Annotated in this window: 31 protein-coding genes; 15 read left to right on the plus strand and 16 right to left on the minus strand. The window is 73.6% G+C overall.

Features of this window, described 5'->3' with window-relative positions; translation table 11 throughout:
- Nucleotides 1-407 precede the first annotated feature (407 nt).
- Nucleotides 408-2,741, minus strand: coding sequence for a beta-L-arabinofuranosidase domain-containing protein (locus tag ACWDN5_RS22460; protein WP_449677652.1), 2,334 nt, complete (start codon nucleotides 2,739-2,741; stop codon nucleotides 408-410).
- A gap of 266 nt (nucleotides 2,742-3,007) precedes the next feature.
- On the opposite strand from ACWDN5_RS22460, the gene ACWDN5_RS22465 reads away from it, so the two are divergent.
- Both ACWDN5_RS22465 and ACWDN5_RS22470 read left to right on the plus strand, forming a co-directional pair.
- Nucleotides 3,008-4,360 carry an RICIN domain-containing protein gene (locus tag ACWDN5_RS22465; protein WP_449677653.1) on the plus strand — a complete coding sequence of 451 codons (1,353 nt, stop codon included), beginning with the start codon at nucleotides 3,008-3,010 and terminating at the stop codon, nucleotides 4,358-4,360.
- Between the two features lie 11 nt (nucleotides 4,361-4,371).
- Nucleotides 4,372-7,218, plus strand: a complete 2,847-nt coding sequence (locus ACWDN5_RS22470) for a glycosyl hydrolase family 95 catalytic domain-containing protein (protein ID WP_449677654.1) — start codon at nucleotides 4,372-4,374, stop codon at nucleotides 7,216-7,218.
- Here ACWDN5_RS22470 and ACWDN5_RS22475 read toward each other — a convergent pair.
- From ACWDN5_RS22475 to ACWDN5_RS22485, 3 genes are read right to left on the minus strand one after another with little or no spacing between them, the layout of a single operon-like run.
- Nucleotides 7,213-7,794, minus strand: a complete 582-nt coding sequence (locus ACWDN5_RS22475; protein ID WP_310969804.1) for a TetR/AcrR family transcriptional regulator — start codon at nucleotides 7,792-7,794, stop codon at nucleotides 7,213-7,215. The two genes, ACWDN5_RS22470 and ACWDN5_RS22475, sit on opposite strands and share 6 nt — an antisense overlap.
- Nucleotides 7,791-8,528: an alpha/beta hydrolase gene (locus tag ACWDN5_RS22480; RefSeq protein WP_449677655.1), complete on the minus strand. Its 738-nt coding sequence runs from the start codon at nucleotides 8,526-8,528 to the stop codon at nucleotides 7,791-7,793. The genes ACWDN5_RS22475 and ACWDN5_RS22480 overlap by 4 nt, the downstream gene beginning before the upstream one ends.
- 58 nt (nucleotides 8,529-8,586) lie before the next feature.
- Nucleotides 8,587-9,153 carry a TetR/AcrR family transcriptional regulator gene (locus ACWDN5_RS22485; RefSeq protein WP_449677674.1) on the minus strand — a complete coding sequence of 189 codons (567 nt, stop codon included), beginning with the start codon at nucleotides 9,151-9,153 and terminating at the stop codon, nucleotides 8,587-8,589.
- Between the two features lie 78 nt (nucleotides 9,154-9,231).
- Between ACWDN5_RS22485 and ACWDN5_RS22490 the strand changes: the two genes are divergently transcribed.
- Entirely contained in the window at nucleotides 9,232-10,185 is a 954-nt protein-coding gene (locus ACWDN5_RS22490) for a zinc-binding dehydrogenase (protein ID WP_449677656.1), read from the plus strand.
- Between the two features lie 2 nt (nucleotides 10,186-10,187).
- Here ACWDN5_RS22490 and ACWDN5_RS22495 read toward each other — a convergent pair whose 3' ends face one another.
- From ACWDN5_RS22495 to ACWDN5_RS22520, 6 genes are read right to left on the minus strand one after another with little or no spacing between them, the layout of a single operon-like run.
- The gene (locus ACWDN5_RS22495; RefSeq protein WP_449677657.1) at nucleotides 10,188-11,363 is read right to left on the minus strand and encodes an acyl-CoA dehydrogenase family protein; all 1,176 of its coding nucleotides are present in this window, start codon (nucleotides 11,361-11,363) and stop codon (nucleotides 10,188-10,190) included.
- A complete protein-coding gene (gene sfnG / locus ACWDN5_RS22500) occupies nucleotides 11,360-12,490 on the minus strand; it encodes a dimethylsulfone monooxygenase SfnG (RefSeq protein WP_449677658.1) in 1,131 nt (376 codons plus the stop codon). The genes ACWDN5_RS22495 and sfnG overlap by 4 nt, the downstream gene beginning before the upstream one ends.
- 21 nt (nucleotides 12,491-12,511) lie before the next feature.
- A complete protein-coding gene (locus ACWDN5_RS22505) occupies nucleotides 12,512-14,083 on the minus strand; it encodes a dipeptide ABC transporter ATP-binding protein (RefSeq protein WP_449677659.1) in 1,572 nt (523 codons plus the stop codon).
- Nucleotides 14,080-14,901, minus strand: coding sequence for an ABC transporter permease (locus tag ACWDN5_RS22510; RefSeq protein ID WP_449677660.1), 822 nt, complete (start codon nucleotides 14,899-14,901; stop codon nucleotides 14,080-14,082). The genes ACWDN5_RS22505 and ACWDN5_RS22510 overlap by 4 nt, the downstream gene beginning before the upstream one ends.
- Nucleotides 14,894-15,847, minus strand: a complete 954-nt coding sequence (locus tag ACWDN5_RS22515; RefSeq protein WP_449677675.1) for an ABC transporter permease — start codon at nucleotides 15,845-15,847, stop codon at nucleotides 14,894-14,896. The genes ACWDN5_RS22510 and ACWDN5_RS22515 overlap by 8 nt, the downstream gene beginning before the upstream one ends.
- Nucleotides 15,844-17,454 carry an ABC transporter substrate-binding protein gene (locus tag ACWDN5_RS22520; RefSeq protein WP_449677661.1) on the minus strand — a complete coding sequence of 537 codons (1,611 nt, stop codon included), beginning with the start codon at nucleotides 17,452-17,454 and terminating at the stop codon, nucleotides 15,844-15,846. The genes ACWDN5_RS22515 and ACWDN5_RS22520 overlap by 4 nt, the downstream gene beginning before the upstream one ends.
- Before the next feature lie 198 nt (nucleotides 17,455-17,652).
- On the opposite strand from ACWDN5_RS22520, the gene ACWDN5_RS22525 reads away from it, so the two are divergent.
- From ACWDN5_RS22525 to ACWDN5_RS22535, 3 genes are all read left to right on the plus strand, one after another.
- Nucleotides 17,653-18,627, plus strand: a complete 975-nt coding sequence (locus tag ACWDN5_RS22525) for an LLM class flavin-dependent oxidoreductase (protein ID WP_449677662.1) — start codon at nucleotides 17,653-17,655, stop codon at nucleotides 18,625-18,627.
- On the plus strand, nucleotides 18,624-19,895 hold the full coding sequence (locus tag ACWDN5_RS22530; RefSeq protein ID WP_449677663.1) for an LLM class flavin-dependent oxidoreductase: 1,272 nt from the start codon (nucleotides 18,624-18,626) through the stop codon (nucleotides 19,893-19,895). The genes ACWDN5_RS22525 and ACWDN5_RS22530 overlap by 4 nt, the downstream gene beginning before the upstream one ends.
- A 191-nt stretch (nucleotides 19,896-20,086) precedes the next feature.
- Nucleotides 20,087-20,575: a beta-class carbonic anhydrase gene (locus ACWDN5_RS22535; protein WP_310969794.1), complete on the plus strand. Its 489-nt coding sequence runs from the start codon at nucleotides 20,087-20,089 to the stop codon at nucleotides 20,573-20,575.
- On the opposite strand, the gene ACWDN5_RS22540 is transcribed toward ACWDN5_RS22535, so the two are convergent.
- The 3 genes from ACWDN5_RS22540 to ACWDN5_RS22550 are packed head-to-tail and all read right to left on the minus strand — an operon-like array spanning nucleotide 20,568 to nucleotide 25,238.
- Entirely contained in the window at nucleotides 20,568-21,494 is a 927-nt protein-coding gene (locus ACWDN5_RS22540; RefSeq protein ID WP_449677664.1) for a TIGR03564 family F420-dependent LLM class oxidoreductase, read from the minus strand. The genes ACWDN5_RS22535 and ACWDN5_RS22540 overlap by 8 nt on opposite strands.
- A 41-nt stretch (nucleotides 21,495-21,535) precedes the next feature.
- Entirely contained in the window at nucleotides 21,536-23,992 is a 2,457-nt protein-coding gene (locus ACWDN5_RS22545) for a BTAD domain-containing putative transcriptional regulator (RefSeq protein ID WP_449677665.1), read from the minus strand.
- Between the two features lie 16 nt (nucleotides 23,993-24,008).
- Nucleotides 24,009-25,238, minus strand: a complete 1,230-nt coding sequence (locus ACWDN5_RS22550; protein WP_449677666.1) for a pyridoxal-dependent decarboxylase, exosortase A system-associated — start codon at nucleotides 25,236-25,238, stop codon at nucleotides 24,009-24,011.
- A 485-nt stretch (nucleotides 25,239-25,723) separates the two neighbouring features.
- Here ACWDN5_RS22550 and ACWDN5_RS22555 point away from each other — a divergent pair, with 485 nt between their 5' ends.
- The 9 genes from ACWDN5_RS22555 to ACWDN5_RS22595 all read left to right on the plus strand — a co-directional run bounded on the left by ACWDN5_RS22555 (nucleotide 25,724) and on the right by ACWDN5_RS22595 (nucleotide 52,179).
- Nucleotides 25,724-33,589: a type I polyketide synthase gene (locus tag ACWDN5_RS22555; RefSeq protein ID WP_449677667.1), complete on the plus strand. Its 7,866-nt coding sequence runs from the start codon at nucleotides 25,724-25,726 to the stop codon at nucleotides 33,587-33,589.
- Nucleotides 33,590-33,617: 28 nt separating this feature from the next.
- Nucleotides 33,618-37,949 carry a type I polyketide synthase gene (locus tag ACWDN5_RS22560; RefSeq protein WP_449677668.1) on the plus strand — a complete coding sequence of 1,444 codons (4,332 nt, stop codon included), beginning with the start codon at nucleotides 33,618-33,620 and terminating at the stop codon, nucleotides 37,947-37,949.
- Nucleotides 37,950-37,957: 8 nt separating this feature from the next.
- On the plus strand, nucleotides 37,958-46,843 hold the full coding sequence (locus tag ACWDN5_RS22565; RefSeq protein ID WP_449677669.1) for an SDR family NAD(P)-dependent oxidoreductase: 8,886 nt from the start codon (nucleotides 37,958-37,960) through the stop codon (nucleotides 46,841-46,843).
- 34 nt (nucleotides 46,844-46,877) lie between these two features.
- Nucleotides 46,878-47,720, plus strand: a complete 843-nt coding sequence (locus tag ACWDN5_RS22570; protein WP_191316321.1) for a 3-hydroxyacyl-CoA dehydrogenase family protein — start codon at nucleotides 46,878-46,880, stop codon at nucleotides 47,718-47,720.
- A 29-nt stretch (nucleotides 47,721-47,749) separates the two neighbouring features.
- Complete coding sequence (locus ACWDN5_RS22575; protein ID WP_003066161.1) at nucleotides 47,750-48,001, plus strand: acyl carrier protein; 252 nt, start codon at nucleotides 47,750-47,752, stop codon at nucleotides 47,999-48,001.
- Nucleotides 48,002-48,004: 3 nt separating this feature from the next.
- Nucleotides 48,005-49,144, plus strand: coding sequence for an acyl-CoA dehydrogenase family protein (locus ACWDN5_RS22580; RefSeq protein WP_310969786.1), 1,140 nt, complete (start codon nucleotides 48,005-48,007; stop codon nucleotides 49,142-49,144).
- On the plus strand, nucleotides 49,141-50,205 hold the full coding sequence (locus ACWDN5_RS22585) for an HAD-IIIC family phosphatase (RefSeq protein WP_310969785.1): 1,065 nt from the start codon (nucleotides 49,141-49,143) through the stop codon (nucleotides 50,203-50,205). The genes ACWDN5_RS22580 and ACWDN5_RS22585 overlap by 4 nt, the downstream gene beginning before the upstream one ends.
- Nucleotides 50,202-50,948 carry a thioesterase II family protein gene (locus tag ACWDN5_RS22590; RefSeq protein WP_449677670.1) on the plus strand — a complete coding sequence of 249 codons (747 nt, stop codon included), beginning with the start codon at nucleotides 50,202-50,204 and terminating at the stop codon, nucleotides 50,946-50,948. The genes ACWDN5_RS22585 and ACWDN5_RS22590 overlap by 4 nt, the downstream gene beginning before the upstream one ends.
- A gap of 148 nt (nucleotides 50,949-51,096) precedes the next feature.
- On the plus strand, nucleotides 51,097-52,179 hold the full coding sequence (locus tag ACWDN5_RS22595) for a hypothetical protein (protein WP_449677671.1): 1,083 nt from the start codon (nucleotides 51,097-51,099) through the stop codon (nucleotides 52,177-52,179).
- Nucleotides 52,180-52,193: 14 nt separating this feature from the next.
- Here the strand turns inward: ACWDN5_RS22595 and ACWDN5_RS22600 are convergent, their stop codons facing one another.
- From ACWDN5_RS22600 to ACWDN5_RS22610, 3 genes are read right to left on the minus strand one after another with little or no spacing between them, the layout of a single operon-like run.
- On the minus strand, nucleotides 52,194-55,190 hold the full coding sequence (locus tag ACWDN5_RS22600; protein WP_449677672.1) for a beta-ketoacyl synthase N-terminal-like domain-containing protein: 2,997 nt from the start codon (nucleotides 55,188-55,190) through the stop codon (nucleotides 52,194-52,196).
- A gap of 18 nt (nucleotides 55,191-55,208) precedes the next feature.
- Nucleotides 55,209-55,970 (minus strand): ABC transporter permease, encoded by a 762-nt coding sequence (locus ACWDN5_RS22605; protein ID WP_449677673.1) that lies wholly within the window; start codon nucleotides 55,968-55,970, stop codon nucleotides 55,209-55,211.
- Entirely contained in the window at nucleotides 55,954-56,793 is an 840-nt protein-coding gene (locus ACWDN5_RS22610; RefSeq protein ID WP_086848261.1) for an ABC transporter ATP-binding protein, read from the minus strand. The genes ACWDN5_RS22605 and ACWDN5_RS22610 overlap by 17 nt, the downstream gene beginning before the upstream one ends.
- Between the last annotated feature and the right edge of the window lie 228 nt (nucleotides 56,794-57,021).

Here is a 57,021-nt window from a genome sequence, read left to right on the forward strand (position 1 = left end):
ACCGGGTCAAGGCACGCTTTCCCGCCTTGACGCGGTGCCGCCGGCCGTAGTCACAATCGGGCATCGGGGTTGGCGGAAAACCAAGAGCCGCGGCTCACCGCCCCGCAACCGCCAGCCGCACCACCGCAACGCCGCCCACGGCGCAGCCCGCCCAGCACAGCGCGGCCCAGCGCGGCCCGGCCCGGCCCGGCAAGCTCGACACGGCCCAGCACGGCGCTGCTCGGCGCGGCTCGGCGCGGCTCGGCGCGGCTCGGCGCGGCACGGCGCGGCACGGCCCGGCGCCGCCCGGCATGGCACGGCGCCGCGCGGCGCGGCGCGGCAACGCACCGAAAGTCGGCACCACCGCGCCGCACCGTCGCACCACCCCGCCAAACCGGAGCAGCCCGCCAACCCCAACCCACCTCGCCTCAGCCGTTGCGCACAATCCGCCACCGATTGGCCGCCGCGCCATTGTCCGGCCCCTGAACCGCATAAGCCCCAGCCGCAGACGACCCGTTCTCGATACTCAACAACTTCCCGCTGTTGACGTTCCGGATCTTGGACGTCCCGTCCCCCTGGTCAACCAGAGTCCACCGATGATCCGCAGTCCCGTTGTCCGACCACTGGAGAACCCGCGCACCGTCGGCCGTGGACATGTCCAGCACCCCCAGCACCTTCCCGCTGTTGGCATTCCGGAACCGGACCGCGCTCCCGTCGGTGATCATCTCCCAGTTGTGATCAGCCGTACCGCTGTCCGACCACTGCAGAGCCCGCCCACCATCGGCGGTCGACATGTTCTCGACCCCGAGCACCAGCCCGCTGCCCACGTTGACCAACCGGTAGGTCACCACACCGGCCCCACCGGTGTTCCAGTACACCGTGTAGCTGAACCCCTGCGCATCATAAAAAGGCACCAAATTGACCGAAGCGCCGTTGGCCGTGGCACTGAAGTTCAACGCACTGCTGCTGGTCCGGGTGATCGAACCGACATTGAGCGACGGCAGCGTGCTTCCACCGTAATTGCCCGCCAGAACCACCGGACCATAGGTCACCGCGGCGACGTTCGCGTTGTCGTTGGCCGCCTTCAAAGCGACCTTCATCGGCAGCCGCACCGTGACCGTGTCTCCGGAAGCCCACGACCGCGACAGGGTCGCATAACTGCCCGGCGTGGCCGTCACGTTCTGCGCGACCCCGTTGACACTGATCGTCGCCCCGCTCGTCCACGACGGGATGCGGATCCGCATCGCCCAGGTCCCGCCCACACTCCCCGTCACCGTCAACGTGGACGTGTCACTGACCGGGAACGACGTCGTCTGGGTGACCATGATCCCCCGCTGGGACCACGTGAGCACCGACGGCAGGAACTGGTTCACGATCAACGTCGTGTCGCTGTAGAAGTAGATCGAATCGGCCAGCTTCGTCTGGGTCTCCAGACCGCTCCCCTGGCAGCACCAGAACGAGTTGTAGTCGGTGCTCCACGTGCCGCCGCCCCAGGCCGGGCCGAGACCTCGGCGGCCGCCCGGGTTGAGGGAGCTGAAATACGTTATGTGGCCGTGGCTGTCGGCCGGGTTCTGCTGGCCGATCATCTGGTTGAGCAGGGCCCGCTCGTAGTAGTCGGCCAGGTCGGCGCGGTCCGGGTACAGCGCCATCAGCTCGCGGGTCAGCTTGAGCATGTTGTAGGTGTTGCAGCTCTCGCACGTGTCCTGGTTGAGGTAGCCGGCGATGGCGTTGGGCGCGCGGAAGTGCTCGGCCTGGCTGTTGCCGCCGATGGCGTACGTGTGCGCACCGACCGTGATGTTCCACGCGTTCGTGGCGATGTCGCGGTAGCGGGTGGTGCCCGTCGCCTTGTACTCGCGGGCCGCGCCGATCCACTTGGGGATCTGGGTGTTGGCGTGCAGCCCGTTGAGCTGATCCCGCCCGGCGGCCAGGGGGTCGAACACGGCGGCGTGGTCGAACCGCTTGGCCGCGGTCAGCCACCGCGAGTCCCCGGTGAACTGGTACAGGTCGGTGAGCACCGCGTTCATCCCGCCGAATTCGGTGTTCAGCACCGACTGCATCTGAGACGCGCTGAGCCGGGCGGTCCGCCGGTCGACCCAGCCGGCCAGGTTCAGCAGCACGTCACGGGCCTGGGTGCTGTCGGCGTACCGCCAGACGTCGAGCAAGCCGGCCATGGTCTTGTGGATGCAGTAGTAAGGCACGTTGCCGTTCGTCAGCTTGCCGGCTTCGAGATTGTCGAAATCGGCCTCCGGGAAGCCGGACAGGTACCCCGCGGCGAATCCGGCGGCGGCGTTGTTCGCCTGACACTTGGCGAGCTCGGCCACCATGGTCGTCGCCTTGTCGCGGCACGTCGTGTCGCCGGCGACGGCCCACAGCTGGGCCCACGCGGTCAGGAAGTGCCCCTGGACGTGGCTGCGGAACGGGAAGTTGGGCGCGTCCCAGCCGCCGTTGGTGGCCGCGCCGCCGGTGGAGAGCCGGTGGTTGGCGCGGAAGTTGTACAGCAGCCGGTTGACGTCGACGAACCGCAGGTAGTTCTGCGTCCGGTTCTGGTTGTCCAGCCAGCGGCTCGCGGTCAGCCGCACCTGGCCGAGGTCGAACGGGAACGCGGACACCCCGGCGTCGGGGCGGACCGGGCCGACGGCCGCGGCGGTGGCGGTGGCGGCCGAAGCGGCGGGCGCCCAGCCGACGGCGGACCCGGCCGCGGAGGCGATGGCGGTGGCGCCGGCGGCTTGCAGCAGGCGCCGGCGGCTGAAGGAGGAGGTCACCGGGTGCTCCGTTCGTCGTTGAGCGGACAAAAGGTGGGCGCGGAGCATGTTAGCGCTAACAAAGCCACTTGTCACCACCCTCGCGCAATCCGGCCCGGTGGACGTATTCCGTTCCGCGGCCGGAAATTTCACCGCTCCATTTCCGGAACCGGATCCGGAACTGAAACTTTCATTTCCGGCTGGACGCTCATTCGAAATCCGTGCTACAACCGGGACACCCTTGAGCAGACGCCTCGAGGATTTCCCCGTCGGCCGAAGGGTTTCGCATGCCCACGCTCCGATCGTCGTTCCGGATCTTCGCGACCGCCGCGCTGCTCGTCTTGGCCGTCTGCGGCGCTCCCCCGGGTGCCGCCGCGGCGCCCCTGGCGGCGACGCCGAGTGCCGGCTGCGGCAAGAGCCCGACGCTCACGAGCGGCAAACGCACGATCCAGAGCAACGGCAAGAGCCGCAGCTTCATCCTGAAGATCCCCGACACCTACGACAACACCGCCCCGCACCGGCTGGCGTTCGGCTTCCACTGGCTGGGCGGCACCGCCGAGCAGGTCTCCGGCGGCGGCAGCGACGGCTACGCGTGGGCCTACTACGGCATGCAGTCGCAGTCGGGGAACTCCACGATCTTCGTGGCGCCGCAAGGCCTCAACAACGGCTGGGGCAATTCCGGCGGCGAGGACGTGACCTTCACCGACGACATGGTCCGCCTGATCGAGAACGACCTCTGCGTCGACACGACGCAGCTGTTCTCCGTGGGCTTCAGCTACGGCGGCGCGATGAGCTACGCCCTCGCCTGCGCCCGGGCGAACGTCTTCCGCGCGGTCGTGGCGATCGCCGCCCCCGGCGCGATCAGCGGGTGCAGCGGCGGCACCCAGCCCATCGCCTACATGGGCATCCACGGCGTCTCGGACAACATCGGCGCCGGCCGCGGGCTGCGGGACACCTTCGTCCGCAACAACGGCTGCACCCCGCAGAACGCCCCCGAACCCGCCGCGGGCAGCAAGACGCACTACCTGACCACCTACTCGGGCTGCCGGACCGGCTACCCGGTGGTCTGGGCCCCGTTCGACGGCGGCCACCAGCAGGGTCCGGTGGACGGCTGCACCGGCTGCGAGAGCGGCGCGCGGAGCTGGACGAAGACCGAGATCTGGAAGTTCTTCAGCCAGTTCGGCGGCAGCGACCCGAACCCGCCGACCTCGCCGGTGCAGGTCGGCGTGAACTACTCCCTGGTCGCCGCGCACAGCGGCAAGTCGGCGGACATCAGCGGCGCGTCCACCGCGGCGGGCGCCGCGCTGATCCAGTGGTCCTCGCACACCGCGGCCAACCAGCAGTTCGACTTCCTCGCCTCGGCCGACGGCTACTACCGCGTCCGCGCCCGGCACAGCGGACTCGTCCTCCAGGTCGCGGGCACGGCCTCCGGCGCGGACATCACCCAGCAACCCGACACCGACGCGACGACCCAGCAGTGGAAGGTCACCGACCAGGGCGGCGGCGCGATCAGCCTGGTCAACCGGGCCAGCGGCCTCGCGATGGACGTCTGGGGCGCCTCGACCGCCGACGGCGCGCGCATCTCGCAGTACGCCGTCTCCGGGAACGCCAACCAGCGGTTCCAGCTCCAGCGCTCCTGAGGAGGACGACGATGCCCGACCTGACCCGACGGCAGGCCATCCGGCTCGGCGCCGCACTGGTCCCCCTCGTGTGGACGGCGACCGCCCGGCCCGGCTCGGCCGCACCGGCCGACGTCCGGGCGGTGAACGACCTCGCCCTGTGGTACGACAAGCCGGCCGGCACCGAGTGGCTGCGTGCGTTGCCGATCGGCAACGGCAGGCTGGGCGCCATGGTGTTCGGCAACACCGACACCGAACGCCTGCAGCTCAACGAGGACACGATCTGGGCGGGCGGCCCCCACGACTACAGCAACACCCAGGGCGCGGGGGCCCTCGCCCAGATCCGGCAGCTGGTGTTCGCGAACCAGTGGACGCAGGCGCAGTCGCTGATCGACCAGAAGATGCTGGGCACCCCGGCCGCGCAGCAGCCGTACCAGCCGGCCGGGACGCTCAGCCTCGCGCTCCCCGGCGGCAGCGCATCTTCGTACCAGCGGTGGCTCGACCTGACCACCGCCACGACGGTCGTCACCTACGTCGTGAACAACGTGCGCTACCGGCGCGAAGTGTTCGCCAGCGCGGTGGACCAGGTCATCGTCCTGCGGTTGACGGCGGAGACACCCGGCTCGATCTCGTTCTCCGCCTCGTTCGGCACCCCGCAGCGGGCGTCGGCGTCCAGCCCGAACGGGACGACGATCGCCCTCGACGGCGTTTCCGGCGACAGCCGGGGCATCGCCGGCTCGGTCCGGTTCCTCGCCCTCGCCGCCGCCACCGCCGAGGGCGGGAGCACCAGCAGTTCCGGCGGCACGCTGCGGGTGTCCGGGGCCAACGCCGTGACGCTGCTGATCTCGATCGGCACCAGCTACGTCGACTACCGCACGGTGAACGGGGACTACCAGGGCAGCGCGCGGTCGAGGCTGGCCGCCGCGCAGACGCTTTCCTACGACACCCTGCGCAGCCGGCACGTCGCGGACTACCAGAAGCTGTTCAACCGCACGACGCTCGACCTGGGCCGGACCTCGGCCGCCGACCAGCCGACCGACGTCCGGATCGCGCAGCACAACAGCGTCAGCGACCCGCAGTTCGCCGCCTTGCTCTTCCAGTTCGGGCGCTACCTGCTGATCTCCTCGTCGCGGCCGGGCACCCAGCCGGCCAACCTGCAGGGCATCTGGAACGACAGCCTCAACCCGTCGTGGGAATCGAAGTACACGCTCAACGCCAACCTGCCGATGAACTACTGGCCGGCCGACGTCACCAACCTCCCCGAGTGCTACGAACCGGTGTTCGCCATGATCGCCGACCTCGCGGTCACCGGCGCCCGCACCGCGCAGGTCGAGTACGGCGCCCGCGGCTGGGTCACCCACCACAACACCGACGGGTGGCGCGGATCCTCCATTGTGGACTTCGCGCAGGCCGGCATGTGGCAGACCGGCGGCGCCTGGCTCGCCACCATGATCTGGGACCACTACCGGTTCACCGGCGACGTCGCCTTCCTGCGCGCCCGCTACCCGCTGCTGAAGGGCGCCGCCCAGTTCTTCCTCGACAGCCTGGTGACCGAACCCTCGCTGGGCTACCTGGTCACCAACCCGGCGAACTCCCCCGAGCTCAACCACCACGCGAACGCGTCCGTGTGCGCGGGACCGACGATGGACATGCAGATCCTGCGCGACCTGTTCGACGGCTGCGCGGGCGCGTGCCAGGTGCTCGGCGTGGACGCCGCGTTCGCCGACCAGGTCAAGGCGGCACGGCAGAAGCTGGCGCCGATGAAGGTCGGCTCGCGCGGCAACATCCAGGAGTGGCTCTACGACTGGGTGGAGACCGAACAGACCCACCGGCACATCTCGCACCTCTACGGCCTCTACCCGAGCAACCAGATCACCAAGCGCGGCACGCCGTCGCTGTTCACCGCCGCCCGCAGGACACTCCAGCTGCGCGGGGACGACGGCACCGGGTGGTCACTGGCGTGGAAGATCAACTACTGGGCGCGCATGGAAGAGGGCGCCAAGGCGCACGACCTGCTCCGGCTGCTCGTGCGGACGGACCGGCTGGCGCCCAACATGTTCGACCTGCACCCGCCGTTCCAGATCGACGGCAACTTCGGTGCGACCTCCGGCATCGCCGAACTGCTGCTGCACAGCCACAACGGCGAGTTGCACCTGCTGCCCGCGCTGCCACCCGCCTGGCCGGCCGGCAGCGTCACGGGCCTGCGCGGCCGCGGCGGCTACACGGTCGGCGCGACCTGGAGCGGGGGCGCCGCGACGCAGCTGACCATCACGCCCGACCGCGACGGCGACGTCAACGTCCGCAGCCGGCTGTTCACCACGACCTACGAGGTGCTCGACACCACCGCCGGCGCCAAGGTCCAGCCGACGACCGTCGAGTCCGATCTGGTCCGGTTCCCCGGTCAGGCCGGGCACACCTACCAGGTCACTTCCCTCGGCGGGCCGCCGCCGGTGGTCGAACCCGGGGTCAACTACCGGCTCGTCGCCCAGCACAGCGGCAAGTCGGCCGACATCAGCGGCGGCTCGACGGCGGCCGGCGCGGCGCTGATCCAGTGGCAGGCCACCAGCGGGCTGAACCAGCAGTTCGACTTCCTCGCCTCCGACGGCGGCTACCACCGCATCCGGTCTCGCAACAGCGGCCTGGTCCTGCAGGTCGCGAGTTCGGCCTCCGGCGCGGACATCACCCAGCAGCCCGACAGCGGCGCGACGACGCAGCAGTGGCGGGTGACCGATCAGGGCGGCGGGGTGGTGAGCCTGGTCAACCGGGCCAGCGGTCTCGCCATGGACGTCTGGGGCGCTTCGACCGCCGACGGGGCCCGGATCTCCCAGTACGCGGCCGGCGGCGGCGCCAACCAGCGGTTCCTGCTCCAGCGCCTATGACCGGCGCAGGCCGTTGACCAGGAGGTTCACCAGATGCCGCGCGTCGTAGTGTGCCGCGGACCCCGCGCCGGCGCAGAGGCTGCCGACGCCGCGCATCAGCTCGTAGGCGTCCTGGCCGGGGACGATCTCGCCGGCCTCCGCGGCCGCCTCGAGCAACTGCGTGCACACCGGACCGAGGCGTTCGAGGAAGTAGGCGTGCAGCGGGTCGTAGCAGGCTTCGTCGGACTGCAGCACCGACGCCAGGCCCTGTTTGGTGATGACGAAGTCGACGAACCGGTCGATCCACTCGACCAGGGCCCGGTGCGGCCCGAGGTCGCCGGCGAGCAGCGCGGGACCGGCCTCGGCCAGGGCTTCGACCTGCCGCCGGTACACCGCGAGGATCAGGTCGGCCCGGGTCGGGTAGTGGCGGTAGATGGTGGCCGTGCCCACCCCGGCCCGGGCGGCGATCTCCCGGATCGGCGCTTCGACGCCGGAGGTCACGAACACCGCGGCGGCGGCTTCGAGGACGTTCCCGGCGTTGCGCCGCGCGTCGGCGCGCCGCGGCGGTTTCCCTGCCGCCGTCCGGGCATCGCTCACGAGCGCATGCTACCGGCCCCCACCGGCTCGCCGACGTCGAGCAGCAGCCCGGCCAGCTCGGCCGGCGCGGTGATCATGCAGTCGTGCCCGTCGGCCAGCTCGCGCACGTCCGCGGGCTCGCCGTTCGGCTGCACGGCGGGCACCGGGCGCCGGTCGAACCCCGCCGGCTTGACCGTGCAGTGGATGTGCGTGCGCGGGATCGCCGCCGCGGCCGGGTTGTCCAGCTCGACCGGTTCTTCGAGGCACCGGAGCGGCTGGTCGGACAGCATGGTCCGCAGCCAGGCGACGTCCCCGGGATCGGTCACCCCGAACAGGCCGAAGGGCGCGGGCAGCTCGGGCAGCGGCGGGACCCGCCAGCCGGTGCCGAGCATGCTCCGGGTGACCGGCATGACGTCGAGCCCGTTCTCGCCGTGGACGGGCACCATCGCGTCGAGGTACACCAGCCGCGCGATCCGCTCCGGCACCTCGTTGGCCACCGCGGAGATCACCAGGCCGGCGTAGCTGTGCCCGACCAGGACGACGTCGTGCAGGTCCGCTTCGACCAGCAGCCGCACGACGTCGGCGGCGTGCGTGCGCAGCCCGACGTCCGGGGCCAGCAGGTGCCGCGTTTCGCCGTAGCCGGTGAGCGTCGGGGTGAACACCGGCCGCCCGCTCGCCGCCAGCCGCGGTACGACCCGCGCCCAGCACTGGCCGGTGTGCCAGGCGCCGTGGACCAGCACGTACGTGATCGCCATGTGACTCGACTCCTCAAGTGGGACAGTGTCCCGGTTATCATACGGGACAGTGTCCCACTTAGTCGCGGCGGGCTCGCAGCCCGTTGCTCGCGATCGTGGTGTACCGCCGGACGGCCGCGGCCCGGTTCGCCGGCGTCGACGCCTGGATCCCGCCGGCCGCCATCAGGAGGATCACGACGTCGTCCAGGGTCGTTTCGGGGCGCAGCTCGCCCGCCTCCTTGGCCCGGCGCACCAGCTCGGCGAGCGATTTCAGGGCCCGTTCGCGGTCGGCGGTGAAGTCGAGCGCGCCGGGGTAGGCCGACACCAGCGCCGCGGTGGTGGCCCGGTCGCGGGCGTACAGCTGGCCCAGGCGCTCGATCACGGTGCGCAGGCCACGCCAGGGATCCGCGTCGGCGAGACCGTCCTCGACGACGGCGTAGCAGGCACGCATCCGCTCCGCGAACGCCTCGGCGAACAGCTGCTCCTTGGTCGGGAAGTGGCGGTAGAGCGTCGCCGGGCCGACCCCGGCGTGGCGGGCGATCTCCCGCATCGGGGCCGCGAGCCCCTCGGCGGCGAAGACGGCCCGGGCGGCTTCGAGGAGGCGCTCGCGGTTGTCGCGGGCGTCCGAACGCCGGATCCGAGGCAACTGGCCGGTCACCGTCTCACTTTAGCCCAACCGGACGGGTGCGTCCGTTACCGTCGCGGCCGCCTCAACCTCAAGGAGATGACAGTGAAAGCAGTTGCGGTGCAGAGTTTCGGCGAGCCCGGCGGGCTGGCCGTCGTGGACCTCCCCGACCCGCGGCCGGCCGCCGGCGAGGTGGTGATCACCACCGAGGCGATCGGGGTCGGCGGGGTCGACGTGCTGATCCGCCGGGGTGCGCTCGCCGCGTTCGGCTTCGAACCCGGTCACGTCCTGGGCGGCGAGGTCGCCGGCGTGGTGACCGCACTCGGCGCGGACGTCGACGAGTCGTGGGCCGGCGCGCGGGTCTGGGCCCCCACCGACGGGGGCGGCGGGTACGTCGAGCAGGCGGTGGTCCCCGCCGCGACGCTGGTGCGGCTGCCGCCGGGTGTGTCGCCGGTCGACGCGGTGACCGTCGCGGGCTCCGGCGTGGTCGCCCAGTTCGGCCTCCGGCACGCCCGCTTCGCCGACGGCGAGTCGGTGCTGGTCCGCGGCGCGGCGGGCGGGATCGGCGTGCTGGCGGTCCAGCTCGCGGCCCGCACCGGCACGGTCGCGGTCACGACGTCGTCGGCCGAACGCGGCGCCCGCCTGCGCGCACTGGGCGCCACCGAGGTGCTCGACCGCACCGGCGAGGGCGCGACCGGCTTCGACGTCGTCCTCGACATCGTCGCCGGGGACGAACTGCCGTCGTTCTTCGCCAAGATGAACCCGAACGGCCGGCTGGTGGCGGTGGGCGCGATCGCGGGGCCACCACCGGCCCGGCTCGCCGCGGAAATGTTCACCGCGTTCCGGAAGTCGCTGACGTTCGGCGTCTTCAGCGCCGACTCGGTGTCCACAGAGGACCGTCGGGCGGTGGCCGCCGGGCTGCTGGCCGCCGTGGGCCGCGGCGAGGTGGACTCCGTTGTCCACGACGTGCTGCCGCTGGCGCACGCCGCCCTCGCCCACCAAGCCCTCGACGCCGGCACGGTGTTCGGCCGGATCGCGCTCGTCCCCGGGTGATCTCAGGTGTACCAGGTCGGCGTCGGGTACTCGCCCAGCAAGGCGTACTCGCCCACCTCACGCCTCTTGTACGGCAGCGGGTCGTGCAGCGAATGCGTCCGCAGGTTGCGCCAGAACCGGTCCAGGCCGTACTTCGACGCGCTCGCGCGGGCGCCGGTCAGTTCGAAGATCTTCGTGCCGATCTCCAGGCCGGTGTCCACCGTGCGCTGTTTCGCCGCCGCGATGAGCACCGCCACCTCGCCGCGGGCTTCCGGCGTCAGCTCTTCGCGCGGCGCGTGCAGCACGCGGGAGATCTCGGTACCCGCCTTGTCCACCAAGGCCTCCGCCGCCCACAGCTTCGCCTGCAGGTCGCCGTAGCCGTCGAGGATGTACCACTCCTCCGAGGCCGCCTGCTTGTCGTCGCCGCCGTAGGGCCACGCACGGGTGTGGTCGCGCGTGTAGGCGAGCGCCGTCTCCAGCGCGCCCTCGGCGATGCCGAGGTAGAAGTTGGTGAAGACCAGCTGGATCGCCGGGACGTTCAGCGTGTTGTAGACCAGCGGCTGGAACTTGCGGTCGACGTACCCCGCCGCCGACTCCCACGGCACCCGGACGCCGGAGATCGTCACGCTGCCGGATTCGGTCAGCCGCTGGCCGATGTTGTCCCAGTCGTCGTGGAAGGTGATGCCTTCCTGCTGCGACGGGACGATCGCGAAGATGTGGTCCTCGGTCCCGGCCAGGACGCCTTCGAGCACGGTCAGGTCCGAGACCTTGCTCCCGGTCGAGAACGACTTGTGCCCGTCGTAGACGAGCTCGGCGCCGTCCTCGGTGATCGTCAGGTCGGAGTCGCGCGGGTTGACCGCGCCGCCGAAGAACAGGTTCTCCTTCGTGTACAGCTCTTCGACCGCGGCCACCTGGGCGTCCGTGGCCACCAGGCGCGCCGCCCACGCCCACAGGTAGTGGTAGCCCAGCAGCTGCCCGATCGAGCCGTCGGCCTTGGCGATCTCGCGGATCACCCGGTACGCGGTTTCCCAGGTCTGCCCGCCACCGCCATGCTCGGCCGGGCCGAGCAGGGTGACCAGGCCGGTGTCCTTGAGCAGCTGGACTTCCTGGTACGGGGTCTCGCCCCGGCGGTCGCGCTCGACGGCGTCGACGGCGAGTTTGGCGGCGACCTCGCGGGCGCGTTCGATCCAGTCGGTCATGCTCGGCTCCCCACGGGTTCGGGCGTTGCGGCGCTGTGGTCGAGGTCCTTCTCGAGTTCGCGGATGATCGGCAGCACGTGCTTGCCGAAGTACTCGACCTCCTCCTGGAAGTGCAGGAACCCGAGCAGCAGCAGGCTCGCGCCGCGGCGCTTGTACTCGACGGCGCGCTCGGCGATCTGTTCCGGGGTGCCGATGAGCCGGGTGCGGAAGCCGTCGTTGTACTGGACGAGATCGGCGAACTCCGAGTCGGCCCACATGCCCTTCTTGTCCGCCGTGGCGTGGCCGGCCTGCTTCACCGCCGAGCGGAAGCCCTCCACCGCCTGCACATTGGCCTTCGCGACGATTTCGCGCAGCACGTCCCGCGCTTCGGCTTCGGTCTCGCGGGCGATCACGAACCCGTTCAACCCGAAGCGAACGGCGTGGTCGTTTTCGGCGGCGTACCCGCGGACCTCGGTCACCTGCTCGCTGAAGCCGTCGTAATCCTTGCCGTTGCTGAAGTACCAGTCCGAAACGCGGCCGGCGAGCTTGCGGGCGGCCGTGGAGTTGCCGCCCTGGAAGATTTCCGGGTGCGGGCGCCCCTCCGCGGCCAGGGGTTTGGGCTTGATGTCGAAATCGTGGATCCGGTAGAAGTCGCCGGAGAATTCGGCGTGGTCGTCGGTCCACAATTCCTTGAGCACCCGGATGAACTCTTCGGACCGGCGGTAGCGCTCGTCGTGCTCCAGCCAGGGTTCGCCGAGCCCGGTGAACTCGTCCTTGAACCAGCCGCTGACGACGTTCACCGCGGCCCGGCCGCCGGACAGGACGTCCGCGCTGGCGAGGAACTTCGCGAGCACGCCGGGCTGCCACAGTCCGGGGTGGACGGCCGCAATCACCTTCAGCCGCTGCGTCGCCAGCAGCAGCGCAAGGCTGAACCCGGTCGATTCGTGCTGGTAGGCGGCGCCGTAGCTGGCGGTGTAGCGCACCTGCGTGAGCGCGTATTCGAAGCCGTTGTTCTCGGCGATGACCGCAAGATCCCGGTTGTATTCGTACCCCCAATCGGTGCGCTGCTCGATGTCGCTGGTGACGAGCCCGCCGCTGACGTTCGGTACCCAATAGGCGAATTTCAAGGGTTCGTGAAGCTGGGTCATGGTCGGAGAATGGGGCATCGGTCAGCTCTCGGCAAAAGCATCCACGTGCTGGGAAGCCACGCGGCGGCCGGGGATCGCGGCCAGGAGTTCCTTCGTGTACTCCGCCTGCGGGTCCTCCAGCACCCGCGCCGCCGGGCCCAGCTCGACCAGCTCGCCCGCCCGCATCACGCCCACCTGATCCGCCAGCTGCCGGACCACGGCCAAGTCGTGCGAAATGAACAAGTACGACAATCCCAGCGAGGACTGCAGGTCCGCCAGCAGCGCCAGGATCTGCGCCTGCACCGAGACGTCCAGCGCCGACACCGGTTCGTCGCACACCACCAGGTCCGGGCGCAGCGCCAGCGCCCGGGCGATCGCCACCCGCTGGCGCTGGCCGCCCGACAGTTCGGCCGGCTTCCGGTGCGCCACCGACGCCGGCAACGCGACCTGGTCGAGCAGCGCCGGGACCCCGGTGCGCGGCAGCTTGAACGCCCGCAGCGGCTCCGCCACGACGTCCTCGATCGAAAACTTCGGGTTCAGCGACGCGTACGGGTTCTGGTACACGATCTGCATCCGCCGCCGCAGCCGGCGCAGTTCCTCACCACCGAGCGCGGTGATGTCCTGGCCGTCGAACGACACCGAGCCGGACGTCGGGGCCTCCAGCCGCAGCAGGAGCCGGGCCGTCGTCGACTTGCCCGAGCCGGATTCGCCCACCAGGGCCAGGGTCTGCCCGCGCGGGATGTCGAACGAAACGCCGTCCACCGCCCGGATCCCGCCCTCGAACGTCTTCGCGAGGTCCCGCACCGAAACCAGCGGTGGCGTGGGCGGCGCGGCGGGCCGCACCGCGCTCGACATGCTCGGCGCCGCCGCGATCAGCTGCCGCGTGTAGGGATGCGTCGGCGCGCTGACGACCGACGAACCCTCCTCGACGACCGAACCCCGGGACAGCACCACGATCCGCGACGCGCGGTCGGCCGCGACGCCGAGGTCGTGCGTGATCAGCAGGATCGCCGTGCCCGATTCCCGGGCCAGGGACGTCAGGTGGTCGAGGATCCGGCGCTGGACCGTGACGTCGAGTGCCGACGTCGGCTCGTCCGCGATGATCAGCTTCGGCTGCCCGGCCAGCGCCGCCGCGATCAGCACGCGCTGCCGCAGCCCGCCCGACAGCTGGTGCGGGTACTGCCGTGCCCGCACCGCCGGGTCCGGGACGCCCGCGCGTTCCAGCAAGGAGATCGCCTCCCGGGAGGCGGTGCGCCGGTCCGCGAGGCCGTGGATCTTCAGCACCTCCGCGACCTGGTCGCCGATCCGGTGCACCGGGTTCAGCGACACCGCCGGGTCCTGCGGTACCAGTGCGATCTCGCGGCCGCGCACCGAGCGCCACTGCCGGGACGACAGCGCAAGCAGGTCCCGCCCGGCGAAGGTGATCGAGCCGCCGTCGACGCGGCCGCCGCGTGGGAGCAGGCCGATCACCGCGTGCGCGGTCGTCGACTTGCCGGAGCCCGATTCGCCGACGACGGCGACCACTTCGCCCTCGCCGACGTCGAACCCGACGTCCCGCACGGCCGGGACGCCCCGGTACGACACGGCCAGGTCCGAGAGGCGCAGCAGGGTCATCGGTCTCCTCCGTCCAGCGCCCGCGACAGCCGGTTGGCGGCGAGGACCACCGCCGCGACCGTCAGTCCCGGGAACGTCGTCATCCACCAGGCCGTGGCCAGGAAACTGCGCCCGCCCGCGACGAGCGCACCCCACTCCGGGGTGGGCGGGGTCGCGCCGAAGCCGAGGAAGCTCAGCGCGGACACCTCGAGCACGGCCGTGCCGAGGGTGAGCGTCGCCAGCGCGAGCACCGGGCCCGCCGCGTTGGGCAGGACGTGCCGGAGCAGCACCCCCGACCACCGCACCCCGGCGGCACGGGCGGCTTCGACGAACACTCCGGTGCGCACGCGCAGCACCTCCGCACGCATGACCCGCGCGAAGGACGCGAGGTTCGCGATGCCGACGGCGATCGCCACGTTGGTCGTTCCGAAGCCCAGCGCGGTGACCAGGGCCAGCGACAGCAGGATCGGCGGGATGGCGAGGAAGACGTCGACGATCCGCATGATCACGGTATCCGCCCAGCCGCCCCGGAACCCGGCGAGCAGGCCGAGCGCCGAGCCGGCCACCAGCGCCACGAGCACCGCGATCGCGGTGGCCCGCAGCGAGAGCGACGCGCCGTGGACCACCCGCGCGTAGACGTCCCGGCCGGTCTCGTCGGTGCCGAACAGGTGCCGCACCGACGGCCCGTGCAGCCGCTCGGCCGGGACGCCGGTGATCGGGTCGTACCCGGTCAGCAGCGCCGGCGCGAAGGCCGCCAGCAGCACGAACGCCAGCACGGCGATCGCGAGCACGAGACCCGGGCGGCGCACCACCCGGGCCGGGGCGGCGAGATCAACCACGAGCCACCTCCGGCGTCCGCGCGATGCGCGGGTCGAGCAGCGGGTACAGCAGGTCGACGACCAGGTTGAGGACCACGAACACCAGTGCCGCCAGGACGATCACCGCCTGCACCACCGGGACGTCCTGCGCGGTGACGGCCGCCGCGGTGATCCGGCCGACGCCGTCGCGGGAGAACACCGTCTCGGTGATCACCGAGCCCGCGACGAGGTTGCCCGCCACCACCCCGGCGACGGTCAGCGCGGGCACCGCGGCGTTGCGCAGCAGGTGTCCGAAGTGGACGCGCCAGCGGCTCGCGCCCTTGGCCGCCGCGATCTCCGCGTACGGCTGCTGCTGTTGTGTGGCCAGGCTCTTCGCCAGCACCTGCCCGATGATCGCGCCGGTCGGCAGGGCCAGCGTGAGCGCGGGCAGGATCAGCGCGGCGAAGCCCTGCGTGCCCAGCGCCGGCAGCAGGCGCAGCCGGAAGGAGAAGAACTGGATCAGCAGCAGCCCGACCCAGAACGGCGGCAGCGAGATCGCCAGCGACGGCAGGGACAGCAGCGCCTGCCGCAGCCAGCGGAACTGCGTGAACGTGCCGAGGAACGCCGAGCCGCCCCCGAACAGCACCGCGAAGACCAGCGCGAGGCCGGTCACGGCGAGCGTCGGCGGCAGCGCCGTGACGACCATGTGCGTCGCGTCGTCGCCGGTGGCGATGCTGCGGCCGAAGTCGCCATGCAGCGCCGACACCAGGCGTTTCAGGTACTGCACCGGCAACGGCGAGTCGAGGCCGTACTCCGCGCGGGCGGCGGCGAGCTGCTCGGGCGTCGCCGACGAGCCCGCCTCACCACTGGCGAGCTTCGCCGAGACGGCGTCACCCGGCAGCAGGTAGAGGATCAGGAACGACAGCGTGAACGCCGCCCACAGCACGAACACCGCCTGCCCGACGCGGCGCAGGAGATAGCGCCTCACGACAGCCACGCGTCGAACAGCTGCAGCCGTGACGACGCCTCGAAGTCGACGGCGTGCGCCTTCGAGCTCAGCGCGACGACCTGGGTCAGCTCGAACACCGGGACGGCGTAGGCGTGCTCGACGATGAGCTTCTGCGCCTCGTCGGCCGAGGGCTTGCGCTTGGCGACGTCCACAGTGGACGACTGGGCGTCCAGAGCGACGTCCAAGGGATTGCCCGGGGCGAGCTTGCTGCGGTTGCCGGCCTTGGTGGAGAACTGGCCGCGCAGGATGTCCGGGTCGGCGCGGGTCACGTTGTACCAGAGGAAGTCGTAGTTCCCGGACAGCTGGATCTGCGTGGTCTCGGCCGTGGTGTGCTGCTCGATCCGCAGGTCGAAGCCGATCTTGCGGAGCTGCTGCTGGATCAGCTCCAGCACGCTGCGGTTCTGGTTGAACACCGGGGAGAACACGACCGCCGCGCTCAGCTTCTGCCCGTTCTTGACGCGGATCCCGTCGGGGCCGGGCACCCAGCCGTCGCCGTCCAGCAGCGCGGCCGCACCCCTCTGGTCGTACGCGAGCTGCCGGGAGAGGTCGCTGACCAGCGGCGTCGCCGACCCGAGGATGCTCGTGGCGGCCTTGTAGCTGGGCGTCAGCACGGTGTTCACGACCTCGGTGCGATCGACGCCCTTGAGCACGGCCTGGCGCACCTTCTCGTCGGTGAGCACACCGCGGGTGGTGTTGGCGTGCAGGTTGAACACGACGCCGGGGTTGGGCCGGATGTTCTCGGTGAAGCCGTTGCCGGTGAACTGCGGCTCGTCGACCGGCTGGATGTCGGTGGCCGCGTCGAGCTGGCCGGAGGCGAGGCTGCCGGTGCGGACGCCGGGTTCGGGCACGATCTTGTAGTCGATCTTGTCCAGGTAGGCCTCGCCCTGGTGCTTGAACAGCGACGAGCCCCAGGTGTAGCCCTTGCGCTTGGCCAGCACGATCTCCTGGTTCTGCTTCAGGCTCTCGAACACGAACGGCCCGGAGCCGATCAGGCCGGCGCCCTGGCAGCGCTGCTCCGGCGTCTTGCGGTACGCCGCCGGCGCGAGGACGCCGAGCGAAACCGTCGAGCTGGCCTGCAGGAACTGCGCGCTGGGCGCGGAGAACTCGAGGCGGACGGTCCGCGGGTCGACGACCGCCGCCGTCTTGTAGGCGGCGAGGTAGCCGTAGCCGAGCTGGGCCTTCGTGGCGAGGGCCTTGATGCCGTCGAAGCTGGCCTTCACCGCGGCCGCGTCGACCGGGCTGCCGTCGGAGAAGGTCGCGCCGGGGCGCAGGTGGAAGGTGAACGCCGTCGAATCGGCGTTGACGTCCCACTTTTCGGCCAGCCACGGCTTGATCTCGCCGGTCTTCGGGTCCTGGTCGGTCAGCGAGTCGACCAGCTGGCGGGCGACGTTGATCGACGCGTTCGTGGCGGTCTGCTGCGGGTCGATGCAGTCGGGCGCGGACGAGATGCCGAGCCGCAGGACGCCGCCGGGTTTCGGCGGGCCCGCGTCGGCCGCGGGTTCGCCGCCCGCCGCGGAGCAGGCGGTCAGCAGCACGGGCAGGGCGAGCAGGGCCGCGGCGTAGCGGGCACGGGAGAAGGGGGACACCGGACGGCCTCCAGCGGGGAGCGGTTGCGGCTTTCGGAACGCGACGCTAGCCATGCGCCGAACCCCGTCCCACTGTGCGAACCGGCGTCCCAGTCCCTGGCACCGCGGCGGGACACCCTTGACACACAACGTTTTTGTGCTGTGTCCACATCCTGAACTCGCGTGCGCCGCCACGGTGGCACGGGATAGCTGTGGAACATGACTTCTCGCAGCCTGCACGTCGCCGTGGAGCTGGACGGCGAGCCGGCCCCCGGCGCTCTGGCGGGCACCGTCACGGCCGCCGAGCGGGCCGGGTTCACCTTCGCCACGTTCGACGACTCGCCGCTCGGCGGCCCGCGGCTCGACGCCACCACCCGCGCGGCGTACGTCGCCACGCTGACCGACCGGCTCGGGCTGGCGCCGGCCGTGAACGTCACCACGGCCGAGCCGTTCCACCTGGCCGCGCAGCTCGCCAGTCTGGACCACGCTTCGCACGGGCGCGCCGCCTGGGTGGTCGGCGCCGACGGCTCGGCCGAGGCACTGGCGACCGTCGGCAGCTCCCGGCTGGACCCCGACGCGCTGCACCACGAAGTCGCCGAGGTCGTCGAAGTCGTGCGCCGGCTGTGGGATTCCTGGGACGACGACGCCGTGCTCAAGGACGTCGCCACCGGACGCTACCTCGACCCGGACAAGGTCCACCACGTCGACTTCACGGGGACGCGGTTCTCGGTCAAAGGCCCCCTGATCACCCCGCGGCCCCCGCAAGGGCGGCCGCCGGTGCTCGCGTCCGACGCGCTGGTCGAGGCCGCCCGCCCGGACGTCGTGCTGGTGGGCGGCGCCGGTCTCGACGACGTCCGCAACCGCGCCCGGCGCGCCCGCGAGACCGGGGCACCGCTGGTATTCGCCGAGGTGGACGTGGTCCTCGACGGCTCGGCCGGGCGACGGCCGCGGCAGGACCGGCTGCGCTACACCGGATCCGCGCCCGGCCTCACCGAGCTGCTGGGCTGGCTGGCGACCAGCGTCGACGGCGTCCGGCTGCACGCGGGCGTCCCGGCCGCCCTGCCGGTGCTGGCCGGCAAGGTCCTGCCGGCGTTGCGCAGCGAAGGCCTGCTCGTCCCGCCGGAGCCGGGCGCCACCCTGCGGGAGTCGCTCGGGCTCGCCCGCCCGGTGAGCCTGTTCGGGGGTGTGGCATGAGCGCGCGGCTGCACCTGGGCGTGTTCTACACCGGTGTCGGCCCGCAGTTCCTCTGGGACGACCCGTCGAACGCCGACCACACCGCGATCGAGACGTACGTGTCGGTGGCGCGGACGCTCGAACGCGGGCTGTTCGATGCGTTCTTCCTCGGCGAAGGCCTGCGGGTGCGGGAGAACCGCGGCCGCGTCCACGCCCTCGACGTCGCCGGCCGCCCGGACGCGATCACGCAGCTGAGCGCGCTGGCCGCCGCGACCACCCGGATCGGACTGGTCGCCACCCAGAACACCACCTACAACTTCCCGGCCGACCTCGCCCGCCGGCTGTCCTCTTTGGACTACCTGTCCGGTGGCCGGGCGGGCTGGAACATCGTCACCACCGACAACGCCTGGACGGGCGCCAACTTCCGCCGCGGCGGCTGGCTGGCCCACGAACGCCGTTACGAACGGGCTTCGCAGTTCGTCGAAGCCGCGCTGGCGCTCTGGGCCGGCACCGGGCGGGTGGACCGGCACACCGATCTGGTGAACCTGCGGGCGGCCCCGACCGTGCCGCCGAGCCCGCAGGGCCGTCCGGTGCTGTTCCAGGCCGGCGACTCCCCCGGCGGCCGTGAGCTGGCGGCGAAGTACGCGGACGTCGTCTTCTCGGCCAACACCGCCTACGACAAAGCGGTCGCCTACGCCACGGACCTGCGCGAGCGGCTGGCCCGTCACGGCCGGCCGGCGGACGCCGTCCGCATCCTGCCCGGCGCAACGGTGGTCCTCGGCGACACGCCGGCCGACGCGGCCGAGCGCGCGGAGGACGTCCGGCGGCGCCAGATCACCCCGCAGCGGGCGCTGGCGTTCCTCGAGCAGTACTGGGGCCGGGATCTGTCGGCGTACGACCCGCACGGCCCGTTGCCGGACCTCGAGCCGGTCGAAGGCGAACTGGACCCGTCCCGCGGGACGATCTCGATCGCCGACCGCACCGGCAAGCGCGAGCGGATCCAGCGGTGGCGGGAGCTGGCGGAGGCGAAGAACCTGTCGATCCACCAGCTGGTCCTCGAAGTCCAGCCGCGCCAGCACGGCTTCGTGGGCACGCCGGGCCAGGTCGCCGACGAGTGGGCCAGGTACGTCCGCACACGCGCGGTGGACGGGTTCAACATCAGCCCCCACCTGGTCCCGGCGGCTCTCGACGACATCGTCGACCGGCTGGTCCCGGAGTTGCAGGACCGCGGCGTCTACCGGACGTCGTACGAAGGCACGACGCTGCGGGAGCACCTGGAGCTGCCGTAGGGCGTGTCCGGCGAGGCCGGGCGCCGGTCAGGTCCGTTTGCGGCTCGCGATCTCGTCGGCGAGCTGGTCTGCCCTGGGGCGAGCCGGTCGGACACGCCATCGCCGCGTCCAGGTCGTGGGCACGCTTGCGCCGGCACCGCGGGGCGAGTCCACTGCGAAGGCAGCCCGTTCGCCCTTCGGAAGGACCTGGCATGTCCGTCACCGACGAACTCCTGGCCAACAACGCCGCCTACGCCGCCCGGTTTTCCGGGCCGCTGCCGCTGCCGCCCGCCAAGCACGTCGCCGTGCTCGCCTGCATGGATGCGCGCCTCAACGTCTACGGTGTCCTCGGTCTCGAGGAGGGCGAGGCCCACGTCATCCGCAACGCCGGCGGTGTGGTCACCGAGGACGAGATCCGGTCCCTCGCCATCAGCCAGCGGCTGCTGGGCACCGAGGAGATCATCCTCATCCACCACACCGACTGCGGCATGCTCACCTTCACCGACGACGGCTTCAAGAAGTCCATCGAGGACGAAGTCGGGATCAAGCCGCCCTGGGCCGCCGAAGCCTTCACCGACCTCGACGACGACGTCCGCCAGTCGATCGCGCGGATCCGGAACAGCCCGTTCATCCCGAAGAAGGACTCGATCCGCGGCTTCGTCTTCGACGTCGCGACGGGCAAGCTGAACGAAGTCAGCTGAGCGATCCGGCGAGCTGCCAGGTGCGCAGCCGTTCGCGGGCGGACCGCATCCCGGACTGGATCAGGACGACCTCGGTCGCCCCGGCGTCGAAGTAGCGGCGCAGGCCCGCCTCGACCGTGCGCTCGTCGCCGATCAGGGCGAGGTCGGCCGCGTGGGTGGCGCCCTCGGCGTCGAGGATGCGGCGGTAGGAGGGGATGTCGCCGTAGTAGCCGAGGTGGACGGCGGCGATCTGCCGGACCGTCTCGGCGTCGTCGGTCACCACCGCCGGGACGGCGGCGATCACCCGGGGTTCGGGCCGGCCGGCGTCGGCGGCGGCCTTGGTGAGCGCGGGCACCACGTGCTCGGCGAGCGCGCGCGGGCCGGCCAGGAACGGGAGGGTGCCGTCGGCGAGTTCGCCGGCCACGCGCAGCGCCTGCCGTCCCATCGCGGCGACGGCGATCGGGACGCCGCCACCCCCGGGCACGGCGGTGGGCAGCGGCGGGCAGGCGGTGAAGGTCTCGCCGTCGAAGAGCGGGCGGCGGCCGTCGAAGATGTCGCGCAGGACGGTGAGCGATTCGCGCAGCGACGTGATGGGCGGCGGGTATTCGAAGCCGAAGGCGGGCTCCAGCAGGCTTTGCACGCCGAGGCCGAGCCCGAGGGTGAACCGGCCCCCGGCCGCGGCTTGCGCGGTCTGCGCCTGGGCGGCGAGGTGGAGCGGGTGCCGCGGGTAGAGCGGGACGACGGCGGTCCCGACGGCGATGCCGGGCACCTCGCGTCCGGCGAGGGCGGCGAGGGTGAGGGCATCGTGGTCGAACAGCTGCGAGAACCAGACCGACCGCAGGCCGGCCCCGGCGGCCTCGCGGGTCTGGGCGAGCAGGGTTTCGACGCTGTTGGCGGCCCCGGACAGGTCGCCGGCGGGCAGGGCGGCACCGATGGTCATGACGTTCCTTTCGGGGACAGGCTGGGGAGGGGCAGAGCGGCTCAGGCTTCTTCGGGGTACTCCGACTCCCGCCGCCACGAGATCGGCCGCGGGCGGGGCAACCGGCGGTGTCCCGCACGGCCCGCCGACCTGGGTGCGCCGTCCCCCTGCGCCCGGTCCGCCGCCAGCTCGAACTGGTTGCGCCCCAACGCGATCCGCGGCGACGCCGTCCGATTGCCCACCCCCGGCTCGCCCGAGGGCAAGCCCGGCACCACGGGCGCGGCCACCACCGCCGAGCGGGCGCGGTCGACCCCCGCCAGGACCTCGCGGACCAGGTCGTCCCAGCTCACGCCCCCGGCCTCGTCGCCGGCGGTGAGCGCCCGGGTGATCCGGCCCGCGGCGTCGGCGAACCGGCTTTCGCGGACCGCCAGCTCCCCGAGGGACCGCTCGAGCGCCGCCTCGGCGTGCCGGTCGCCTGAACGGACCGCCGCGCGCACCGCCGTCTCGCCGCTCTCGCGCCAGTCCGCGTACCGGCCCCGCGCGCCCGCCAGCTCGGCCACCGCCAGCGCCAGTTCCGCGCAGTACCCCGGCTCCTCCACCTCGGCCGCTTGGCGCACCGCGGCCAGCAGGCCCGCGGACTCGCGCTCGTACCACGTGCCCGGGTCGCCGAGGTCGGCCACCACCGGCGTCCGCGGGGCCTTCCCCGCCTCGACGCCCCGGACTTCGTCGGTCAGCGCCAGCCAGGCGCCGAACAATCGCCGGGACACCACCTGAAGTGGTTGAGCGGCAAGGAGTTCCAGCGCCAGCAGGCGGGTCAGCGACGGTAGCCGGTACCGAGCACCGGCGACGTCGACCAGCCGCGCGTCCACCAGCGACTCCAGCATGTCGGCCGCTTCGGCCGGGCCCACGTCCGCCAGCGCGGAAGCCGCCCACCCCGCCCAGCTCCCCGCGGGCAGCAGAGCCAGCCGCGCGAACAGGTCCCGGGCCGGGCCGGGCAACTCCTCCAGGCCACGCCCGACGGCCGCCCGGACACCCGCGCCGAGGCGGCCGAGCCGGTCGCCCTCGGCCCGCAGCCGGGCCACCGCCTGGGCGAGGGTCCGCCCCGGCCGGGCCGCGACGTGCGTGGCCGCCGCCGTCACCGCCAGCGGCAGGCCGCCGCACAGCTCGACCAGCTCCACCGCGTCCGACAACTCCGCCGTCACCCGGTCTTCGCCGACCAGGGCCGAGAGCAGCTCGACCCCTTCCGCGCCGTCCAGGACGTCGAGCTCGGCCACCGTCACGCCGGGCAGCGACGGGACGCGGGCGGTGGTCGTGACGAGCAGCCGGCAGCCCCGGGCGTCGGCGACGAACGGCGTGACGCGCGCCAGGCCGGCGGCGTCCTCCAGGACGGTCAGCACCCGGCGTCCGGCGAGCACGCTGCGGTACAGCGCGGCGCGGCCGTCCAGCTCCTCGGGGATCTCCGCCGCGGGCACGCCGAGTGCGTGCAGGAACCGGGCCAGCACCTCGCCGGCGTCCTCCTCGGCAAGGCGCGCGTAGAGCACCCCGTCGGGGAAGGCCGGTGCGGCGCGGTGCGCGGCTTCGGCCGCCACGGCGGACTTGCCCGATCCGCCGCGTCCGGTGAGGACGGTGACCACCGCGGCGCCCGGTCCGTCGTCGGTCAGGCCGCGCCGCAGCCCGGCCAGCAGCCGCTCGTGCCCGGTGAAGTACGGCAGGCGCGCGGGCAGCATCCGCGGGACCGCACGGCCGCTCGCGGGTGCCTCGCTCGACCCCGCGAGGATGTCCTGGTGCAGCTCGCGCAGCGCGGCGCCGGGCTCCAGGCCCAGTTCGTCGACGAAGCGGCGGCGCACGGCCCGGTAGGCGGCGAGCGCCTCGACCCGGCGGCCGCACCGGTGCAGCGCGGTCATCAGCTGCAGCACGAACCGCTCGCGCAGCGGGTATTCCTCGGTCAGCACCGAGATCTCGCCGACGACCTCGCGGTGCAGGCCCAGCTCGAGCTCGGCGTCGAGGCAGTCCTCGAGCACCTCCACCCGCCGCTCGGCGATGCGGACCTGGTGGGCGCGCACGACCCCGCTGTCGATCCCGGTGAGCGGTTCCCCGCGCCACAGCGCCAGCGCGTCGCGGAACGCCGCGCGCGCCTCCTCCGGCCGCCGGGCGGCCCGCCCGCGCGCCACCAGCGTCTCGAACTCGTGCAGGTCCAGTTCCCCGGGGGCGAGGTCGAGGCAGTAGCCGCTGCCGCGCGCGGAGATCCGCTCGCCCAGCCCCGCCTTCGCCAGCGCCCGCCGCAGGGCCGACACACAGGTCTGGACCTGCGCCCGGGCCGTCGCGGGCGGCGCGGCGCCCCACAGCGCGTCGAGCAACACCTCCAGCGGTACCACGCGGTTGCCGTTGAGCAGCAGCAGCGCGAGCACCACCTGCTGGCGGCGGGCGGTCACGACGACCGGCTCGTGGCCGCGGACCTGCAGGAGGCCGAGGACGCGGAAGCTGGTCACGGGCACGGACTGGAGCGCGGTGGTCTGCACGGTGTTCCCTCCGGGATCAGACGAGGACTTCGGGCGGCGCCGGGTGCCCGAGGAAGGCGGTGGGGCTGGCGGTCAGGCCGTAGGCGCCGGCCTGGAAGATCGCGATCAGGTCGCCGATCGCCGCACCGGGCAGGGAAACCTTGTCGCCGAGGAGGTCGAGCGGGGTGCACAGGCAGCCGACCACCGTCACCGTCTCTTCGGGACCGCCGGGTGCGGACGCCAGGGCCAGGGGGTAGTTGCGGCGGATGGCCTGGCCGAAGTTGCCGGACGCGGCCAGCTGGTGGTGCAGGCCGCCGTCGACGACGAGGAACGTCGTGCCGCGCGAGACCTTCCGGTCGACCACGCGGGTGAGGTACACCCCGGCCTCGCCGACGAGGTAGCGGCCGAGCTCGATCACCACGCGCGCGTCCGGCAGCGCGGGCCGCAGCGAGACGTCCAGCAGCTTCGCCAGGTTCTCGCCGACCTCGTCGAGGTCCAGCGCCGTGTCGCGGGCGGTGTAGGGGATGCCGAAGCCGCCACCCAGGTTCACCGACCGCACCGGGCCGGGCGCCGCCTCGGCGAGCTGCAGCACCAGGTCGACCGTCGCACGCTGGGCCTCGCACAGGCTTTCCGCGCGCAGGTTCTGAGAGCCGGCGAAGACGTGGAAGCCCTGGAAGTCCAGGCCCGCGGCGCCGACTTCGGCCAGCACGGCGGGGACGCGCTCGGCGTCGATGCCGAACTGCTGCGGGCCACCGCCCAGGCGCATACCGGACCCGCGGACGGCGAAGTCCGGGTTCACCCGCAGCGCCACGCGCGGGGTGAGGCCGAGGCGGTCGCCGGCTTCCCGCACGCGGGCCAGCTCGGTGGTGGACTCGAGCTCGACGGTGACCCCGGCGGCGACCGCGCGGGCCAGCTCGGCCGCGGTCTTGCCCGGCCCGGCGAAGCTGATCCGCTCCGGCGGGACGGTCGTGTCGAGGGCCTGCCGCAGTTCACCGGCGGAGGCGACGTCGAGGCCGTCGACGAGGCCGCTGAGGTGGTGCAGCAGCGCGGGCATCGGGTTGGCCTTGACCGCGTAACTGAGTTCGACGTCGCCGGGCAGCGCGGCCCGCACCCGCTCGACGCGGGTGGTGACGAGCGAGCGGTCGTAGGCGAAGAAGGGGGTGGTGCCGACCCGCGCCGCGAGCCGGTCCACGGGCACGCCGCCCACGGTGAGCACACCGCCGGCGCGGCCGAACGGGGCCGCCGCGGCTTCCGTCGTGTTCGCCATCGCTTTCCTTTTCTTCGAGCACGGGTAAATAGCAACCGGAAAAGGCACCGCCGTCGGTCACGGGCGGCACTGCGAACACTGAAGCAACTACCCACCCACCCGGACATGGGTAGTCCTCACCCAGATTCGGCACCCGGGTGGGGACCCGGGCACCCAGGTGTACCTGCTGTGTCCACCCGGTCACTCCGGGGACACCATCCACACCGGACCGGACAGACATTTCCGCAGGTCAGAGCGATTGACCACACCGTTCGGCGCAGTCACCCACCCGCACTGCTCCAGCCGGGTGGCCCGCTCCGGTGGCAACTTCCTGCCGTCGCCTGCCTGCCACCGCGGGCTCCGGGAACGCCCCTTGACGAACGGGGTGCGCAGCCCGCACGATCGGAATCCACCAGCACCGCCGGGGAATTCCCGGGAACCGGTGCAATTCGGACAGCACCACGCATTCCCCGATTTCCGGTATCCCTTCCGACGATGGGTGAACTATGTCTTCCCTGCCTGCTCCCGGTGAGCCGATCGCGGTGGTCGGCATGGCCTGCCGGCTGCCCGGCGCCCCGTCCCCGGCGTGGCTGCGCCGGCTGCTGGCCGAGGGCCGCGAGGCCGTCGGCGCGGTGCCGCCGGGCCGGTGGACCGACGGCGACGACTCGGGACGCGGCGGCTTCGTGTCCGATGTGGACGGTTTCGACGCACCCTTCTTCGGGGTCTCCCCGCGCGAGGCCGTGGCGATGGACCCGCAGCAGCGGCTGGTGCTGGAGCTGGCGTGGGAAGCCTGTGAGGACGCCCGGATCGCGCCCGGCACGCTGCGCGGCAGCGGCACCGCCGTCGTCGTCGGCGCGATCAACGGCGACTACGCGCTGCTGCACGACCGCCTCGGCGCCGGGCCGCACACCCTGACCGGAACCCACCGCAGTCTCATCGCGAACCGCGTCTCCTACGTGCTCGGGCTGCGCGGCCCGAGCCTGACCGTCGACTCGGGCCAGTCGTCGTCGCTGGTGGCGGTGCACCTGGCGGCCGAGCAGCTGCGCCGCGGCAGCGCGGCCGTCGCGCTCGCCGGCGGGGTGAACCTCAACCTGCTGAAAGCGGGCACCGAAGTCGTGGACCGCTTCGGGGCGCTGTCCCCGCAGGGCCGGTGCCACACCTTCGACAGCCGCGCCGACGGGTACGTCCGCGGCGAGGGCGGCGGCCTGGTCGTCCTGAAGCCGCTGAGCGTCGCGCTCGCCGACGGCGACCGCGTCCACGCGGTCCTGCTGGGCGGCGCCGTGAACAACGACGGCGGCGGCGACGGCCTCACCGTGCCGCGGGCCGAGGCGCAGACCGAGGTGATCCGGCTGGCCTGCGCCGACGCCGGCGTCGCCCCGGCCGACGTCCAGTACGTCGAGCTGCACGGCACCGGCACGCCGGTCGGCGACCCGATCGAGGCCGAAGCCCTCGGGGCCGCGTTCGCCGGGGACCGCCCGGAGCCCCTGCAGGTCGGCTCGGTCAAGACCGTCGTCGGCCACCTCGAAGGCGCCGCGGGCATCGCCGGGCTGCTGAAAGTGCTGGTGTGCCTGTCCGAACGCCGCCTGAGCCCGAGCCTGAACTTCGCCACGCCGAACCCGGCCATCCCGTTCGGGACGCTGAACCTCGAGGTGGTGACCGAGGACCGGGACTGGCCGCGGCCGCAGGACCGGCTCGTCGCCGGGGTCAGCTCGTTCGGCGTCGGCGGCACCAACTGCCACCTCGTCCTGGCCGAGGCGCCGGCGGTTCCCCAGCCCGAGGACGTCGCCGCCGACGACGTCCCGCTGGTGCTGTCGGCCCGGTCGGCCGCCGCCCTGCCCGCCCAGGCCCGCGCGCTCGCCGGCCACCTCGCCGACCGCCCCGGGCTCGCGCACGGCGACGTCGCCCGGTCACTGCTGCGCACCCGGGACCTCTTCGAGCACCGCGCGGTCGTGTTCGACGACCTCGCGTCGCTGGCCGCCGGTACGCCGTCGGAGAACGTCGTGACCGGGCGGACCGTCGACGGCGCCGACGTCCTCGTGTTCCCGGGGCAGGGTTCGCAGTGGCCAGAGATGGCCGGTGCGCTGCTGCGCGACTCCCCTGTGTTCGCCCACCGGCTGGCGGAGTGCTCGGCCGCGCTGGCGCCCTTCCTCGGCTACGAACTCCTCGACGACCTGCGCGCCGGCACCGCCGACCTCGACCGCGTCGACGTCGTCCAGCCCGCCCTCTGGGCCGTGATGGTGTCACTGGCGGAGGTCTGGCGCGCCGCGGGACTCACGCCGTCGATCGTCGTCGGGCACTCCCAAGGCGAGATCGCCGCGGCCACCGCGATCGGCGCGCTGTCGCTGGCCGACGGCGCCCGCGTGGTGGCCTTGCGCAGCCGGGTGATCGCCGGGATGCCGCGCGGCGGCGGGATGATGTCGGCCGGCGCGCCCGAAGACGTCGTCCGGCCACTGCTGCCCGCCGGCGTGTCGGTGGCCGCGGTGAACGGCACCCGGTCGGTGGTCCTGTCCGGACCGGCCGACGCGCTGGCGGCGTTGCACACCACCCTCACCGAGGACGGGTACCGCGCGAAGATCCTGCCGGTCGACTACGCGTCGCACTCGGCGGCCGTGGACCCGCTGCGGGACGAGATCCTGTGGCTCCTGGCCCCGGTGCGCCCGGTGTCCACTTCGGTCACTTTCGTTTCGGCCCTCACCGGCGAACCGTTCGACACCGCCGGGCTCGACGCCGGGTACTGGTTCGAAAGCCTCCGGCGTCCGGTCCGGTTCGCCGCGGCGACCGCCGGAGCGCTGGCCGCCGGGGGCGGGCGGTTCGTCGAGTGCAGCCCGCACCCGGTGCTGCTGGGCAGCATCGAGGAGACCGCCGAAGCGAACGACCGCACGGTGGCCGTCGCCGGGACGCTGCGACGGGACGACGGTGGCGGCGAACGCCTGCGGCGCAGCCTCGCCGAGGCGTTCGTGGCCGGAGCCGGGGTGCGGTGGGAGGTGCCGGGCACGCGCCTGGTGGACCTGCCGACCTATGCGTTCCAGCGGACCCGGTACTGGCTCGGCGAAGAGGTGGCCGCCGCGCCGGTCGCCGTCGATCCCACGCGGGTGGCGGACCTGGTCCTCGCCACGGCCGCGGCCGTCCTGGGCCACGCCGACGCCGACGGCATCGACCCCGCGAGCACGTTCAAGGACCTCGGCTTCGACTCGGTGAGCGTGGTGGAACTGCGCACCCGGCTGCAGGCCGCCACCGGGCTCAAGCTGCCGACGACGTTGCTGTTCGACTTCCCGACGCCTGCTCACCTCATCACGCACCTGCGGGCCCGGCCGGCCGCCGATACTGTGGAAGTCGTTGCACCGCAACAGGATGACCCGATCGCGATCGTCGCCATGGGCTGCCGCTTCCCCGGCGGCATCACCTCGCCGGCCGAGCTGTGGGACCTGGTCGCCGCGGGCGGCGAGGCCGTCACCGAACTGCCCGCGAACCGCGGCTGGGACCTCGACACGCTCCTCGGCGACACCGGCCCCGGCTCGTGCGCCACCCGGTTCGGCGGGTTCCTCCACGACGCCGACCGGTTCGACCCGGCGTTCTTCGGCCTGAGCCCCCGCGAAGCCCTGGCCATGGACCCGCAGCAGCGCGTCCTGCTGGAGATCAGCCACGAGGCGATCGAGCGCGCCGGGCTCGAGCCGGAGTCCCTGTCCGGGACCGACACCGGGGTCTTCGTCGGCGCGATGGCCATGGACTACGGCCCGCGGCTGCACGAGCCGACCGGGCTCGTCGACGGCCACCGCCTGACCGGCACCTCCCCGAGCGTCGCGTCCGGCCGGATCGCCTACACCTACGGCCTGCGCGGGCCGGCGCTCACCGTCGACACGGCGTGCTCGTCGTCGCTGGTCGCGATCCAGCTGGCCGCCGACGCCCTGCACCGCGGCGACTGCTCGCTCGCCCTCGCCGGCGGGGTCACGGTGATGGCCGCCCCCGGCAACCTCGTGGACTTCACCCGCCAGAACGGCCTTTCCGCCGACGGCCGCGCGAAGGCGTTCTCCGCCGACGCCGACGGCACGGCGTTCGCCGAAGGCGCAGGGATGCTGGTGCTGGAGCGGCTGTCCGACGCCCGCCGCCACGGCCACCCGGTGCTGGCTCTGCTGCGCGGCGGCGCGACCGGCTCCGACGGGGCCAGCAACGGCCTCACCGCGCCCAACGGCCAGGCCCAGCAACAGGTCATCCGCCGTGCGCTGCACGCCTCCGGATTGTCCACGAAGGACGTGGACGTGGTCGAGGCGCACGGCACCGGGACGGCCCTGGGCGACCCGATCGAGGCGCACGCCCTGCTGGCCACCTACGGGCAGGACCGCGAAACGCCGCTGTGGCTCGGGTCGCTGAAGTCGAACATCGGCCACACCCAGGCCGCGGCCGGGGTGGCCGGGGTGATCAAGATGGTCGAAGCCCTGCGGCACGAGACGATCCCACGCACCCTGCACGCCGAGGTGCCGAGCCCGCACGTGGACTGGGCGAGCGGCCGGGTCGAGGTGCTGTCGGCGGCCCGGGCGTGGCCCGAGCACGGCCGCCCGCGGCGGGCCGCGGTGTCGAGCTTCGGGATCAGCGGCACCAACGCGCACGTCGTGCTGGAATCGGTGCCCGCCGAAGAGTCCGCGCCGGCGCCCGCCGGGCCGCTCGTCTGGTCCCTGCACGCCCACACCGGCACCGCCCTGCGCGCCCACGCCGCCCGGCTGCGGACCTACGCCGGAACCGCGGCCGACGAGGACCTCACCGCCACTGCCGCGGTCCTCGCCCGCCGGCGTCCCGGCTCCTGCCGCGCGGTCGTCGTCGCCGGGGACCGGGCCGAACTCGTCGCCGCCCTCGGTGCCCTGGCCGAAGGTGCCCCGCACCCCGCGCTCGTCACCGGCACCGCGGCCGGCGACGTCCAGCCGGTGTTCGTCTTCCCCGGCCAGGGCGCCCAATGGCCCGGCATGGCCGCCGAACTGCTCGCCGCCGACCCGGACTTCGCCCGGCTGCTCACCGACGCCGCCGAGGCCCTGTGCCCGCACACCGGCTGGTCCGTGCTCGACGTGCTCACCGGCGCCGACGGCGCGCCGGACCTGGAGGGGACCGAGGTCGTGCAGCCGGTGCTGTTCGCCGTCATGGTCGCCCTCGCCGGACTGTGGCAGGCCGCCGGGGTCGCTCCGGCCGCGGTGGTCGGCCACTCCCAAGGCGAGCTGGCCGCGGCCGTCGTCGCCGGAGCCCTGCCGCTGGCCGACGCCGCCCGGATCATCGCCGTCCGGAGCCGGCTCCTCACCGCCGAACTCGACGGCACCGGCGGCATCCTCGCCGTCGGCCTGCCCGTGGCGCAGGTGCGGGAACGGCTGGAGCCGTGGGCCGGGCGGCTGTGGCCGGCCGTCGACAACGGCCCGGCCGGCACCGTCGTCGGCGGCGAGCTGGCCGCGATCGAGGAGTTCGCCGCCGCCTGCGCCGACGTCCAGATCCGGCGCACGCCGGTGGCGTACGCGGCGCACACCCCGCACGTCGAGGCCGTCCGCGACGCCCTGATCGCCGAAATCGGCGCGCTGGCGCCGGCCGACACCGCGACCACGATCTGCTCCTCCTGCACCGGCGGCTTCCTGCCGGGCTCGGAACTCACCCCGGGCTACTGGTACCGCAACCTGGCCGAGCCGGTGCGGTTCGACGCGGCCGTCCGCGCCTTCGCCGGCTACCGGCGGCCGCTGTTCGTCGAGGTCAGCCCGCACCCCATCCTCGCCGGGGCGGTGCAGGAGATCCTGAGCGACGCCGGCATCGACGGCACCGCCGTCGGCACCCTGCGCCGCGGGGAAGGCGGGCGCCGCCGGTTCCTGCTCGCCCTCGCCGCGGCGCACGTCCGGGGCGCGGCCGTGGACTGGCCGCGGCTGCTCGGCCCGGTCACCCGCCACCCGGACGTCCCGACCTCGGCGTTCGACCGGCAGCGCTACTGGCTCACCGGCCACTCCGGCGGCCTGCTCGGCGCCCCCACCCCGGTAGCCGACGGTGACGGTTCCGTGGCCACCGGACGGCTTTCGCTGACCTCGCTGCCGTGGCTGGCCGGGCACGCCGTCCGCGGCACGGTCCTGTTCCCCGGCACCGGGTTCGCCGAACTGGCCCTGGAAGCGGCGGACGGCGGGAGCGTCGAGGACCTGACGCTCGAAGCGCCGCTGGTGCTGCCCGCCTCCGGCGCGGTCGAGGTCCAGGTCGGCCTCGGCCGCGCGGACGACCACGGCCGGCGGCCGCTGACCGTCCACACGCGACTCGGCGACGGACCGTGGACCCGGCACGCGACGGGCAGGGTGAGCCCGGAGCAGGCACCCGGCACTCCGCTGCCGGTCTGGCCGCCCGTCGGAGCGGTGCCGGTCGACCTCGACGGCGCCTACGCGCGGCTGGCCGAACGCGGCTACGAGTACGGGCCGGCGTTCCAGGGCCTCACCGCGCTGTGGCGCGACGGCGACGACCGGTACGTCGAGGTGGAACTGCCCGCCGAAGGCGAGTTCACCGCCCACCCCGCGGTGCTCGACGCGGTGCTGCACGCCCTGGTCCTCGACGGCACCGAGCTGCTGCTCCCGTTCTCCTTCGGCGGCCTGCGGGTCACCTCGCCCCTGCCGGGTGCGGTGCGGGCCCGGCTGTCCGGTTCGGCCGCCACCGGCGTCGAAATCGCCCTCTACGACACCGCCGGCACCCCGCTCGGCGGCGTCGAGTCGCTGCTGCTGCGGCCTGCCGCCGAGACGAAGGCGGCCGCGGAGCTCTACCGCGTGGAATGGACGCCCGCCCCGGTGGGCGACGGCACCGACCGGGAGTGGACCGTGATCGGCACGGAGCTGCCGGAGGTCGTCCCGCCGGTCGTGCTCACCACCGCACACGAACTGCCCGCCGTGCTGGACCTCGTGCAGCGCTGGCTGCTCGACGAGCGCTGCGACGGCGCGAAACTGGTGTTCCTGCAGGACCCGGGCTCGCCCGACGGCGCGCCGGTGTGGGGGCTGGTGCGTTCGGCGATCGCCGAACACCCCGGCCGCTTCGCCCTCGCCGGTGCCCGCCCCGGCGCCCCGCTGGCCGCGGCGCTCGACGCCGACGAGCCGCAGTTCGCCGTGCGCGACGGCGCGGTCCTCGTGCCTCGCCTGGCGCGGCACCCGGCCGAGCCGTCCACTGTGGACTTCTGCGGTGGCACGGTCCTGGTGACCGGCGGCACGGGCGGGCTCGGTGCCCTGGTCGCCGAGCGGCTGGTGACCACGCACGGCGTCCGGGACCTGCTGCTGGTCTCTCGCCGCGGCGGCGACGTCCCGGCGCGGCTGGCCGGGCTGGACGCCCGCGTCCGGGTGGTGGCCGCCGACGTCGCCGACCGGGCCGCTCTGTCCACGCTCCTGGCCGGCGAGACGCTCACCGGGGTGGTGCACGCGGCCGGCGTCCTCGACGACTCGACCGTCACCGGGCTCACGCGAGCGCACCTGGACACCGTCCTGCGGCCCAAGCGCGACGCCGCCTGGCTGCTGCACGAGCTCACCGAAGACCAGCCGCTCGCCGCGTTCGTGCTGTTCTCCTCGGTCGCCGGGGTGCTCGGCAACCGCGGGCAGGCGAACTACGCCGCCGCGAACGCCTCGCTCGACGCGCTGGCGGAGTACCGGGCGGCGCGCGGGCTGCCGGGCGTGTCGATCGCGTGGGGCCTGTGGGACACGGCGACCGGCATGACCGCCGCGATGACCTCGACGGACCGCTCGCGCCTGACCGGCGTCCGGCCGATCACCGAGGCGCAGGGGCTCGCCGCCTTCGACGCCGCACTCGGGCTGTCGGGCACGGTCGTGGCGTCCGCTTGGGACACCGCGGCGCTGCGGGCGGCCGACGAGGTTCCCGCCGTCCTGCGGAGTCTCGTGCCGGTGCGCCGCGCGGTCGCGGCCGCTCCGGTGGCGGCCGGACTGGCCGGGCAGCTCGCCGGGCTGGACCGCGAAACCGCGGCCGCGACGGTGACCGGCTTCGTCCGCACGGAGGTCGCCACGGCGCTCGGGCACCGCTCGCCGGCGTCGGTCGAGGCGGCGAAGCCGTTCAGCGAACTGGGGATCGACTCGCTGACGTCGGTGGAGCTGCGCAACCGCATCGGCGCCGGGACCGGGCTGCGGCTGCCCGCGTCGCTGCTGTTCAACCACCCGACCGTCGAGCTGCTGGCCGCGCACCTGCTCGGTGAGCTGCTCCCGCCCCCGCCGGACCCCGCGCAGCGGCTGCGCGAGGCCCTCGGCGAAGTCCTGCCGGGTGCGGACGCCGAGGAGCGCGTCCGGCTGGCGGAGGTGCTGCGGGCGGCCCTGGCCGAACTCGGCTGCGAGCCCGCGCTCGACCTCGCCACGGACGACGAGCTCTTCGCCTTCATCGACAAGCGCTGACCTTTTGCGAACGGATAGGGGTTCGGTTATGACCGGCGAAGACAAGCTTCGCGACTACCTGAAGCGGGCGACGGTCGAGCTCGCGGGCGCGCGCCGCCGGCTGGCCGAGTACGAGGCCCGCGAGAGCGAGCCCATCGCCGTGATCGGCATGTCCTGCCGGTTCCCCGGCGCTCCCGACGTCGACTCGTACTGGAAGCTGCTGCGCGAAGGCCGGGCCGCCGAAGTCGGCGACGTCCCGGACGGCCGGTTCGACCACGTGCCCGGCGTCCGGCGCCGCGGCGCCTTCCTGTCCGAAGTGGACGGCTGGGACGCCGGGTTCTTCGGCTACGCCCCGCAGGAAGCGCTGCGGATGGACCCCCAGCAGCGGCTGCTGATGGAGCTGGCGTGGGAGGCGATGGACGACGCGGGCACCCCGGCGCCGCGGTTGCGGGGCAGCCGCACCGGCGTGTTGCTCGGGTTTTCCGACGCGTTCCAGTACGGCCAGGTCGAGGCGGAGCGCGAAGGCACGGGCGTGTACGCCGACCCGTACATGGGCCAGGGCAGCCTGGCCAGCGTCGTCGCCGGGCGGCTGGCGTACCACTTCGACCTGCGCGGGCCGGCGTTCTCGCTGGACACGGCGTGCTCGTCGACGCTGGTGGCGGTGCACCTCGCGGCCCGCGCGCTGCGGGCGGGCGAGTGCGATTACGCCCTGGCCGGCGGCGGATTCCTGGCGCTGCACCCGTTCCTGTACGTCTACAGCAGCCGCAACGCGCTGCTGTCGCCGACCGACCGCTGCCACACGTTCGACACGAGCGCGGACGGCTACATGATGGGCGAGGGCGGCGGCATGGTGGTGCTGGCCCGCCTGTCGGACGCGCTGCGCGACGGCCACCGCATCCGCGCGGTGATCCGCGGGTCGGCGGTGAACCAGGACGGCCGCAGCAACGGCCTGACCGCCCCCAACCGCGGTGCCCAGGTCGACGTGATCCGCCGGGCCCTGTCCGACGCCGCGGCCGAGCCGGGGGACGTCGACTTCCTGGAGGCACACGGCTCGGGCACGCCGCTGGGCGACGAGATCGAGCTGGGTGCGCTCGGCGACGTGTTCGGCGGGCGGCCGGCCGACCGCCCGCTCACGGTCGGGGCGGTGAAGACCAACATCGGCCACACCCACACCGCGGCGGGCATCGCGGGGCTGATCAAGACGGTGCTGGTGCTGGAAAACGGTGAGGTGCCGCCGAACCTGCACATGGACGACCCGGCCGAGCAGGTGCTGGCTAACTCGGCGGTGACGCCGTCCACGGGGCTGGTACCGCTGCCGGACCGCGGCCGCCCGGCGGTGGCGGGGGTGAGTTCGTTCGGCTGGTCGGGCACGAACGCCCACCTGGTCCTGGAGGCCGCGCCGGCCACGGACCGGGCCGCGGTCGAGGAGGTTGCCGAGCTGCTCCCGGTTTCGGCCGCCTCGGCCGCCGCGCTGAGCGCGCAGCTCACGCGGCTCGGCGGGAGCACGGGTGTGTCCCTGGCCGACCTTGCGCACACCCTGCGCGAAGGCCGGGCCCACCTCGACCACCGGCGGGCCGTCGTGGCCACCAGCCTCGGCGACGCCGTCCGGCAGCTCACCGCCGCCGCCCAGGCCCCCGGCGTCCACCGCAAGCCCGGCGCCCCGAAGATCGCCTTCCTCCTCCCCGGCGTCGGGGACCAGTACCGCGGCCTGGCCACCCAGCTCCACCGGGACGAGCCCGTCTTCGCCGCCGCCGTCGACGCGTGCTGCGCCATCGCCGCCGACCGGTGCGGGGTCGACCTGAAGGGCGCCTTCTTCGCCGAACCGCGCGCCGTCGAGACGTCGTTCTTCGGCGCCGGCCAGGGCGATGACCTCCTCGACCGCGCCGAGGTCGCGCACCCGCTCCTCTTCACCGTCGAGTACGCGCTCGCCCAGCTGCTCGCCGATCGCGGTGTCCGGCCGGACCTGCTCGTCGGTTACAGCCTCGGCGAGTACGTCGCCGCCTGTCTCGCCGGGGTCTTCACCCTCGCCGACGCCCTGCACGTCGTCACCGGGCGGGCGCGGCTGATCGGGCGCGCTCCGGCCGGGCGGATGCTCGCCGTGGCCGCTTCGGCGAGTCAGATCGCCGACGCGCTCTCCCCCATGCGGGTCGACGTCGCCGCGTTGAACGGCCCGCAGATGACCGTCCTCAGTGGATCGCCCGAAGACGTCGAAGCCGCTGCCGCGCACCTGAAAGCCGCCGGGCTCGCCGCCCGCACGCTGCGCTCGGCCCACCCGTTCCACTCCAGCCTGCTGGAGCCCGCCCGCGACGAGCTCGCCGAACTGGTCGCGTCCGTGCCCCGGCAGGCTCCGCGGATCCCGATCGTCTCGAACGCGACCGGCACCGTCCTCACCGACGCCGAAGCCGTCGACCCGCGGTACTGGGCCGGTCACCTCTGCCGCCCGGTGCGGTTCGCCGACGGCGTCCGGCACTGTGCCGGGCAGGACGTCGACGCCTACGTCGAGCTCGGCCCGGGCCAGACGCTCGGCGGCCTGGTCCGCCAGAACCAGACCGGCGCCGCCCGCCCCGCCGTGCTCGGCACCCTGCCCGCGCCCTGGCCCGTCGAGGACCGCCCCGCCGAAGGCATCGCGCTGCTGGAGACGCTCGCCCGGCTGTGGGAGCTCGGCGTCGGCATCACGACCCGGCACCACGGCGGCCGTACCGTCAGCCTGCCCGGCTATCCCTTCCAGCGCACGAAGTTCTGGCCCCAGGCGACCCGCACCCAAGCCGGACCCGCCTCCGAAGCCGGCCGGCTCTACACCCCGGTGTGGCGTCTCGACCCCACCCGTCCCACGGTCACGCCGCAGGGCTCGCTGATCACCACGAACCGCGCACTCGCCACGCTGGCCGCGGAAGCGGGGATGACCGTCGGCACCGACCCGCAAGCACTCCCCCAGCCCCTGCACGTCGTCCACGACGGCGGGTTCGACGACCTCCTCCGGACCGTCCAGGCCCTCGACGGCCACGACGTCCGGCTGCTCACCGTCACCACCGGCGCGGCCGAGATCACCGGCGGCGACCTGACCGGCCCGGACGCCGCCGCGGTGCACGGGCTCGGCCGTGGCGTCCGGGCCGAGTACCCGGGCCTGCGGTGGCGCGGGGTCGATGTCGAACCCGGCACCCCGGCCGAGTGCCTCCTCGACGAGCTGGCCCGCCCCTGGACCGACGATGCCGCCGGGGAACCGGTGCTCGCCGGCTGGCGGGGCGGCCGCCGCCGTCTGCAGGAGTACACCGAGATCACGCTCGGCGACGGCACGCCGGACTGGGGCGGCACGCACGTGGTCACCGGCGGCACCCGCGGGCTCGGCATGATCGTGGCGAAGCACCTCGTCGGCCACGGCGCCCGCCGGCTCGCCCTGATCAGCCGCACCGGCGACGCCGACGCCGCCGACCTCGCGGCGCTGGAGCCCGCCGAGGTGCTGGTGCTCAAGGCCGACACCGGCGTCCCGGAACAGCTGGCCGAAGCCCTGGTGGAGGCCAAGCTGCGGTTCGGCGAGCTCGACTCGATCGTGCACGCCGCCGGCCTGCCGGGCGGCGGGCTCACGCAGCGCCGCACCGCCGAGGACCTGCACCGCACGCTCGCCCCGAAGGTCCACGCGGTCCGCCCGCTCCTGGCCGCCCGGCCCCGGCGCCTGGTCCTGTTCTCCTCGATCGTCACGGTCGTCGGCGGGATCGGCGAAGCCGACTACTGCGCGGCCAACAGCGTCCTCGACGCCCACGGCGCCGCACTGTCCACTGAGGACACCCAGGTGGTGACCGTCGCCTGGGGGCACTGGCAGCACGACTCCTGGGCCGACGAGGCCACCGGGGAAGCCCGCCTCGCCTACCGCCGCCGCTACGGCTTCAGCGCCGAAGCCGGCTGCGCGGTGCTCGACCAGCTCGCCGGCCACGGTTTCCGCGGCACGGTCGTCGCGCTGCGCCAGGACCTGCCGTCGGCTCGCCGCGAGCTGGCCGAGCTCAACGACCTCGGCGGGCTCCTGGACGCCGCGCCGACGCCGAAAACACGCTATCCGCGGCCACCGCTGCGGACCGAGTACGCCGCCCCGCGCGGCGAGCTCGAGACCGACATCGCCGGCGTCTGGGGCGAGTTCCTGGGCATCGACGCGGTGGGCGTGCACGACCCGTTCTTCGACCTCGGCGGCAACTCACTGGTCGGCATGGCCATGGTGGCGGCGCTGGAGAAGCGCCTCGGCTTGCCGATCGCCCCCGCCGTCCTCTTCGGCCACCCCACCGTGGCCGCGTTCGCCGCCGCACTGACCGACACCGACTCGCCCGCCCCGCGGGCGGCGACCACCGGATCCGCGCGGGGCCGGCGCCGCCGCCTGGCCGGCACCCGGAAATGAGGGACACCGTGACCGACACCAGCATCTCGCCCGCGGACATCGCCGTCGTCGGCATGGCCGGCCGCTTCCCGGGCGCCGACGACGTCGGCGCGCTCTGGGAGACCATCCGCGCCGGCCGCTCCGGCATCACCCGCTTCACCGACGAAGAGCTCCTGGCCGCGGGCGTCCCCGCCGACCGGCTCGGCGACCCGGCCTACGTCAAGGCGGGCGCGGTCGTGCGCGGGGTCGAGGACTTCGACGCGGGCTTCTTCGGGATCAACCCGAAGGAAGCCCAGATCCTCGACCCGCAGCACCGGCTCTTCCTGGAGCACAGCCAGCACGCCCTGGAGGACGCGGCCTGCGACCCGGCGCGCTTCGACGGCGCGATCGGCGTGTTCGCCGGCTGCGCGTGGAGCACCTACCTGACCCACAACCTCACCCCGGCGAACGCGGCCGGCGAGATGGGCGAGATCGCCATCGCCCTCGGCAACGACAAGGACACGCTGGCCACCCGGGTTTCGCACACGCTCGGCCTGTCGGGACCCGCGTTCAGCATCCAGAGCGCCTGCTCGACGTCGCTGGTCGCGGTGTGCGTCGCGGCGAGCAGCCTGGCGAACTTCGAATGCGACGTCGCCCTCGCGGGCGGCGTGTCGATCGGGGTGCCGCACCGCGTCGGCTACCTCTACCAGCAGGGCGGCATCGCACCGCCGGACGGCGAGTGCCGCGCGTTCGACGCCGCGGGCCTGGGCGCCCCGCTCGGCGGCGGCGTCGGCGTGGTCGCGCTGCGCCGTCTCGAGGACGCGCTCGCCGACGGCGACCGGGTGTACGCGGTGCTGCGCGGCTGGGCGGTCAACAACGACGCCGGCCGCAAGGTCGGCTTCACCGCCCCCGGTGTCGAAGGCCAGGCCACGGTGATCGCCGAGGCGCTGGCCGCGGCCGGGCTGGAGCCGTCCGACATCGGGTACGTCGAGGCCCACGGGACCGGCACCGCCCTGGGGGACGCGGCCGAGATCGCCGCGCTGCAGCAGGTCTTCGCGGGCCAGTCGCTGCGGATCGGCTCGGTGAAGACGAACGTCGGGCACCTCGACCGCGCCGCCGGCGTGACCAACCTGATCAAGGCGGCCCTGTCCCTGCACCACGAGGAGATCCCGCCGACGCGCAACCTCGGCACGCCGAACCCGCAGCTCACCGCGGGTGACGCCGAGCTGACCGTGGTCACCGGGCGCACGCCGTGGCCGCGCACGGACACCCCGCGCCGGGCCGGCGTCAGCGCGTTCGGCATCGGCGGCACGAACGCCCACGTCGTGCTGGAGGAAGCGCCGCTGCCTGCTCCGACCACGGCGACCGGCCCGGAGCTGCTCGTGTGGTCGGCCCGCTCGGCCGCCGCCGCGGACGCGGCCACCGCCAACCTCGCCGCCCACCTGGCGACGTCCGGCGACGCGCTCGCCGACGTCGCCCACACCCTCCAAAGTGGACGCACGACGTTCGGGCACCGGCGGATGCTGGTGGCCGGTTCGCCGTCCGAAGCGGCGCAGGCGCTCCGCGAAGGAGCCGTGTCGGCCTCGAGCGACGCCGGGACCGGCCGCCGCGTCGGGTTCCTCATCGCGGGCACCGGCGAGCAGTACCCGGGCCTGGCCGCGGAGCTGTACGCGACGGCGCCGGTGTTCCGGGCCGAGCTGGACCGCTGCCGCGCGCTGCTGGATTCGCCCGTGCTGGACGAGATGCTCGGCTCACGCGAAGGCTCCGGCGGGCTGGCCGCGTTGCTCGGCCGCACCGAGGGCGGGTCGCGGGCGGGCGACCGCACGGAGGTGTTGCACCCGGCGCTGTTCGCCGTCGAGTACGCGCTGGCGCAGCTGGTGCGCTCGTGGGGCGTCTCACCGAGCGTCCTGGTCGGGTACAGCCTCGGGGAGTACGTGGCCGCGAGCCTGGCGGGGGTGCTCTCGCTGGAGGACGCCCTCGCGCTGGTGGCGCACCGCGCGCAGCTGATCGCCGCGCTGCCCGGCGGGGCGATGGCCGCCGTGCCGCTGCCGGCCGACGACGTGCGGGCCCGGATCGCCGGCCTGGACCTCGACATCGCGGCGGTGAACGGGCCGCAGCTGACCGTCGTGTCCGGGACGTCCGAGGCCATCGCCGCCTTGCGGGAGTCGCTGGGTGAGGTGCCGTGCCGGCCCCTGGCCACCACGCACGCCTTCCACTCCCGGCAGCTCGCCTCGTTGCGCGACGAGCTGACCGCGTGGGTCGCGGCCCACGTGACGCTGTCCGCGCCCACGATCCCGTACATCTCCAACGTGACCGGCGAGCTGGTCACCGAGGCACCCGAACCGGGGTACTGGGCCGAGCACATGTGCGCGCCGGTCCGGTTCGACGACGCACTGGCGACGCTGCTGGCCGACGAGGACACGGTGCTCCTGGAGCTCGGCCCGGGCCGCTCGCTGGGCGCGATGGTGCGCGGGCACCGGGCGTGCGACCCGTCGCGCTGGGCGTCGGTGATCCCGACGCTGCCGGGCGCGGACGACCCGGCGTCGGCTTCGGTCGCGCTGGCCGAAGCGGCCGGCCGGCTGTGGCTGGCCGGGGTGGACCTCGACTGGACGGGTGTCCGCGGCGGCCGCGAGGCCCGGCGGGTCGGGTTGCCGGGGTACCCGTTCCAGCGGTCGCGGTACTGGATCGACGCGCCGGGGACGGTCACGCCCACGGTGCCGCAGCTCACCGCGGAGCCGGACGAGCACGTGCAGCTGCTGACGCCGTCGTGGCGGCCGCAGCCCGCCGCCGACGCCGGGACCACCGGCCGGGTGGCGATCCGGCCGGACACCGGCGGGGTGGCCGCGGCGCTGAGCGCGCTGCTCGGGACCGTCGTCGAGCCCGCCGAGGCGGACACGATCGTCGACCTGTCGGTGCTGGACCTCGACGACGACGTGGCCGCGGTGCACGCGGTGTCCCGCACCCTCGCGGCGGCGGCGGGTGACGGGTCACGCGCGGTCCGGGTCCTCGTCGCCACCCGCGCGGGCCAGGCGACGGGATCCGGCCGGGTGCGGCCCGCCCAGGCGGCCGTGGCCGTCCTCCCGGTCGTCGCCAACCAGGAACACCTCAACCTCGACGCCGGGACCGTCGACCTCGACGCGGCCCACACCGCCGCCGAAGCCGCCGCCGTGCTCGCCGCCGAACTGCGGGCGCCCGGCGCACCCCTGGTCGCCTACCGGGGCGACCAGCGGCTCGTTCCCGGCTACCGGCCCGCCGAACCCGCCGCGGCACCCGCCGTCCGGGACGGCGGCAGCTACCTCATCACCGGCGGCCTCGGCGGGGTCGGGCTCACCGTCGCCGAGCACCTCGCCACCCGTGGCGCGCGCCGGCTGGTCCTCGCCAGCCGCAGCGGGGGTACCGACGCCGCGGTGGCCCGGCTGCGGGCCCTCGGTGCCGAGGTGCACACCCCTCGCGTGGACGTCAGCGACCCGGCCGCGCTCACGGCTCTGCTCACCGAGAAGTTCGACGGCATCGTCCACGCCGCCGCGGACTCCGATCCCGCCGGGTTCCGTCCTCTGTCCGAACTGGACGAACCGGTGATCGCCCGGCACTTCGCCGCCAAGGTCGGCGGGGCCCGGGTGCTCGCCGCGGCCCTCGACGCGCTGCCGGAGGCAGACCGTCCCGAGTGGACACTCCTCTTCTCCTCCACCTCGGCCCTGCTCGGCGGGGTCACCTTCGGCAGCTACGCCGCCGCCAACGCCGCGCTCCTCGCCGAGGCCCACGGCCGGCCCGGCTGGGTCGCCGCCGCCTGGGACACCTGGCCCGGCACCCTGGAACGGCTCGACGCCCGGCTCGGCGCGTCCATGGCCAAGCACGCCATGACCCGCGCCCAGGCGCTGACCGCGTTCGACCGGCTCACCGCGCACGCCGGGCCGGCCGTGATCGTCGCCGCCGGCGGGCTCGACGAGCGGCTCCCCGGCGCGGTGAAGCCGGCCCGGGCCACCACCGCCGACCGGTTCCCGCGGCCCGACCTGCCCCAGCCCTACACCCCGCCGATGACCGCCACCGAACGCGGGCTCGCCGAAGTCTGGTCGGCCGTGCTGGGCGTCGAGCCGGTCGGCACCCGGGACAACTTCTTCGACCTCAACGGCAACTCCCTGCTCGCCCTGCAGATGCTCGCCCTGGTCAAGGACCGCTTCGGCGTCGCCATCCCCACCGTCACGCTCTTCGAACTGCCCACCGTCCAGGCCCTCGCCGCCACCCTCGACGACCAGGCACCGGCACCGGTCACCGCCTCGCCGGTCCGGGAGGCCGATCCCGACGACGACGAGCTCGACCGGCACATCGCCATCGTCGGCATGGCCGGCCGGTTCCCCGGCGCGGGCACGATCGACGAGTTCTGGCGCAACCTCTGCGACGGCGTCGAGTCGATCACCTTCTTCACCCCCGACGAGCTCATCGCCGCCGGGGTCGACCCGGCGCAGGTCCGCGACCCGGCCTACGTGCCGGCGCGGCCGGTGCTCGACGACGTCACCGGGTTCGACGCCGCCTTCTTCGGCCTCAGCCCGCGCATGGCCGCCCTCACCGACCCCCAGCAGCGCCTCTTCCTCGAGGTCTGCTGGGAAGCCCTGGAGGGGGCCGGGTACGCGCGGCCCGGCGAACGCGGCCGGGTCGGCGTCTTCGGCGGCTGCAACCTCTCGACGTACCTGCTCGGCATCGCCGGCCAGTTCACCTCCGACGCCGACGCCAGCATCTACGAGCTGGTGATGGGCAACGACAAGGACGCGCTCACCACCACCGTGTCCTACCTGTTCGACCTGCGCGGCCCGAGCATGGCGGTCCAGACGTTCTGCTCGACGTCGCTGGTCGCGGTGCACACCGCGATGCGCAGCCTGCGGGCCGGCGACTGCGAGATGGCCCTCGCGGGCGGCGTCTCGGTCCGCGTGCCGGACCGGATCGGGCACCTGCACTCCCCCGGCGGCCAGGAGTCGCCGGACGGGCACGTCCGCACCTTCGACGCCCAGGCGCACGGGAGCATGTTCGGCGACGGCGCCACCGTCGTCGTCCTCAAGAAGCTCGGCGCGGCCCTGCGCGACGGCGACCACATCTGGTCGGTGATCCGCGGCTCGGCGATGAACAACGACGGCGCCCTCAAGGTCGGCTACACCGCTCCCAGCGTGAGCGGGCAGTCGCGGGTGATCGCCGACGCCATGGCCGACGCACGGGTCGCCGCCGAGGACGTCGGGTACGTCGAGGCGCACGGGACCGCGACCGAGCTGGGCGACCCGATCGAGGTCGCCGCGCTGACCCGGGCGTTCGGGGACACCGCCGAGAAGCAGTACTGCGCCCTCGGCTCGGTGAAGCCGAACGTCGGGCACCTCGACCGCGCCGCGGGCACGGCCGGGCTGATCAAGGCGTCGCTGGTCGTCCGCGAGGGCCTGATCCCGCCGACGCTGCACTACACCGCGCCGAACCCGGAGATCGACTTCGCGCACAGCCCGTTCCGGGTGGCGGCCGAGCTCGCGCCGTGGAACACCGGCGGCGGCCGTCCCCGGATCGCCGGGCTCAACTCGCTGGGCATGGGAGGCACCAACGTGCACGTCGTCGTCGAACAGCCGCCCGACCGGCCCGCACTCCCGCCGGGTGACCCGGACACCGAGCGCCGCTACCAGGTGCTGCCGGTCTCGGCCCGCACCGCCGACGCGGCCGACACGGCGGCCCGCCGGCTCGGCGAGCACCTCGCCGGCACGCCGGACGCGCGGCTCGCCGACGTGGCCTTCACGCTCCAGGAGGGCCGCAAGACGTTCGAGCACCGGCGGGCCGCGGTCGCGTCCGATGTGGACAGTGCGGTCACCGCGCTGGGCACGCCCGCGACCCGCGTCGAGCCGGTCCAGGACCGGCCGGTGGCGTTCCTCTTCGCCGGCGTCGGCGAGCAGTACCCCGGCCTGGTGGGCGAGCTGTACCGCCGCGAGCCGGTGTTCCGCGCCCACCTCGACGAGTGCCTGACCCACCTCGACGCCGACGGCGACCTCGTCACCGGCACCCGCGGCGGCGGCCCGAGCCTGGCCGCGCTGCTGGGCCGCACCGGCGACGAAGACCCCCGCGCCGCCCGGCTGCAGCGGACCGAACTCGCGCAGCCGCTGCTGTTCGCTGTGGACTACGCCCTGGCCCGGACGCTGGTGGACTGGGGACTGAAGCCGTCCGCGATGCTCGGCTACAGCCTCGGCGAGTACGTCGCCGCCTGCCTGGCCGGGGTGCTGTCCCTGCCGGACGCCCTGGCACTGGTCGCCAAGCGCGCGGAGCTCATCGCCACCCTGCCCGGCGGGGCGATGGCGGCCGTGCCGCTGTCGCTCACCGAGCTCGAGACGCGGTTCGACCTGACGAGCCTCGACATCGCCGCGGTGAACGGCCCGGAGCTGGTCGTGGTGGCGGGGGAGACCACGGCGGTCGAGCGGCTCGCGCAGGACCTGCGGGCCGCGGACGTCCCGTGCCGGCCGCTGCGCACCAGCCACGCGTTCCACTCGCGGATGCTGACGCCGGCCGCGGCCGAGCTGACCGCGTGGATCGCCGGGAACGTCACGCTCAACGCGCCCGAGCTGCCCTACCTGTCCAACGTCACCGGGGAGCGCGCCACCGCCGAGCTGGTCACCGACCCCGGGTACTGGGCGCGGCACATGTGCGAGACCGTGCGGTTCGCCGACGCGGCCACCGAGCTGCTGGCCGACGAGCACGTGGCCGTCGTCGAGATCGGCCCCGGGCCGTCCCTCGGTGCCCTGCTGCGCGGACTCAGCCCGGCGACGCGCTGGCCGCTGATCACCGCCACGCTGCCCGCCGCGGACGACCCGCGCCCGGCCGACGAGGTGCTCACCGACGGCCTGGCCCGGCTCTGGCTGCTCGGCGCGAACCTCGACTGGTCGGCCTACCACGGCCGGGGCACGGCGACGCCCGTCTACCGCGGCACCGCCCCCGGCCGCGTGCCGCTGCCGACCTACCCCTTCCAGCGCCAGCGCTACTGGATCGAGGCGAAGCCGGCCACCGGGACGGCCCGGGTCGAGACGCCCGCGGAGGGCCCCCTGGAGGAGTTCGACCGGATCCCGCTGCTGCCGGAGGAGCAGTGGATCAACCTGCCCACCTGGCGCCAGACCTCGGCCGCGCCCGTCGCGCCGCAGCCCGCGTCCTGGCTGGTGTTCGCCCGTCCCGGCCTCGCCGAGGACGTCCTCGACGGGATCCGCCGCACCGGCGACCCGGTGACCGTGGTCCGGCCGGGCGCGGGGTACCGGCCGGGCCCGGACGCCACCGTCCGCCCCGGCGACGTCGACGACCTGCTGAGCCTGCTGCGCGACCTCAAGCGCGGCGGCACCTGCCTGGACCGGGTCGTCCACCTGTGGAACCTCGACGACGACTCCCTGCTGCTCGGCCTGCACACCCTCGTGGCGCTGGCCCGCGCGGCCGGCGAGCTGGGCCTCGGCGGCTGGACCCTGGACCTGGCCGCCACCGGCACCCAGCGCGTCCTGCACAACGGCGAGCTCCGCCCCGACGCGGCCACGCTCACCGGGCCGAACCTGGTGATCCCGATGGAGTACCCGGGTGTGCAGACGCGGCTGATCGACGTCGACGCGGCCGCCGGTGCCGCCGCCGTGGTCGCCGAGCTGCACCGCCCGGCGCCGGGCCGCACGGTCGCGCTGCGCGGCTCGCGGCGCTGGCTGCCCGGCTACGAGGTCCTGGCGCCGCAGCCGATCGAGCAGGCGGCGGACGTCCTGCGCGAGCACGGCGTCTACCTGATCACCGGCGGCCTCGGCGGGATCGGGCTGGCCATGGCCGAGCGGCTGGCCCGCGACAGCCACGCCAAACTCGTCCTGTTCGGCCGCCGCGGCCTGCCGCCGCGCGAACGCTGGGCCGGGATCGCCGACGGCACCGACGAAATGCCCGGCACGATCCGCGACCGCGTCGACCGCGTCCGCGAAATCGAGGCGCTCGGCGGTGAAGTGGTGGTCGTCGAAGGCGACGTCGCCGAAGAGACCGACGTCCGGCGCGCGGTCGCCGTGGCCATCGAGCGGTTCGGGGCGCTGCACGGCATCCTGCACACCGCGGGCGTGCCCGGCACCGGTCTGATGCAGTTCAAGCAGCCGGGTGACGCCGACCAGGTCCTCGCCCCGAAGCTGCCCGGCTCCCGGGCCCTCAGCGCGGCCACCGACGGCCTGGACCTCGACTTCGTCGCGCTGTTCTCCTCCATCACCTCGGTCACCGGCGGTGGCCCCGGCCAGGTCGACTACTGCGCCGGCAACGCCTGGCTCGACGCCTACGCCGCCTCGCACGGCGGCCGCACGGTGTCGATCTCGTGGGGCGAGTGGACCTGGAACGCCTGGGACGAAGGGCTTTCCGGGTACGAGGAGGACATCCAGACCTACTTCCGCGAGCACCGCGCCAAGTTCGGCATCGACTTCGAACAGGGCTGGCGCACGCTGCTGCGGGCACTGGCCTCGGGCGAACCGCACGTCGTCGTGTCCACCCAGGACCTCGACGCGGTGACCGCCGTGGCGGCGCGGTTCAGCGTCGACGCCGTCACCTCGGCCGCCCACGGCGGCTCGACGGCCGACCGCCACCCGCGGCCGGAGCTCGTCACGCCGTTCCAGGAGCCCGAGGGCGACGCCGAGCGCGCAGTGGCCGAGGCGTGGTGCGAGGCACTGCGCCTGGACCGGGTCGGCGCGGCCGACAACTTCTTCGAGCTCGGCGGCACGTCCCTGCTCGGCATCTCGCTGCTGGCGGGGCTGCGCACCGCCTTCCCGGACGCGGAACTGCCGCCGCACATCATCCACGAGGCCCCTACCGTCGCCGCGCTCGCGAAGATCGCCGCCGGCGGCCCGGAGACCCCCGAACCCGCACCCGACACCCAGGCGCAGGGACAGCTGCGCCGCTCCGGCATCAAAGCCGCGGCCGCCCGACGGCGCCGGGCCTGAACGACAACCTCCGCACAGCAGAAAGGGAACAGTCATGGCAGTCACGGGAGTGGTGGGCGCCGGCGTCATGGGCATCGGCGTCGCCCAGGACTTCGCCGCCGCCGGCCACGAGGTCGTGCTGGTCGACAAGGACGAGCGGATCCTCGAGGAGGCCCGCGCCGCGATCACGCGCAACTGCCGGCTCAGCCGGCTCATGGGCGGACCCGCGCTCGACGCGGACGAGATCCTCGCCCGGATCACCACCGCGGTCGGCCTGGCCGCGCTGGACAAGACCGAAATCCTGGTCGAGAACGTCACCGAGGACTGGGACATCAAGGCCGCCGTGCACGCCGAGCTCGACGAGGTCTGCGGCCCGGGCACGGTGATCATCGCCAACACCTCGGCGGTCCCGATCACCCGGATCGCCTCGGTCGGCAAGAACCCGGGCCGCGTCATCGGCGTCCACTTCATGAACCCGGTGCCGCAGAAGCCGGTCGTCGAGCTGATCCCCGGCTTCCACACCACGCCGGAGACCATCCTGCGCACCCGCGAGCTGCTCACCAGCATCGGCAAGCGCTGGGTCGACGTGAAGGACGCGTCGGGCTTCGTGTCCAACCGCGTGCTCATGCTCACCGTCAACGAGGCCGCCTACCTGGTGCACGAGGGCGTCGCCACCGCCGAGTCGGTCGACGAGGTGTTCCGCGGCTGCTTCGGCCACCCGATGGGCCCGCTGGAAACGGCCGACCTGATCGGCGTCGACACGATCCTCTACAGCGTCGAGGTGCTCTACGAGCACTACGCCGACTCGAAGTACCGCCCCTGCCCGCTGCTCAAGCAGATGACCGACGCCGGCCTGCACGGCCGCAAGTCCGGCCGCGGCTTCTACACCTACAGCTGAATCCCGTCACTCAGAAGGAGAACAGAGCCATGTCCGAGACCACCGGCGACATCCTCGCCTTCATCACCGGCCGCTTCCCCCAGGCCGAGATCACCGCGACCGAGGACATCTTCTCCCTCGGCTACATCAACTCCCTGTTCGCCATGGAGCTGGTGATGCACCTGGAGAAGACCTTCGCCGTCACCATCCCCAACGAGGAACTGCGGATCGACAACTTCCGCACCGCGGCGGCGATGACCGAGCTGGTCGGCCGCCTCCGCCCGGCCGCGACGGTGGGCTGACCCGTGCCGGAGGTACTCACCGCGGTCCGCGCGCCCGGCCGCGAGGCCGCGCGGGCCTTCGTGGACGAGCACGTCGTCCCCTTCGCCGACGTGTGGGACAAGGCCGGGCGGATCCCCGAGGACGTCCTGGACAAGATCGCCGAGGCCGGGTTGTGGGCGCCGTTCCTGCCGCCCGAACTCGGCGGCTGCGGCCTCGACATGGTCACCCTCGGGGAGATCCACGAAGAGGTCGGCCGCGGCTGCTCGTCGGTCCGCAGCCTGCTGACCGTGCACACCATGCTCTCCTGGGCGTTGCTGCGCTTCGGCACCGAGGCGCAGCAGCACCGGTGGGGGCCGGAGCTGGCGAGCGGGCGCGTCCTCGGCGCGTTCTGCCTGTCCGAGCCCGGCGCGGGCAGCGACACGGCCGCGATCACCACGACCGCCACCCCCGACGGCGACGGCTGGCGGCTCGACGGCCTCAAGAAGTGGACCACCAACGGCCGGCGCGCGGACCTGTTCCTCGTCTTCGCGAAGGGCCCGGCCAGCACGATCGCGCTGCTCGTGCCGCGCGACGCGCCCGGTGTCACGGTCACCCCGATCGACGACATCCTCGGGACGCGCTCGTCGATGCTGGCGTCCATTTCCTTCGACGGCGTCCGGCTGGGTGCCGACGCGCTGCTCGGGCCGAGCGGGTTCGCCTCCGGCATGGTCCTCACCGGCACGCTCGACCTCGGCCGCTACAGCGTCGCGGCCGGGTCGGTGGGCATCATCCAGGCGTGCGCTGACGCGTGCGCGGACTACACGAGCAAGCGGACGGTCGGCGGCACGCCGTTGAAGGACCTGCCGCTGATCCAGGCGAAGCTGTCGGACATGGTCACCGACGTCCGCGCGGCCCGGCTCCTGCTGGCCGAGGCCGGCCGGCTCAAGGACCGCGGCGACTCGGCGACGATCATGGCCACCTGGGTGGCGAAGTACTTCGCGTCGGTCGCGGCCGCGAAACACGCGTCGGAGGCCGTGCAGGTGCACGGCGCCAACGGCTGCAGCACGGACTACCCCGTCGCCCGGTTCTACCGGGACTCGAAGGTCATGGAGATCATCGAGGGCAGCACCGAGATCCAGCGGATGACCATCGCCGCCGAGGCCTACCGGAAGCAGGTACCGTGACCAGTCTCCTCTCCCCGGCACCCGCCAAGCCGGTGCAGGGCAAGATCAAGTGCGTGGTGTGGGACCTCGACAACACCGTCTGGGACGGGGTTCTGCTCGAGGACGGCGACGTCCGGCTGCGCCCGTGGGTGGTCGAGCACGTCAAGCGCCTCGACGCGATGGGCGTGCTGCACTCGGTCGCCAGCAAGAACGACCACGAAGCCGCGATGGCGAAGCTGCGCGAGTTCGGCCTCGACGAGTACTTCCTGTTCCCGCGCATCTCGTGGAACGCGAAGTCGGTGTCGATCGGCCAGATCGCGCAGAAGCTCAACCTCGGCCTCGACGCGTTCGCGTTCGTCGACGACCAGGAGTTCGAGCGCGCCGAGGTCGCCTTCGCGCTGCCGCAGGTGACCACAGTGGACATCCTGGAGGCCGACGAGGTGTTGCGGCGGCCGGAGTTCGCGCCGCGGTTCGTCACCGACGAGTCGGCGCAGCGGCGCGGGATGTACTTCAGCCAGCTCGCCCGCGACGACGTCGAGGCGGACTTCGCCGGCACCGGCGAGGACTTCCTGGCCAGCCTGGACCTGCGGTTCACCATCGCGCCGGCCAAGCGGGAGGACCTGCAGCGGGCGGAGGAGCTGACCGTCCGCACCAATCAGCTCAACTCGACCGGGCGGACGTACTCCTACGACGAGCTGGACGCGCTGCGCTCGTCGGACGACCACGTGCTGCTCGTCGCGTCGCTGACCGACAAGTTCGGCTCCTACGGCAAGATCGGCCTGGCGCTGCTGGAGAAGGGATCGCCGGACTGGCGGCTCAACATGATGCTGATGTCGTGCCGCGTGATGTCGCGCGGCGTCGGCACGGTGCTGCTGGGCCACGTGATGGGCCTGGCCCGCGCGGCGGGTGCCGGGCTGCGCGCGGACTTCGTCGAGACCGGCCGCAACCGGATGATGCAGATCACCTACGCGTTCAGCGGGTTCCGCGAGGTCTCGCGGGAGGGCTCGCACGTGGTGCTGGCGGCGGATCTGGACGCGATCCAGGAGCCGCCCGGGTACGTGACGCTCGAGGTGGAGTCGTGACGACGGCGGTGGCGAGCCGCTGGCTGCCGTTCCCCGTGACCGCGGGGAACGTGCGGCTGTACTGCCTGCCGCACGCGGGCGGCTCGGCGTCGGCGTTCCGCGCGTGGATCGGCCGGCTGCCCGGGGTGACGGTGTGCCCGGTCCAGCCGCCGGGCCGTGAGACGCGCCAGCGGGACACACCGCACACGTCGATGTCCTCGTACGTCGCCGATCTGGCGGACTTCGTGCTCTCGGACGACTCCCCGTACGCGGTCTATGGCCACAGCCTGGGCGCGCTGGTCGGGTTCGAGCTGGTGCGGGAGATTTCCCGCCGCGGCGCGGCCCTCCCGGTGCACCTGGTGGTGTCGGGCTGCCCGGCTCCGCAGTGGCTGACCCCGGACGACCCGATCGTGGCGGGCATGGGCGACGCGGAGATCGTGTCGCTGCTGCGCACGCTGGGCGGGACGCCGGAGGTGTTCCTGAACGACCCGCGCGTGCTGCGGCTCATCCTGCCGCCGATCCGCGCGGACCTGACGGTGAAGAACACGTACGGCTACGTGTCCGGACCGCCGCTGGAGGTCCCGGTGACGGCCCTGGCGAGCACGGCCGACGTCCGCGCGAGCGTGGAGTCGGTGCTGGCGTGGCGGGAGCAGACGGTCCGCCCGTTCCGCGGCCACGTCCTGGAGGGCGGCCACTTCGCGGTGCTGGAGCAGGAAGAGGTGACCTTGGCCCGCTTGGCGGCCGCCCTGCGACCCTACGCCTAACTGCCACATCATTGGTGCACTTGGACGTAGGGTCTCCGAACGTGATGGGTCCGCCGCCAATACCCCTGGCGGCGGGCCCATCACCCATGCCCGAAACCGCACCTTCGCGAGGCTGGACCGTGACCTTTCGCTGGCAAGGTCCACGATCGTGAAGAAGGTCGGGGGAATTCTCGCGGTGTCCTTGGTCGTGCTGGTGGCTTGCGACCCAGCGCCCATGACGCCCGATGAGCCGCTCGACGCGCTCGGTTTCGTCGCGCGCACCGACGCCATCCAGCTCCCGGTAGTGGACCGCGCCGTCTACGACGGACCGAGCACGCTGGTGCCGGACGGCGCCTGCGTGCTCGGCTTCACCGCCTATTCGTGGGCCACCAGCAGCCGCGTGGCGTCGACCTGGGTGGGCAAGGAGGACTGCACTCGGCTCGTGCTCGACCGGACGCCGGAACAGGCAGCCACCGGCTTCACCGCCACCGCCGCCGTACCCGGGCCGGACGGCTCCGTGATCGGGCTCGGCCCGGCGTTCTCACGGCGGGACCGCTCCGGCGCCGTCGTTCCGCTTTTCCAGCCGGAGTCCGACCGGCGGGCGGTGGCGCTGGCCCGCGCGGGCCGGAACCTGGTCGGCGTCGGTACGGGGCAACCTTCCGGCAGGCCCCAACCGGTCGCGTGGGTGTCCGGTGACGAGGGCCGCACCGCGCACGAGATCACGCTGCCGACGGACCTGCCGGGCTACTGGGAGCCGAGGGCAATCGCGGCCGAGGGCGACCGGGTCCTCGTGGCCGGCTCCGCCGGTACGGCCGCACGGGTGTGGTCCTCCGGGGACGCGGGGGAAACGTGGACGGTGTCGGACGTCCCGGTGCGAGGGAGCGAACTCGTCGTCACCACGGTACTGCGTACCGGCGGGAAGTGGCTGCTGGCCGGGATTTCCGCGGCCGGCCCGCTGGTCGTGACCGGCGAACCCGGCGACTGGCAGCTCGAAGCTCCCACGGCGCTGGGTGACGGCCGGATCAGCGGCGGGACCGTCGACGCAGCAGGCAAGCCGGTGCTGATCGGAGAACGCTCCGAAAAGAGCTGGGCCGGGTCGAGCCGATCCTGCTCGATCGTCTGGACGCTCGATGCCGGTGGCTGGCAGCGGGGCGAACTCGGGTGCCCACCGGATCCGGTCAGCGCCGCCGCGCGCCTCGCGGACGGCCGGGTACTCCTGGCGGGCAGCCGCACCCTCTGGATCCGTCCCTGACACCCGTGCCCGGGTCAGCCACGGGTTTCGGCGATCCGGGCGGCGAGCAACCGGACCGTCGGCAGCTCGACGACCGCCGTCGCGGGGAGGTTCCAGTGGGCCGCGATGCGGACCGCTCCGGCCGAGCGGCCGCCCAGGTCGAAGAAATTGTCGTCCGCGCCGACCTCCTCGTAGCCCAGTGCCGCCGCCCAGCGCGCCGCCACCTCCTGCTCGAGGCCCGGCTCCGGCTCCACGAACGGCGTCCCCAGGTCCGGCCGCGGCCGGGCCGCACCCGGGAGGCGAACGGACTCGGCGGGGGCGACCGGGCGGGCGAGCGGCACCCCGGAGAGCACGACCTCGGTCAGGTGGTCGGCGGCCGCCACCGCCGCCAGGACCGCCGAGCCGGGGTCCGAAGTGGACACCACCGTCGTCCACCGCCCGCGGCCGGCGAGCCGGGCCACCCGCGCTTCCGCGGCCAGGACGCGGCCGGCCGGATCCGGCCGGACCAGCAGGATTCCCCGCCGTCCGCCCAGGTCCGGCACGTCGTGGTGCACCTCGGCTTCGGCGTGCCCGGCCGGCTCCCACGGCTCGTGGTGCGGCCGCCACGATTGGTCGCCGCGCACCGCCAGCGGGGAATCCGCGTGCAGCACCGCCGCCAGCACCTGGTCCAGGTCGGCGTCCGGCCCCACGTCCACGTGCCGCGGCGTCAACGCCGTGAGACCCGCCTGCGAAGGCGTGGTCAAGTCGGCCCCCAGGACACCCACGGCGCCGGAGGTGAGCGTCACCATCCCCGGCCACAACCCGGCCGCCACCTCGATCTCCCCCGGTGAGCCGCCCAGGGCGAAGCCGTGCACGACCGTCCGCGGGACGACGACCAGCGACCGCAGCAGCGCCGGCAGGTCGCCCGGGCCCACGACGAAGTCACCGGTGTCCAGGAACGCGAACCCGGAACCGGGCCGCACGGTGGTCACCTCGGACCCCGCCAGGGTGATGCGGGCGGCCAGGGCCTCGCCGACCGGATCACCGGCGAACACCAGCCACGGCCCCGCCGCCCGCACCCGGCTCTCCAAGCCGGCCAGGGGCTGCGGGTCGAGCCGCCACGACGGCACGTACGCCCCCGGACGCGGTCCCTCGGCCGCCTCGACCCAGAAACGCTTGCGCTGGAACGGGTACGGCGGCAACTCCACCCGCCGCCCCTCGCCGCGGTGCAGGGCCGCCCAATCGACCGTGCAGCCCGCGAGCCACAGCCGGGCCACCACCGTGAGCAGCTCCGCGGCCGACCACCCGCTCTCGACGGCGACCGTCTCCGAGGCGCCCTCGTCCAGCCGGATGCCCAGCCGGGTCAGGCCGGCGGTCAACGCCGACAGCGCGCCCTCGCGCGTGGCCGCCGGCGCGGGGACCTCGGCCCCGGCCAGCAGGCGGTGGGCCGCGTCGGCCGTCGGCGCCCAGCCGGAGCCGGTGCCCGCGACCAGCCGGAACCGCGGGTCACGGCGACGCGTCTCGCCGTCGATCCACCGTTCGGGATCGGCCAGCGCCGCCACCGCGTCCGGCAGGTCCTGGACCACCACCGCCCGCCGCAGCGCGAAGTGGCCGCGCGACACCTGCAGCGTGAAAGCGACGTCGGCGAGGTCCGAGTCCGGGTGCGCGGCCAGGTGGGCGCGCAGCCGCGAGGTCACCTCGTCGAGCGCACCGGCGTCCCCCGCGGAGAACGTGAGCAAGTGCGGCCCGCGAGAACGCCGGGGCTCCCGGACCGGCGGCTGTTCGAGGACGACGTGCGCGTTCGTCCCGCCGACGCCGAACGAGCTGACGCCCGCCCGCCGCGGCGCGCCGTCCGCGGGCCAGGGGACGTCGGCGGGCAGCACGGTGAACCGGTCACCGAGCGCGGGGTTGGGCGTGCGGAACCCGGCCGTGCCCGGCAGGACGCCGTCACGCAGGTTCAGCGCCGCCCGGATCAACGACGTGACGCCGGACGCCCGGTCGAGGTGCCCGATGCTGGGCTTGACCGAGCTGAGCACGCACGGCGCCGCGCGTCCCGGCCCGAAGACCCGGTTCAGCGCGGCCAGCTCGATCGAGTCGCCCAGCGGCGTGCCGACGGCGTGGCACTCGACGTACCCCACCGTCTCGGGCTTCACCCCGGCCACGGCCAGCGCGGTGTCGACCACCGCGGCCTGCCCGGCGACCCCGGGGGCGGGGTAGCCGGCGCGGTCACGGCCGTCGTTGTTGACCGCCGAGCCGAGGAGCACCGCGTGCACGACGTCGCCGTCGGCGAGGGCGTCCTCCAGGCGTTTCAGCGCGACGACCGCCGCGCCGGAGCCCATCACCGTGCCGTTCGCCTCCGCGTCGAGGGCGCGCACCCGGCCGTCGGGCGACAGGATGCTGCCCTCTTCGAAAACGTGGCCGCCGGTCTGCGGCAGCGGCAGCGCGGCGCCCCCGGCCAGGGCCAGGTCGCACTCGTAGGTCAGCAGGCTCTGGCACGCCAGGTGGACCGCGACCAGCGACGTCGAGCAGTACGTCTGCACGGTGATCGCCGGGCCGCGCAGGCCCAGCTTGTACGACACGAGCGACGTCAGCGAGTCGCGCTCCACCCCCGCGGACAGCAGGGGCTTGCCGCCCGGTTCCCCGGCCAGGCCGGGCAGGTTGCGGGTCAGGTAGTCGGGGAAGGCGCAGCCGGCGAACAGCCCGACGGGCACCCCGGGATCCGTCGGCCGGTAACCGGCCCGTTCCAGGGCTTCCCACGAGCACTCCAGCAGGAGCCGGTGGTGCGGTTCCAGGGTTTCCGCCTCGCGCGCGGACAGCCCGAAGGCGGCGGCGTCGAACGTGTCGACGCCGCCGGCCACGGGCCCGCCGACGCGGACGTGGCCCGGGGTGGCCGGGTCCACGCCCGCGGCGGCGAGTTCGGCGTCGGTCAGCTCGCGCAGGCCGGGGAGCCCGGCCGCGAGGTTGCGGCGCAGCTGCTCGACGTCGGCGGCGCCCGGGAAGCGCCCCGCCATCCCGACGAGCGCCACGGCCGATTCGTGTGCCGGTTCCGTCATGGCCGTCCTTCCAGGAGATCAGAGCAGGTGGCTGCGGCCCCAGCCGTGGGCGAGCCGGTAGGTGGCGAAGGCGCCGGTGGCCAGGCCGATCGCGAGCACGATCAACGCCGGGCGCAGCATCGCTTCGGCGTTGCCCGCCATGGCCGCGCGGATGAGCGACAGCCCCCAGTAGCCCGGAGAGAACGGCGCGGCCGACTGCGCCCACGGCGGCATCAGCGACACCGGCAGCAGCGAGCCGCCCAGCGAGCTGATGGTGATCGCGCCGAGGTCGACCGCGACGATCAGGTCGCCACGGCTGCGGACCACAGTGGACAGTGCGGCGCCCATGGCCAGCAGCATGAAGCCCCACAGGCACATCGCGCCGAACACCAGCCCGGGCGACACCGGGAACGGCATGCCGACGACGAGCCAGCCGTAGACGATGAGCACGCCCTGCTGGATCAGCAGCACGACGAACACCGGGACGGCCTTGCCGATCAGCAGCTCCGCGCGGGCCGCGCGGCTGGCGCGCAGCCGGTCCCAGGTGCGCCACTCGCGTTCGACGAAGATCGCGTTGCCCACGATCGCCATCGCGAACACCGAGAACATCACCAGCTGCCCGGTCACCGCCTCGACCGCGCCGGTGCCCAGCGCCTTCACGTACAGCGGCTGGAACAGCACCATGAAGATCATCGGCGTGATCAGGTAGCTGATCAGCTGCGACGGGTCGCGCAGGCGCAGGATCGCGTTGTAGCGGACGAGGGCGCCGGCCCGGGAGAGGGAGTCAGTGCGCGTCGACATCGGTCACCGCCAGGGAGTGGTAGAGGTCGTCCAGGCTGGGGTTGCGCAGCTCGACGGACTCGACCGGCCGCGTCACCGTGGGCAGCAGCTCCAGCAGCGTGCCGGTCGGGTCGGTGGTCGAGACGGTCAGCTGCTCGTCGGCGGTGCGCACGCGGACCTCGCCGGGCAGGCCCGACAGCAGCTCGTCGGCGCCGCCGCGCGCGATCACCCGGCCTTCGGCGGCCACCGCGATCGTGGCCTGCAGGTCGGTCAGTTCGGTCAGGTAGTGGGTGGTGTAGACCACTGCGGCTCCCTCGCCTGCTCGTTGCTTGACCACGTCGAGCAGCGCCTGACGGGTCTCGGGGTCGGCACCGGCGGTCGGCTCGTCGAGCAGCAGCAGCGCCGGCCGGTGCACCAGCGCCGTCGCGGCCTGCGCCCGCCGCTGCTGGCCACCCGAGAGCAGACCGCAGGTGCGGTTCAGGAAGCCCTCCAGCCGCAGCGCGGCGGTGAGGTCGTCGATGGCCGAGCGCAGCGCGGCCCGGCGCAGGCCGGCCAGGCGGCCGTACAGCTCCAGGTGCTCGCGCACGGTCAGGGGGCGGTAGAGCGCGATGTGCTGCGGGGAGATGCCGATGCGGTCGCGGGCGCGCGTCGGCGATTCGCCGTCGACGAGCACGGTTCCGCTGTCCGGGCGCAGCAGCCCGGACACCATTTCGACGAAGGTGGTCTTGCCGGCGCCGTTGTGGCCGACCAGCCCGACGATCTCACCCGCGGCGACCTCGAGGCTGAAGCCGTCGAGGGCCTGCACTTCGTCATAGCGTTTCCGGAGGTCGATTGCTTGCAACATAGGGATCGCTCCTTGCGATTCACGGCTCTTGGACTGTCGCACGAGGACGGCCGGGGCGGCGCTCCCCCGCGGTGGCAGGAAACTGCCGTCATTCGGTGCCGGCGGGCACCGCGTCGAGCGCCGCGCGCAACGCGACGCGGTCGAACTTGCCGTTGACCGACCGGGGCAGCTTCGGCAGCACCTCGACCCGCCGCGGCAGCATGTACGCGGGCAGTTCCTTCGCCAGCG

This window comes from Amycolatopsis sp. NPDC003731 (assembly GCF_053586895.1).

Excerpts from the sequence above, each read along its gene's own strand:
- ACWDN5_RS22465 (WP_449677653.1), top strand. The coding sequence starts at position 3,008 with ATGCCCACGCTCCGATCGTCGTTCCGGATCTTCGCGACCGCCGCGCTG.
- ACWDN5_RS22470 (WP_449677654.1), top strand. The coding sequence starts at position 4,372 with ATGCCCGACCTGACCCGACGGCAGGCCATCCGGCTCGGCGCCGCACTG.
- ACWDN5_RS22480 (WP_449677655.1), bottom strand. The coding sequence starts at position 8,528 with ATGGCGATCACGTACGTGCTGGTCCACGGCGCCTGGCACACCGGCCAG.
- ACWDN5_RS22490 (WP_449677656.1), top strand. The coding sequence starts at position 9,232 with ATGACAGTGAAAGCAGTTGCGGTGCAGAGTTTCGGCGAGCCCGGCGGG.
- ACWDN5_RS22495 (WP_449677657.1), bottom strand. The coding sequence starts at position 11,363 with ATGACCGACTGGATCGAACGCGCCCGCGAGGTCGCCGCCAAACTCGCC.
- sfnG (WP_449677658.1), bottom strand. The coding sequence starts at position 12,490 with ATGACCCAGCTTCACGAACCCTTGAAATTCGCCTATTGGGTACCGAAC.
- ACWDN5_RS22505 (WP_449677659.1), bottom strand. The coding sequence starts at position 14,083 with ATGACCCTGCTGCGCCTCTCGGACCTGGCCGTGTCGTACCGGGGCGTC.
- ACWDN5_RS22525 (WP_449677662.1), top strand. The coding sequence starts at position 17,653 with ATGACTTCTCGCAGCCTGCACGTCGCCGTGGAGCTGGACGGCGAGCCG.
- ACWDN5_RS22530 (WP_449677663.1), top strand. The coding sequence starts at position 18,624 with ATGAGCGCGCGGCTGCACCTGGGCGTGTTCTACACCGGTGTCGGCCCG.
- ACWDN5_RS22535 (WP_310969794.1), top strand. The coding sequence starts at position 20,087 with ATGTCCGTCACCGACGAACTCCTGGCCAACAACGCCGCCTACGCCGCC.
- ACWDN5_RS22540 (WP_449677664.1), bottom strand. The coding sequence starts at position 21,494 with ATGACCATCGGTGCCGCCCTGCCCGCCGGCGACCTGTCCGGGGCCGCC.
- ACWDN5_RS22550 (WP_449677666.1), bottom strand. The coding sequence starts at position 25,238 with ATGGCGAACACGACGGAAGCCGCGGCGGCCCCGTTCGGCCGCGCCGGC.
- ACWDN5_RS22555 (WP_449677667.1), top strand. The coding sequence starts at position 25,724 with ATGTCTTCCCTGCCTGCTCCCGGTGAGCCGATCGCGGTGGTCGGCATG.
- ACWDN5_RS22560 (WP_449677668.1), top strand. The coding sequence starts at position 33,618 with ATGACCGGCGAAGACAAGCTTCGCGACTACCTGAAGCGGGCGACGGTC.
- ACWDN5_RS22570 (WP_191316321.1), top strand. The coding sequence starts at position 46,878 with ATGGCAGTCACGGGAGTGGTGGGCGCCGGCGTCATGGGCATCGGCGTC.
- ACWDN5_RS22575 (WP_003066161.1), top strand. The coding sequence starts at position 47,750 with ATGTCCGAGACCACCGGCGACATCCTCGCCTTCATCACCGGCCGCTTC.
- ACWDN5_RS22600 (WP_449677672.1), bottom strand. The coding sequence starts at position 55,190 with ATGACGGAACCGGCACACGAATCGGCCGTGGCGCTCGTCGGGATGGCG.
- ACWDN5_RS22605 (WP_449677673.1), bottom strand. The coding sequence starts at position 55,970 with ATGTCGACGCGCACTGACTCCCTCTCCCGGGCCGGCGCCCTCGTCCGC.
- ACWDN5_RS22610 (WP_086848261.1), bottom strand. The coding sequence starts at position 56,793 with ATGTTGCAAGCAATCGACCTCCGGAAACGCTATGACGAAGTGCAGGCC.